Annotated in this window: 44 protein-coding genes (1 of these 44 running past the window's edge); 30 read left to right on the top strand and 14 right to left on the bottom strand. The window is 33.6% G+C overall.

The genetic code is table 11. The features are described from left to right. The 15 genes from AAEO59_RS08720 to AAEO59_RS08650 all read left to right on the top strand — a co-directional run. Positions 1 to 1,322: the 3' portion of an MFS transporter gene (locus AAEO59_RS08720; RefSeq protein ID WP_341700352.1), read on the top strand. It extends 148 nt beyond the left edge of the window; the window shows 1,322 of its 1,470 coding nt (coding positions 149-1,470); its start codon lies off the left edge, out of view; its stop codon occupies positions 1,320 to 1,322. Between the two features lie 137 nt (positions 1,323 to 1,459). After that, entirely contained in the window at positions 1,460 to 2,644 is a 1,185-nt protein-coding gene (locus tag AAEO59_RS08715) for a hypothetical protein (protein WP_341700351.1), read from the top strand. 421 nt (positions 2,645 to 3,065) lie between these two features. Then, positions 3,066 to 3,683 (top strand): GNAT family N-acetyltransferase, encoded by a 618-nt coding sequence (locus AAEO59_RS08710; protein WP_341700350.1) that lies wholly within the window; start codon positions 3,066 to 3,068, stop codon positions 3,681 to 3,683. 87 nt (positions 3,684 to 3,770) lie between these two features. Continuing rightward, positions 3,771 to 4,964 carry an argininosuccinate synthase gene (locus AAEO59_RS08705; protein ID WP_341700349.1) on the top strand — a complete coding sequence of 398 codons (1,194 nt, stop codon included), beginning with the start codon at positions 3,771 to 3,773 and terminating at the stop codon, positions 4,962 to 4,964. 119 nt (positions 4,965 to 5,083) lie between these two features. Continuing rightward, a complete protein-coding gene (gene argC, locus AAEO59_RS08700; RefSeq protein WP_341700348.1) occupies positions 5,084 to 6,061 on the top strand; it encodes an N-acetyl-gamma-glutamyl-phosphate reductase in 978 nt (325 codons plus the stop codon). A gap of 91 nt (positions 6,062 to 6,152) precedes the next feature. Continuing rightward, on the top strand, positions 6,153 to 7,289 hold the full coding sequence (locus AAEO59_RS08695) for an aspartate aminotransferase family protein (RefSeq protein WP_341700347.1): 1,137 nt from the start codon (positions 6,153 to 6,155) through the stop codon (positions 7,287 to 7,289). A gap of 137 nt (positions 7,290 to 7,426) precedes the next feature. Further along, entirely contained in the window at positions 7,427 to 8,623 is a 1,197-nt protein-coding gene (locus AAEO59_RS08690) for a glutamate-5-semialdehyde dehydrogenase (RefSeq protein WP_341700346.1), read from the top strand. A gap of 157 nt (positions 8,624 to 8,780) precedes the next feature. Then, on the top strand, positions 8,781 to 9,542 hold the full coding sequence (proB, locus tag AAEO59_RS08685) for a glutamate 5-kinase (RefSeq protein WP_341700345.1): 762 nt from the start codon (positions 8,781 to 8,783) through the stop codon (positions 9,540 to 9,542). Between the two features lie 119 nt (positions 9,543 to 9,661). Continuing rightward, positions 9,662 to 10,615 (top strand): N-acetylornithine carbamoyltransferase, encoded by a 954-nt coding sequence (locus AAEO59_RS08680; protein ID WP_341700344.1) that lies wholly within the window; start codon positions 9,662 to 9,664, stop codon positions 10,613 to 10,615. Next, positions 10,602 to 11,390 carry an acetylglutamate kinase gene (gene argB / locus AAEO59_RS08675; protein WP_341700343.1) on the top strand — a complete coding sequence of 263 codons (789 nt, stop codon included), beginning with the start codon at positions 10,602 to 10,604 and terminating at the stop codon, positions 11,388 to 11,390. The genes AAEO59_RS08680 and argB overlap by 14 nt, the downstream gene beginning before the upstream one ends. Then, on the top strand, positions 11,387 to 12,457 hold the full coding sequence (locus AAEO59_RS08670) for a M20 family metallo-hydrolase (protein WP_341700342.1): 1,071 nt from the start codon (positions 11,387 to 11,389) through the stop codon (positions 12,455 to 12,457). Before argB ends, AAEO59_RS08670 begins: the two co-directional genes overlap by 4 nt. A 59-nt stretch (positions 12,458 to 12,516) precedes the next feature. Then, positions 12,517 to 13,203, top strand: coding sequence for a tetratricopeptide repeat protein (locus tag AAEO59_RS08665; RefSeq protein ID WP_341700341.1), 687 nt, complete (start codon positions 12,517 to 12,519; stop codon positions 13,201 to 13,203). Between the two features lie 97 nt (positions 13,204 to 13,300). After that, a complete protein-coding gene (argH, locus tag AAEO59_RS08660) occupies positions 13,301 to 14,581 on the top strand; it encodes an argininosuccinate lyase (RefSeq protein WP_341700340.1) in 1,281 nt (426 codons plus the stop codon). Between the two features lie 121 nt (positions 14,582 to 14,702). Next, a complete protein-coding gene (locus tag AAEO59_RS08655; protein ID WP_341700339.1) occupies positions 14,703 to 15,686 on the top strand; it encodes a DUF2157 domain-containing protein in 984 nt (327 codons plus the stop codon). Then, positions 15,686 to 16,849: a hypothetical protein gene (locus tag AAEO59_RS08650; RefSeq protein ID WP_341700338.1), complete on the top strand. Its 1,164-nt coding sequence runs from the start codon at positions 15,686 to 15,688 to the stop codon at positions 16,847 to 16,849. The genes AAEO59_RS08655 and AAEO59_RS08650 overlap by 1 nt, the downstream gene beginning before the upstream one ends. 321 nt (positions 16,850 to 17,170) lie before the next feature. On the opposite strand, the gene ytxJ is transcribed toward AAEO59_RS08650, so the two are convergent. Beyond that, a complete protein-coding gene (gene ytxJ, locus AAEO59_RS08645; RefSeq protein ID WP_341700337.1) occupies positions 17,171 to 17,560 on the bottom strand; it encodes a bacillithiol system redox-active protein YtxJ in 390 nt (129 codons plus the stop codon). A gap of 151 nt (positions 17,561 to 17,711) precedes the next feature. On the opposite strand from ytxJ, the gene clpB reads away from it, so the two are divergent. From clpB to AAEO59_RS08600, 9 genes are all read left to right on the top strand, one after another. Then, on the top strand, positions 17,712 to 20,318 hold the full coding sequence (clpB, locus tag AAEO59_RS08640; RefSeq protein WP_341700336.1) for an ATP-dependent chaperone ClpB: 2,607 nt from the start codon (positions 17,712 to 17,714) through the stop codon (positions 20,316 to 20,318). A gap of 406 nt (positions 20,319 to 20,724) precedes the next feature. Further along, entirely contained in the window at positions 20,725 to 21,435 is a 711-nt protein-coding gene (locus tag AAEO59_RS08635) for a porin family protein (RefSeq protein WP_341700335.1), read from the top strand. A gap of 24 nt (positions 21,436 to 21,459) precedes the next feature. Next, positions 21,460 to 21,885, top strand: coding sequence for a VOC family protein (locus AAEO59_RS08630; protein WP_341700334.1), 426 nt, complete (start codon positions 21,460 to 21,462; stop codon positions 21,883 to 21,885). A 97-nt stretch (positions 21,886 to 21,982) separates the two neighbouring features. Continuing rightward, positions 21,983 to 22,741 carry a GDSL-type esterase/lipase family protein gene (locus AAEO59_RS08625; protein ID WP_341700333.1) on the top strand — a complete coding sequence of 253 codons (759 nt, stop codon included), beginning with the start codon at positions 21,983 to 21,985 and terminating at the stop codon, positions 22,739 to 22,741. A 45-nt stretch (positions 22,742 to 22,786) separates the two neighbouring features. Beyond that, positions 22,787 to 23,140 (top strand): bleomycin resistance protein, encoded by a 354-nt coding sequence (locus AAEO59_RS08620; protein ID WP_341700332.1) that lies wholly within the window; start codon positions 22,787 to 22,789, stop codon positions 23,138 to 23,140. Between the two features lie 107 nt (positions 23,141 to 23,247). After that, the gene (locus AAEO59_RS08615) at positions 23,248 to 23,847 is read left to right on the top strand and encodes a nitroreductase family protein (RefSeq protein WP_341700331.1); all 600 of its coding nucleotides are present in this window, start codon (positions 23,248 to 23,250) and stop codon (positions 23,845 to 23,847) included. A 71-nt stretch (positions 23,848 to 23,918) separates the two neighbouring features. Then, the gene (locus AAEO59_RS08610; RefSeq protein ID WP_341700330.1) at positions 23,919 to 24,800 is read left to right on the top strand and encodes a pirin family protein; all 882 of its coding nucleotides are present in this window, start codon (positions 23,919 to 23,921) and stop codon (positions 24,798 to 24,800) included. A gap of 137 nt (positions 24,801 to 24,937) precedes the next feature. After that, a complete protein-coding gene (locus AAEO59_RS08605) occupies positions 24,938 to 25,804 on the top strand; it encodes a DUF808 domain-containing protein (protein ID WP_341700329.1) in 867 nt (288 codons plus the stop codon). 107 nt (positions 25,805 to 25,911) lie between these two features. Then, positions 25,912 to 26,184 (top strand): DUF4242 domain-containing protein, encoded by a 273-nt coding sequence (locus tag AAEO59_RS08600; protein ID WP_341700328.1) that lies wholly within the window; start codon positions 25,912 to 25,914, stop codon positions 26,182 to 26,184. Between the two features lie 42 nt (positions 26,185 to 26,226). On the opposite strand, the gene AAEO59_RS08595 is transcribed toward AAEO59_RS08600, so the two are convergent. Both AAEO59_RS08595 and AAEO59_RS08590 read right to left on the bottom strand, forming a co-directional pair. Further along, positions 26,227 to 27,228, bottom strand: a complete 1,002-nt coding sequence (locus tag AAEO59_RS08595) for a PorP/SprF family type IX secretion system membrane protein (RefSeq protein ID WP_341700327.1) — start codon at positions 27,226 to 27,228, stop codon at positions 26,227 to 26,229. A gap of 16 nt (positions 27,229 to 27,244) precedes the next feature. Continuing rightward, positions 27,245 to 31,480 carry a PKD domain-containing protein gene (locus AAEO59_RS08590; protein WP_341700326.1) on the bottom strand — a complete coding sequence of 1,412 codons (4,236 nt, stop codon included), beginning with the start codon at positions 31,478 to 31,480 and terminating at the stop codon, positions 27,245 to 27,247. Between the two features lie 274 nt (positions 31,481 to 31,754). Between AAEO59_RS08590 and AAEO59_RS08585 the strand changes: the two genes are divergently transcribed. Further along, the gene (locus AAEO59_RS08585) at positions 31,755 to 32,642 is read left to right on the top strand and encodes a carbon-nitrogen hydrolase (protein ID WP_341700325.1); all 888 of its coding nucleotides are present in this window, start codon (positions 31,755 to 31,757) and stop codon (positions 32,640 to 32,642) included. Positions 32,643 to 32,863: 221 nt separating this feature from the next. Here the strand turns inward: AAEO59_RS08585 and AAEO59_RS08580 are convergent, their stop codons facing one another. Beyond that, complete coding sequence (locus AAEO59_RS08580; RefSeq protein ID WP_341700324.1) at positions 32,864 to 34,381, bottom strand: choice-of-anchor I family protein; 1,518 nt, start codon at positions 34,379 to 34,381, stop codon at positions 32,864 to 32,866. Between the two features lie 203 nt (positions 34,382 to 34,584). Further along, positions 34,585 to 35,397 (bottom strand): hypothetical protein, encoded by an 813-nt coding sequence (locus tag AAEO59_RS08575; RefSeq protein ID WP_341700323.1) that lies wholly within the window; start codon positions 35,395 to 35,397, stop codon positions 34,585 to 34,587. A 325-nt stretch (positions 35,398 to 35,722) separates the two neighbouring features. Here AAEO59_RS08575 and AAEO59_RS08570 point away from each other — a divergent pair, with 325 nt between their 5' ends. Then, on the top strand, positions 35,723 to 36,763 hold the full coding sequence (locus AAEO59_RS08570; RefSeq protein ID WP_341700322.1) for an agmatine deiminase family protein: 1,041 nt from the start codon (positions 35,723 to 35,725) through the stop codon (positions 36,761 to 36,763). Positions 36,764 to 37,171: 408 nt separating this feature from the next. Here AAEO59_RS08570 and AAEO59_RS08565 read toward each other — a convergent pair whose 3' ends face one another. Both AAEO59_RS08565 and AAEO59_RS08560 read right to left on the bottom strand, forming a co-directional pair. Beyond that, positions 37,172 to 37,882 carry a DUF3307 domain-containing protein gene (locus tag AAEO59_RS08565; protein ID WP_341700321.1) on the bottom strand — a complete coding sequence of 237 codons (711 nt, stop codon included), beginning with the start codon at positions 37,880 to 37,882 and terminating at the stop codon, positions 37,172 to 37,174. After that, entirely contained in the window at positions 37,879 to 38,481 is a 603-nt protein-coding gene (locus tag AAEO59_RS08560; protein ID WP_341700320.1) for a transcriptional regulator, read from the bottom strand. The genes AAEO59_RS08565 and AAEO59_RS08560 overlap by 4 nt, the downstream gene beginning before the upstream one ends. Positions 38,482 to 38,737: 256 nt before the next feature. On the opposite strand from AAEO59_RS08560, the gene recG reads away from it, so the two are divergent. Next, entirely contained in the window at positions 38,738 to 40,849 is a 2,112-nt protein-coding gene (gene recG, locus AAEO59_RS08555) for an ATP-dependent DNA helicase RecG (protein WP_341700319.1), read from the top strand. Between the two features lie 72 nt (positions 40,850 to 40,921). On the opposite strand, the gene AAEO59_RS08550 is transcribed toward recG, so the two are convergent. Then, entirely contained in the window at positions 40,922 to 43,273 is a 2,352-nt protein-coding gene (locus tag AAEO59_RS08550; protein ID WP_341700318.1) for a glycoside hydrolase family 31 protein, read from the bottom strand. Between the two features lie 95 nt (positions 43,274 to 43,368). Beyond that, positions 43,369 to 45,930 (bottom strand): ligand-binding sensor domain-containing protein, encoded by a 2,562-nt coding sequence (locus AAEO59_RS08545; protein ID WP_341700317.1) that lies wholly within the window; start codon positions 45,928 to 45,930, stop codon positions 43,369 to 43,371. Positions 45,931 to 46,148: 218 nt separating this feature from the next. Between AAEO59_RS08545 and AAEO59_RS08540 the strand changes: the two genes are divergently transcribed. From AAEO59_RS08540 to pheT, 3 genes are all read left to right on the top strand, one after another. Continuing rightward, complete coding sequence (locus tag AAEO59_RS08540) at positions 46,149 to 47,009, top strand: bestrophin family protein (RefSeq protein ID WP_341700316.1); 861 nt, start codon at positions 46,149 to 46,151, stop codon at positions 47,007 to 47,009. A 56-nt stretch (positions 47,010 to 47,065) separates the two neighbouring features. Beyond that, positions 47,066 to 48,001, top strand: coding sequence for a DUF2971 domain-containing protein (locus AAEO59_RS08535; protein ID WP_341700315.1), 936 nt, complete (start codon positions 47,066 to 47,068; stop codon positions 47,999 to 48,001). A gap of 356 nt (positions 48,002 to 48,357) precedes the next feature. After that, positions 48,358 to 50,778, top strand: a complete 2,421-nt coding sequence (gene pheT, locus AAEO59_RS08530; protein WP_341700314.1) for a phenylalanine--tRNA ligase subunit beta — start codon at positions 48,358 to 48,360, stop codon at positions 50,776 to 50,778. A gap of 91 nt (positions 50,779 to 50,869) precedes the next feature. On the opposite strand, the gene AAEO59_RS08525 is transcribed toward pheT, so the two are convergent. The 5 genes from AAEO59_RS08525 to AAEO59_RS08505 form a co-directional block, all read right to left on the bottom strand. Continuing rightward, positions 50,870 to 51,424, bottom strand: coding sequence for a fasciclin domain-containing protein (locus tag AAEO59_RS08525; protein ID WP_341700313.1), 555 nt, complete (start codon positions 51,422 to 51,424; stop codon positions 50,870 to 50,872). A 187-nt stretch (positions 51,425 to 51,611) separates the two neighbouring features. Next, a complete protein-coding gene (locus tag AAEO59_RS08520; protein WP_341700312.1) occupies positions 51,612 to 52,064 on the bottom strand; it encodes a DUF5362 family protein in 453 nt (150 codons plus the stop codon). A gap of 117 nt (positions 52,065 to 52,181) precedes the next feature. Next, positions 52,182 to 54,239 carry an OmpA family protein gene (locus tag AAEO59_RS08515; RefSeq protein ID WP_341700311.1) on the bottom strand — a complete coding sequence of 686 codons (2,058 nt, stop codon included), beginning with the start codon at positions 54,237 to 54,239 and terminating at the stop codon, positions 52,182 to 52,184. A gap of 10 nt (positions 54,240 to 54,249) precedes the next feature. Beyond that, positions 54,250 to 55,185 carry a PorP/SprF family type IX secretion system membrane protein gene (locus AAEO59_RS08510; protein ID WP_341700310.1) on the bottom strand — a complete coding sequence of 312 codons (936 nt, stop codon included), beginning with the start codon at positions 55,183 to 55,185 and terminating at the stop codon, positions 54,250 to 54,252. A gap of 30 nt (positions 55,186 to 55,215) precedes the next feature. Next, complete coding sequence (locus tag AAEO59_RS08505) at positions 55,216 to 57,372, bottom strand: gliding motility-associated C-terminal domain-containing protein (protein ID WP_341700309.1); 2,157 nt, start codon at positions 57,370 to 57,372, stop codon at positions 55,216 to 55,218. Between the last annotated feature and the right edge of the window lie 299 nt (positions 57,373 to 57,671).

Genomic DNA, 57,671 nt, shown 5'->3' with positions numbered 1-57,671 from the left:
TAGTTGCCTGGGCATTTTATGCCGCTTATTTTGTAGGTTCGATTATCTTCTTTTTAATCTCATTAAAATCAGATGTTTTACAAAAGTTTGGCTACAAGAAAACACTAGCAGCTGGTTTGACACTTTCTGCAATTGGCTCGTTTTTATTTGTTCCAGCTGCTACAATGGAAAGTTTTTCGTTCTTTTTAACATCTTTATTTACAGTAGGTTTAGGCTTTTCAATTCAACAAATTGTTGCTAATCCACTGGCTATTAAAATGGGAAGTCCGGCAACTGGTGCGCATCGTTTAACATTAGCCGGAGGAGTTAATTCTTTTGGAACAACAATTGGCGCCATCTTATTAGGAATTGCGTTATTTGGAATGGGTGATAACCAAAAAACAGCTCTTTCATTAGAAGACATCAAACTTCCGTTTATTATTTTAGGTTGTGCTTTCATTCTAGTGGCACTTTTTATGCTTTTCTCAAAAATTGAAGATCCGGTAAAAGAAGAAGAAGCCAAAATTGAACACGGTCATAAAAATTTCAGCATTTTGGATTATCCGCAATTGTATTTAGGAATGTTGGCTATTTTTATCTACGTAGGAACCGAAGTAACTATCATCAGTAATTTGCCTGCTTTATTAAAAACGCCCGAATTCGGAAGTATTTTAGAAGAAGCCATTCCTCCTTTTATTGCCTTGTATTGGGGAAGTTTGATGATTGGGCGCTGGAACGGTGGTGTGAATGTTTTTGATACTTCAAAAACGACCAATTTAATCCTGAAATTCGTTGTTCCTGCTGTTGCGTTTGGGGTAATCATCTTCACGAATATTTTTGCGGAACACAATGTATCTGATTTCTATATTTACCCAATTTGGATTTTAATTTTTGTTTTTGTCAGCTTTCTGGGAGGTAAAAATGCTGGCAAAACTCTGATGCTTTTTGGTGTTTCCGGATTTATAATGATGCTGTTAGGACTTTTCTATCCTGATAAGGAAATCGCTAAATTTTTCTTTATCTCAGGAGGATTGTTCTTATCTATCATGTGGCCATCCATCTTTGATTTAGCCATTGCTGGTTTAGGTAAAAACACCGGAAAAGCTTCTTCTTTCCTCATCATGATGATTTTGGGTGGTGGTGTAATTCCGTTAATTCAAGGCCGAATTTGCGATTTTGACATCAGTAGTCCCGAAGGAATCATGGGAATCTCTTGGACACATTTCTCTTATATTATTCCGCTCTTAGGATTTGCTTACTTAGGTTTTTACGGCTTTTATTGCCCTCAAATTCTAAAGAAACAAGGCATTTCCCATGTGGAATCTGAAGGAGGATCACACTAATAATCACTAACACTTTCTAACTAAGCAGTCAAAAATCAATTTGGCTGCTTTGTTTTTTTATATGGACTTCACTTTAATAGCAATGCGCTAAGCTGATTTCATTTTAAAAAAATATATTTGTCTAAAATTTTTAGACAATGAAAAAACAACTACTCTTAATTTCTTTACTTTTATTATTCCTAGCATCTTGTGGCGTTAAACAAACCCGCAACTTACTTACTTCAGGAAATTATGATGAAGCCATTGATAATGCTATCAACAATTTACGTTCAAATAAAGATAAAAAAGGCAATCAGGATTATGTTTATTTACTGGAAGAAGCCTTTTTTAAAGCTAAAGAAAGAGATTTAAAAAGTTTGAATTTATTAGAACAGGACAAAAACCCTGCGAATCTGGAAAAAATATACAACACTTATATACAACTTGATAACCGTCAGGAAAAAATCAAACCATTACTTCCTTTACAACTTATAAATGAAGCTAAAAACGCCAAATTTCCATTCGACAATTACAACAAACAAATTGTTGACAGTAAAATTGCCTTATCCAAATATCTATATGCAAATAGCTTGTCTTTATTGAAATCCACCAATAAAATGGATATTAGAAAAGCATATGATGATTTGGAATATTTAAACCAAATCAACCCAAATTACCAAAACACTTTACAATTACAGGAAGAAGCTTTAAATAAAGGAAGATATTATGTAAATGTAGTTTTACGTAATCAAACTAACATGGTCATTCCTGTGCCTTTGCAAAATGATTTATTGGATTTTAACACCTTAGGATTGAATGATAAATGGACTGTATATCATAGTAGCATTCAAAAAGGAATCAAATATGACTTCCAATTAATCATGAATTTCAGAGAGATTAATATTAGTCCTGAGCAAATAAAAGAAAAAGAATTTATTAAGGAAAAACAAATCAAAGACGGTCAAAAAATCCTTTTAGACAAAGACGGTAAAGTTGTGAAAGATGAGAAAGGAAATATTGTTAAGGTTGATAACTTAAAAACGGTCACCATTCGCATTAACGAATTCAACCAATACAAAGGCTGTCAGCTAACTGCCAATGTTGATTATATAGATTTTAAAAACAAACAATTATTACAATCATTTCCTCTTGTAGCTGAATCTGTTTTCACTAACGGATATGCCACTTACAAAGGCGATAAACGTGCGACTGATGAATCTTATTATTCTTATTTTGACAGAAGATTGATTCCTTTTCCTAGCAACGAACAAATGATTTACAACACCGGAGAAGATTTAAAATCCAAATTAAAAGGAATCATTAGCAAAAACAGATTTAAATAACAATCTGTATTACAGCTATTTAAACTCAAAAATAGTTATCTGTAAAGAAATGTTAAAATAAACGATAAATCAATGTTAGGTTTAAAAAATATGTGTATTTTTGCACCAATGAATTATAAAAGTGCACATATTACCTTTTTGTCACGGTTAAACGAAACTATTACTTCGCCCGAAGTACGGATACTTGCTTAGTATCCAAGTGTTTTTCGTTTAATTATTCATTATTTATCATTACCTAAATTGAAATTACAGCCGTTATCCATTGGAATAACTTATCAAAAAAGCAAAAAATTAGCGTTTTTATATTACTACATTTTTTCATGTTGGTATTATTATGTTAATTTTGCAGTCAATTTCAAAAAAGGTTCAGTATTGAATTATAATTATTTTACATTTTTTAACTCAAAATTCATCTCTTGAAATGAATATATCTATTGTTATAGCTCAGGAAGAACATTTTAAGTATGCACAAATTATTTGTGATACTATAGAAACGTCTGCCCTATTGAGAGGAACCGGAATAGCAAAAAGAACTCCTGAGTATGTCCAAAAGAAAATGGCTAACAGAGATGCCGTTATCGCTTTGGATAAAAAAGGTGAATTTGCTGGTTTCTGCTATATCGAAAGTTGGCAACATGGAAAATTTGTTGCACATTCCGGATTAATTGTACATCCTGATTTTAGAAATTTAGGTTTGGCCAAAAAAATCAAAAGCTTTGTATTTGATTATTCTTTAAAAAAATACCCAGGAGCAAAAGTTTTTGGTATTACTACAGGATTAGCTGTAATGAAAATCAATTCAGAGTTAGGATATAAACCAGTACCTTTTTCTGAGTTAACGAACGATCCTACTTTTTGGTCCGGATGTAAAACCTGTACTAATTTTGAAATTTTAAAAAGCAAAGATTATAAAATGTGTCTTTGCACCGGAATGCTATATGATCCTGCCGAAAAGCCTAAGGATCCGCCTAAGCACCCCTTCAATGTTAGGATTTGGAACCGATTAAAAAAAATCAAACAAGCATTGTTTTTAGAATAAAGTAAAAGAATCAAAATAAATTAAATATAATCAGGCTAAATACGGAACTTATCAAGCAGAATCGTAACAGCCAATAGATCAAAGAAAATGAAAAAAGTTGTATTAGCTTATAGTGGAGGTTTAGATACCTCATATTGCCTTAAATATTTAAAAAATGAACAAGGATATGAAGTTCACACCGTATTAATTAATACAGGAGGTTTTGATGATGCCGAATTAGATGCAATTGAAAAAAGAGCCTACGAACTGGGAAGCGCTAAACACGCTAACCTTACCATTTTAGACAAATATTATGATAAAGCTATCAAATATTTGATTTATGGAAATGTATTAAAAAACAATACTTACCCACTATCTGTTAGTGCTGAGCGTGTTTTTCAGGCTATCGAAGCAATTAAATATGCTAAATCTGTTGGTGCAACTGCTATAGCGCACGGAAGTACAGGTGCAGGAAATGACCAAATTCGTTTTGATTTAATTTTCCAAACCATCGCTCCTGAAATCGAAATCATCACTCCTATCCGTGACTTGAAATTATCAAGACAGGAAGAAGTGGATTACCTAATCAAAAACGGTGTTCACTATTCTTGGGAAAAAGCACAATATTCTATCAACAAAGGACTTTGGGGAACTTCTGTAGGAGGAAAAGAAACTTTGACTTCTAAAGATCCACTACCAAGCGAAGCTTACCCTTCTCAATTACAAAAACAAGGTGAAGAAAAAGTTACTTTGGAATTCAAAAAAGGAGAATTGGTAGCTATCAACGGAGTTGCTGATAAGCCTTCAAACAATATTGTAGCTTTAGAAAAACTGGCTAGTGCTTATGCAATTGGCAGAGACATTCACGTAGGTGATACGATTATCGGAATCAAAGGAAGAGTTGGTTTTGAAGCTGCTGCTCCGTTAATCATCATCAAAGCGCACCATTTATTAGAGAAACACACTCTAGGAAAATGGCAACAATACTGGAAAGAACAATTAGGAAACTGGTACGGAATGTTATTCCACGAAGGTCAGTTCTTAGATCCTGTTATGCGTAACATCGAAACATTCTTAGAAGATACTCAAAAAACAGTAAACGGGAAAGTATTTGTTTCATTGAAACCATACCACTTCTCATTAGACGGTATCGAATCTGAAAATGACTTGATGAACACTGGTTTTGGTCAATATGGAGAAATGAACAATGCATGGACATCTGAAGATGCTAAAGGATTCATCAAAATTTTAGGAAATGCTCAAAACATTTTCTCTTCAGTAAATAAAGAGACTTACGAGTAATTTTTAAATAAAAAAATTGCCACAGATTAAAAAGATTAAAAGGATTTAATCTGTGGTAATCATTTTAATCTGTGGCTATAAATTAAAAGCCAAAATAAAATGTTTTAAAACAAACGATTATGATTACTATTGGAATAATTGGAGGTTCAGGATATACAGCAGGAGAATTAATTAGAATCCTGATGTTTCACCCTAATGCCAAATTAGATTTTGTTTACAGTACAACTAATGCCGGAAAACCGCTTTCGACAGCGCACCACGATTTATTGGGTGATATCGAAATGAATTTTACCGATACCGTAAATCCTAATGTGGATGTACTTTTCTTGTGTTTAGGACACGGAAAATCAATTTCGTTTTTAGAAAACAACAAATTTTCTGATACAACGAAAATTATCGACTTAGGAAATGATTTCCGTTTGACAAAAGATAAAAATTTCGACGGAAAATCATTTGTTTACGGCTTGCCTGAACTAAACAAAACCGATATTAAATCAGCAAATTATATTGCTAATCCGGGTTGTTTTGCAACAGCTATTCAATTGGCTTTACTGCCATTGGCCGCTGATGGTAAATTGACTGAAGATGTTCATATTAATGCTACCACAGGAAGTACTGGTGCCGGAGTTGGTCTGGCGGCTACTTCGCATTTCAGTTGGAGAAATAATAATTTCTCTCACTACAAAGCATTTGAACACCAACATTTAGGCGAAATCAACCAAAGTTTGAAACAGTTGCAAGTTTCTTTCAGTGACGAATTGATTTTTATTCCAAACAGAGGCGATTTTCCAAGAGGAATTTTTGCAACTTTATATACAAGATCGGAAGAGAGTTTAGAGGATTTGGTTGCCAAATACGACGCTTTTTATGCCGATCAGCCATTTGTAACCGTTACAACTACCAACATCAATATGAAACAGGTAGTACAAACCAACAAATGTATTATTAGTTTAATGAAAAAAGGAAACCGGGTTTTGATAACTTCCATTATTGATAATTTATTAAAAGGAGCCTCCGGACAAGCCGTTCAAAACATGAATTTAATGTTTGGATTGGAAGAAACTACCGGATTACACCTAAAACCTTGTGGATTTTAAAAAACAATTAAAAGATTGAAGGATTTAATAATTAAAAAATTATAAGAATCTTTAAATCCTTCAATTTTTAAATCTTTAAATTAATTAAAAAATGAACTTATTTGACGTTTACCCATTATATCCTATTACGCCTGTAAAAGCTGTAGACTGTACTATTTACGACGAAAAAGGAACAGAATATTTAGATTTATACTCTGGTCACGGAGTAATTTCAATTGGTCACACCCAACCGGATTATGTTGCGAAAGTGAAAGAACAATTGGATAATTTGAGTTTTTACTCGAATGCTATCCAAAATCCGTTACAAGTAGAATTAGCTAAAAAATTAGGAAAAGCTTCAGGTTTGACTGATTTTAGCTTGTTTTTATGCAGTTCAGGTGCTGAAGCCAACGAAAACGCATTAAAATTAGCTTCTTTCCATACGAATAAATCAAGAGTAATTGCTTTTGACAATTCGTTTCACGGAAGAACTTCTGCGGCAGTTGCAGTGACTGATAACAAAAAAATTGTTGCGCCATTGAATGCACAACAAGAGGTTACTTTTTTACCGTTAAACCAAATCGAACTGGTTGAAGCAGAATTACAAAAAGGAGATATTTGTGGGGTTATCATCGAACCTATTCAGGGAGTTGGTGGTTTAGATCAGGGAACAACGGAGTTTTTTCAGGCTTTGGAAAAAGCTTGTAAAGCTAACGATGTGATTTTGATTTTAGACGAAGTACAATCAGGTTACGGAAGAAGCGGGAAATTCTTTGCTTTTCAACACCACGGAATCAATCCGGATATTGTAACTACTGCTAAAGGAATGGGGAACGGTTTCCCTATTGGAGGTGTTTTGATTTCTCCTAAATTCCAAGCTAGTTATGGTTTATTAGGAACTACTTTTGGCGGAAGTCATTTGGCTTGTGCTGCCGGAATTGCGGTTTTAGACGTGATGGCTGACAAAAAATTAATCGAAAACACCAACAAAGTATCTGAATATTTCTTTGAAGCGATTAAAGTTATTCCTGAAATCAAAAAGGTAAAAGGAAGAGGACTGATGTTAGGAGTTGAATTTGACTTTGACGTGAGTGCTTTAAGAAAGAAAATGATTATCGAAAAATATATTTTCACAGGTGGAGCCAACAATAAAAACTTATTGAGAATCCTTCCTCCGCTTACGATTACTACTGATGCGATTGACACATTTATCAAAGCATTACAGGAATCATTAGCTGAATTGAAATAATTTCTGAAAATATTTTTTCACCATATAAGACATAGAAGTACAAATAAGTTCTTGTTATCATTACCCTTAAATGAACTTAAATGACTTATATGGTTGATTTTTAAATTTATATTTTCTGTTTTTAACAAAATAAAACAATGAACACAATACTTCCAATCGAAAAAAGAAATGCTGTTTTAACCACAATGGCGGCTTTGTTAGAACAAGAAAGAGACGCTTTAAAAGCCATCAATCAGCAGGATTTAGCCAATTATAATGGTGAAGATTTAGCTATGGAAAAACGCTTACTCGTTGACGATGCTAAAGTTGACGGCATGATTCTTTCTGTACAACAATTAGCCAGTCAAGAAGATCCTGTGGGACAAGTTCGTTATGAATTCACCCATGACAACGGCATGAAAATCAGCAATAAAACAGCTGCTTTTGGAACTATTTTAATCATATACGAATCCCGTCCGGACGTAACTGTTGAAGCGGGAGGAATCGCTTTTAAATCGGGAAATAAAATCCTTTTGAAAGGCGGAAAAGAATCGTTACTTTCTAATCAAAAGATTGTAAGCCTTTGGCATCAGGCTTTAGAAAGCAATGGAGTTTCAACTGACTGGGTAGAATATTTGAATTATGACCGAGTTCAAACTCAGGCTTTCTTAGAAAAACCAACACAAAGAGTCGATCTAATCGTACCTCGTGGTGGTGAAAAACTGATTGAATTTACTAAAAAACACGCTAGTTGCCCAGTGATTGTAAGTGGTCGTGGAAATAATTTTGTATATGTCAATGCCGATGCCGATTTAGAAAAAGCGACAAACATTATTATTAATGGAAAAACCTCAAACATATCGGTTTGCAACGCTTTAGATAAAGTTTTAATTGATACGAATTTGCCAAATTGGGAAGCTTTTGCAAAACAATTAGTAAGCGAATTAGAGAAATTTAAAGTTACCGTTTTGGGTGATGATTCAGTTGCAAAAGCAACCGGAATACAAGCGATTGAAAACGATTTGATTTGGTACGAAGAATTTTTGGATTATAAAATCGTTATTGGAACAGTAAACTCTAATCAGGAAGCAATTGCTAAAATCAACAAATATTGTGGCGGACATTCGGCTTCCATTATAACTGAAGATAAAACAATTGCTCAGGATTTTATGGAAAGTATTGATGCTTCATCTGTTTACCATAATGCCTCTACCCGATTTACTGACGGTGGTCAGTTTGGTTTAGGTGGTGAATTAGCCATCAGTACTGATAAATTACACCAACGCGGACCAATTGGTTTACAGCACTTGGTAACTAATAAATGGTATATTTACGGCGAAGGACAGATTAGATAGCAGTGGTCAGTAATCAGTCGTCAGTCGTCAGTTGTCAGTTCGAGCGCAGTCGAGAACTAAATTTGATACAAAACATAAAAGAACATATAAACTTAGTGCACTTTGCGAAAACTTTGTGGGCTTTGTAGTTGAAAAAATAAAACTTTGCATTTAAAAAATGGCAAAAAAAAGAATTTTATTAAAATTAGGAAGCAACACCTTAACCAAAGAAACCAATCATATTTCGAGAGGAAAGATTGAGGATATTGGTATGCAAATAGCGGCTTTGAAAGATGAATACGAATTTATAATTGTAAGTTCGGGAGCTATTGCAGCTGCTAAACAATTTGTAAAATTAGATAACAACGATAAAGATGTCTTTGTCAAACAGGCTTTGGCATCCATTGGTCAGCCACATTTGATGCGTATTTACAATGAAAACTTTAAGGATTTAGGTTTAAATACTTCACAATGTTTACTTTCTTATTCTGATTTCGAAAAAGAACAAACAAAGAAGAACATCGTAAACACCATCAATGTATTGGTCAAAAATAATTACATCCCAATCATCAATGAAAACGATACAGTTGCTACGGATGAAATTAAATTTGGTGACAACGATAAATTAGCCGCTTTGACAGCTGTTTTATTAAAAGCCGATATATTTATCATAGGAACTAACACCAATGGTATTTACACCAAAGCATCGATTCATAATGAATATCCTGAAACAATTGAATTAGTTACTGATTTGAGTGTATTACAAAAAGAAATTGGGGATTCTAAATCATCTCATGGAACAGGTGGAATGCAGTCTAAAATTGATTCTGCTGCCATTGCCAAAGAAGCAAAAATCGAAACCTGGGTGGTAAATGGCTTAGAAGATAATTTTATATTAAAAGCTTTAAAAAACGAAATTGCATTTACAAAGATTGTATAGATAGGAACACAGATAACACTAATTCACATTAGCGAATCCGTTTAATCAGCGTACAAATAATAATAACGAAATATAAATCCGCTATTATCCTTTTAACAGCGTAAAAATTATTTAGAATTATGAACTTTTTATCCATACAAGACATAGACTCACTCGACAAATGGGTGAAGCAAGCGCTAAAAATCAAAAAAAATCCGCTTAAAAAGAAGAAATTAGGAAAGAACAAAACCTTAGGGATGTTGTTTTTTAATTCCAGTTTAAGAACCCGTTTGAGTACGCAAAAAGCAGCTATGAATTTGGGTATGGACGTAATTGTAATGAATTTTAACAGCGAAGGCTGGACACTGGAATTTCAGGACGGAGCCGTGATGAATCAGGGATCTTCAGAGCATATTAAAGAAGCCGCAGCCGTTGTTTCTCAATATTGCGACATTATCGCTATCAGAGCTTTTGCCGGATTAGTAGACAAAGAAAAAGACAATGCCGAAACGGTAATTTCCGGTTTCATGAAATACGCTTCTGTGCCGGTTGTGAACATGGAAAGTGCTACGGGACATCCGATGCAATCTCTTGCTGATGCGATTACAATGGCGGAACACAAAACCAAACACAGGGCCAAAGTAGTTTTAACCTGGGCTCCTCATCCAAGAGCTTTACCTCAGGCAGTTCCTAATTCTTTTGTAGAAATGATGCAAAAGCAAAAAGATATGGATTTTGTAATCACACATCCGGAAGGTTACGAATTGAATCCTGAAATCACTAAAGATTCAGTAATTGAATACGATCAAAATAAGGCTTTTGAAAATGCTGATTTTATCTATGCCAAAAACTGGAGTAATTACAAAGAATACGGAAAAATAACGAATTCAGATCCAAACTGGACCGTAACTGCTGAGAAAATGGCTTTGACTAATAATGCTAAATTCATGCACTGTTTGCCTGTTAGAAGAAATGTAATTGTTACTGATGAAGTAATTGACAGCGAGAATTCAGTTGTTATCGAACAAGCTAACAATAGAACCTATTCAGCTCAATTAGTTCTACAAAAAATATTAGAAAATGGAAAAAAATAAGCAACCATTATCTATCATAAAAATTGGTGGAAACATCATTGATAATCCTGCCGAATTAACTAATTTCTTAGCTGATTTTTCTAAGATTGAAGGTAATAAAATTCTGGTTCACGGTGGCGGAAAATCGGCTACCAAAATGGCTCAAAGTATTGGTTTAGTCCCTCAAATGATTGAAGGGCGACGCATTACCGATAAACCCATGTTGGATGTCGTAGTAATGATTTATGCCGGAGAAATCAACAAAAATATTGTTGCTCAATTACAGGCAAATAACACCAATGCAATGGGATTTTCGGGTGCTGATGGGAATTTAATCCAGTCAATTAAAAGAAATCACCCAACCATTGATTATGGTTTTGTAGGCGATGTGCAAAAAGTGAATACGCCATTATTGGAAACCTTAATCAACAGTGGAATTGTTCCTGTTTTTTGTGCCATTACGCACGATAAAAACGGACAATTATTAAACACCAATGCAGATACAATCGCCAGCGAATTGGCCATTGCAGCCTCAGAAGTTTTTGAAGTTACTCTGAACTATTGCTTCGAAAAAGCCGGTGTTTTAACAGATGTTGAGGATGAGGATTCTGTAATCCAACAAATCAATTCCGAGCTTTATTCGCAATTAAAAGAAGAAGGTGCCATTCATTCCGGAATGATTCCAAAATTAGACAACTGTTTCAACAGCCTGTCTAAAGGAGTGCAAAAAATAAAAATTGGTCATCACAGAATGTTACAAAATAAAGCGGCATTGCATACTACAATAACTTTATGAAAAACATAGCAACTCTTACACAAGAAGCCATTGCGTTATTAAAATCGCTAATTGAAACCCCTTCCTTTTCGAGTGAAGAAGATCAAACAGCACTTTTAATCGAAAATTGGTTTACTCAAAATAACATTCCTTTCGAGAGAGAAAACAACAATATTTGGGCTTTCAATAAAAATTTCGACAAAAACAAACCAACAATACTTTTAAACTCTCATCACGACACTGTAAGACCGAATAAATCGTACACTAAAGATCCATTTAAAGCCATCGTTGAAGACGGGAAATTATTTGGTTTAGGAAGTAATGATGCCGGAGGTTGTCTGGTTTCTTTAATTGCTACTTTTACACATTTTTATGCCAGCGAAAATTTACCCTACAATATCGTAGTGGTAGCTTCGGCCGAAGAAGAAAGTAGCGGTAGAAATGGATTGAACAGTGTTTTAAAACATTTACCGGAATTAGAATGCGCAATTGTAGGTGAGCCAACATTGATGCAATTAGCCGTAGCCGAAAAAGGTTTATTAGTTTTGGATGTTAAAGTAAACGGAACAGCCAGTCACGCCGCACACAACAACCCGGACAATCCTATTTATAATACATTGCCGGTAATTGAATGGTTTAAAAATTACCAATTCGAAAAAATATCTGAGGTTTTAGGTCCTGTAAAAATGACCGTAACCCAAATTAATGCCGGAAAACAACACAATGTCGTTCCATCAGAATGTGAATTAGTTGTAGATATCCGCGTAAACGACTGCTACAATAATACCGAAATTTTAGCGACTGTAAGAGAGAATGTGAACGCCGAAGTCAATCCGCGTTCGATGCACTTAAATGCATCATCTATCCCGGTATCTCACGGATTAGTTCAGGCAGGTATTGCATTAGGAAGAACTACTTACGGCTCTCCTACCCTTTCAGATCAGTCCGTTTTATACTGTAAATCATTAAAATTAGGACCTGGTGACAGTTTACGTTCACACTCGGCGGATGAATTTATTTATTTAAACGAAATCGAAGAAGGAATCGAATTGTACATTAGAATATTGACTGATTTTTTAAGAAGCTAATCTCTAATTTTAGAATCTTTTATTTTTATTCAAAATTTATCATTTTAGACTAAATATTTATGAAATCCTTATTATCTATACTAGTATTATTAATTTCTTATTTAGGATTTGGTCAACAAATAAAATATGATGAATGGAAATCAGAAGCAAAAAATAATATTCGACTTTTACCTAAATATGGTAATGTAAAAAAAACTGAGGCTCAAATAGTCGCTGATAATAAACTTATTGCAGATTATGTAGCACAAACAGGAACACGCCATAAAGGTTCTGAATTATTAATCAAACTTGGTTTCGATTATTTGTACAAAGGAGATATAAAAACTGCAATGTATAGATTTAATCAAGCTTGGCTTCTTGACCCAAAAAACGAAAATGTCTTTTGGGGATTTGGAGCTGTATATTTTACCTTCAAAGATTTTAAAAATGCATTAACTCAGTATGAAGAAGGACTAGTTTTAAACTCTCACAGTTCAAATCTAATTACTGACAAAGCATCTGTTTACATGAGTAAATATCAAATAACAAATACTTTAAATGATTTAAATACAGCAATAGATTTATTTAAAAAGTCATTAATTATAGATTCTAAAAATCAAAATACTTTATTTAAACTTTCTGCTAGTTATTATTTAAAAAAAGATTGTGGAAATGCATTAAAATATTATAATCAATGCTTAAAACTTGGAGGAAAACCGATAACAACAGAATATACAAATGCATTAAATCAATTATGCAAAAAATAATTTTGAAATCTTAAAATAATTTCTGAATTTCTCTGTAAAAAAACATAGTAAGAACAACTTTATAGTAGCTTCTACAATCCAAAACAAAAATACAATTATGAAACTTTGGGAAAAAGGAATACCAACTGATAAACAAATCGATTTATTCACCGTAGGAAACGATCGTGAATTAGATTTGATTTTAGCCAAACATGATGTAACTGGAAACATCGCTCAGGCAAAAATGCTTGCTAAAATTGGCTTGATCACCAATGAAGAATGCGAAGATTTATTAGGTGCATTAGCAGAAATTCAGGAAGATATCAAAGCCGGAAATTTTACAATCGAAGATTCATTTGAAGACGTCCATTCAAAAGTCGAATATTTATTGACCCAAAAAGTAGGTGATGCCGGAAAAAAAATCCACACAGCCCGTTCCCGTAACGATCAGGTTTTAGTGGATATGAATTTGTATCTAAAAGAAGAAGTGCTGCAATTAAAACAACAAGTTAAATCACTTTTTGATTTGTTAATGGCTTCTGCTGAAAAACACCAAAACGTCTTATTGCCGGGCTATACCCATTTGCAAATTGCTATGCCAAGTTCATTCGGAATGTGGTTTTCCGCTTATGCTGAAAGTTTAATAGACGATATGAGTATGTTGAATGCTGCTTTAAAAGTAGTAGATCAAAACCCTTTAGGTTCTGCTGCAGGATACGGTAGCTCCTTCCCTATTGACCGAACGTTTACCACCAAGGAAATGGGTTTCAGTACGCTAAAGTACAATTCAGTAGCAGCACAAATGAGTCGTGGAAAATCAGAGAAAACAGTTTCTTTTGCAATGGCTAGTGTTGCAGGAACACTTGCTAAATTTGCCTATGACGTATGTTTGTATATGAGCCAAAATTTTGATTTCATTGGTTTACCGGCTAATCTGACTACAGGTTCAAGCATTATGCCTCATAAAAAGAATCCGGATGTATTTGAACTTATCCGTGGAAAATGCAACAAGATTCAGGCATTACCTTATGAGTTAACTTTAATCACCAACAACTTACCAAGCGGTTATCACAGAGATTTACAACTTTTAAAAGAAGGTGTTTTCCCTGCGATCCAAAACTTAAAAGCTTGTTTGGATATTGCTATTTTCTCTATTCCGGATATCAAGGTAAAAGAAAATATTTTAGAAGATAAAAAATACGATTATCTATTTACTGTAGATACTTTGAACGAAATGGTAACCGCCGGAATTCCATTTAGAGATGCTTACAAAGAAGTAGCTTTGCAAATTGAAGCCGGAAATTATCAATCACCCAAAGCAACCAAACATACACACGAAGGAAGTATCAATAACCTTTGTTTGAATGAGATAAAAGAAAAAATGAATGCTTCATTCTAAATAAAAAAGGTGCTTTATGAGCACCTTTTTTATAACCAACCATTTTACTTGTAAATAAAAACCTATTTATAAGAAAGTTTTAAATATAAAATGTAAATTTGATTTTATTCATTTATGTTTTATGACCAATTTTCATCAAAAGGCAACTCAAACTCTCGCTGATCAGCAATTTATATCTCCGGAGCAGGCAACTGAAATAAACAACTACCGAAATAGGGATTTTTTTTCACTTCATAACGAATTGAAAATCCTTTTGTATCTCTCCGTTATTATGTTCACTACTGGAATGGGTATTTTAATTTATCAAAATATTGATACCATTGGGCATACCGTCATTTTATGTTTGTTGTTAGTTGTTATTGCTGTTAGTTTTTATTTTTGTTTCAAAAATTTTGAGGGTTTTAAAAAAACAGAAACTACCTTTTCCAATCCTGTCTTTGATTATTTGGTTTTAGCTGCCAATTTATTGAGTTGTATTTTTATTGGCTATCTACAATTACAGTACAATACTTTTGGAACGCATTTCGGATTGGCAACCTTAGTTCCTACGCTGGTCAGTTTTTTTTGCGCCTATTATTTTGACAATAAAAGTTCGCTTTCTATTGCTATTTCTGGATTAACAGCGTACATAGGTTTAAGTATTAATCCAACTGCTATATTAAACAATAAATTTTATGACAATCCAGATTTGAGTTATTCAGCTATTGGATTAGGAATTCTATTGATTCTTTGGACCGTCTATAGTGAAAAATCAAAACTCAAAGAACACTTTGCTTTCATCTTTCTCACATTTGCCTTACATCTGATTTCGATAGCTAGTATTGCTAATTTATTCGAAAATTATTGGTTTGTTTTTGAACTAATTCTAGGTTTAAGTACCATTTATTTCTATTTCAAAAGTATAGATTACAAAGCCTTATCTCTCTATTTTTTCACACATATTTACGCCTATATTGGATTAAATGTAGTACTTTTTAAAATAATAGACTTTCTCTCTTCTAAAATAATCCTGGAATTTTATCTTATGTTAGCACCTATATACTTTGTTGGTTCTATCTTATTATTTACTAAACAGATTAAAAATTTTAATAAAAAGAATAACTAATGATCGCCTACGATAAAAATTTGCTGGACAACTCCATTTTACTTGATGAAGCAAAGGATTTAAAAAACGCCGGCTTCATTTCTAAGGAACAATTTGAAAATATTCATAGCCAACTTAATCATTTAAAAACCAATAAAAACCTCTTAGTTAGATTAGGATTTTTTCTTTTAGGCTGCTTAATGTATTCCTCCATTTGTGGAACTTTATCTTTAACTCTATTTCAATTATTTCAAAATCACTTATCGATAATAGTATTAATAATTGCCCTTGTAGGTATTATTGGATTAGAATACTTTAGTCGAGAAAATTATTTTGGCCACGGATTAGACGATGCCTATCTTTTAGGATTCTTATTAGCTTTAGGTGTTTTTACAGGCAGCACTTTTGACGGTAGCGAATTACTTATTACTTGTGTAATTTCTATAGCAGCTATCCTAACATACCTACGCTATTTACATCTCTCATCAGCCTTAATTGCTTGTCTCGCAGCTACAGCCACAATTGCTTATACTACCTTTGAATTGGGTGTAATTGCAAAATCATTACTTCCTTTCATCATGATGCTATTTGCAGTAGTTGGTTATTGGCTAAGCAAAAAAAGTTTAGAAAAAGTCACAAATAGTTATTACTACAACGGAATTTTGCTTACCAATAACTACGCCTTGATTTTGTTTTATTTAGCGGGTAATTACCTCGTGGTAAGAGAATTATCAATTCTATTATTAGGAACAGAAATACCTAAAGGCCAAGACATTACTTTTGCTCCTTTCTTTTATCTTTTTACTTTTTTGGTACCACTGACTTATATTTTTAGAGCGTTAAAAGCAAGAAATCGATTCATGCTCTGGATTGGAGTACTTGCTTTGACATTTTCAATCTATACGATTCGTTATTATTATGCTTTGCTCCCAGTAGAAATAGCTTTGACAGCTGCTGGCATGATACTATTCTTCTTTAGCTTTTTTGTTATAAGAAGCATTAAAGAAAAGGAGTCCGGTATCACTTTTAAAATCGATCGTTTTCTAAATTCGAATGCACTTGCAAATGCCGAAATACTAATTACCGCTTCACAAATGGGTATGAAACCCACTACACTCGATGAGTCTAAAATAAAATTTGGCGGAGGTGGTTTTAGTGGTGGTGGCTCCAGCGGAAATTATTAAGATTTAATATCATTTGTGGTATAAAAATTTAACCGCAAAGGACACAAAAAAAATCTATCCTAATCTTTTAATCTGTGGCAAAAAAATTACCTCAAAAGTCACAAAGTTCACCCAAAGACAACATATAAAATTTGTGTAAATCTGTAATAATCCGTGCAATCTGTGGCAAAAAAATAACTACAGAAAACACAAAGAAAAATCCTTTTAATCTGTTTAACCAGCCTGTCAACAGACAGGTCCGTGGCTATTTTTTCTTCGCAAAGAAGGCAAAAACTTAGCGAAACTTGGAGAAAAAACTGCTATTACTTTGCGTAAAAAAAACTAAACCAACTCCTTCAAACTTTCCGCATCGATATCGGAATGCGACGCATCATAAATTGATTTTCCGTCTTTAATTACCAAAATTTGTGGTGATTGATGTTGCACCTGAAAACGATTGGCTATTTCATTCGAAATTTCGCGATAGCTAATTAAATCCAGAAAATAAGGCGTAACCTCTTCTTCTAAATTGAATTCGTTTTCAAATTGTTTTAGCGCCATTCTGCTGACACTACAACGCGTACTGTGTTTAAAAATCACTGCCGGTTTCTCATTCGAATTAAAAATAATTTCACCCAATTGATTTAAATCAGTTAGATTTTCCCAATTAATTTTGGATTCCTGTTGTTTTGGAGCTTCATCGCTCCCGAAGATATTTTTTAAAAAACTCATATTTTGACTTATTTTCTGACTTTTTGACATTAGAAACTGATAAAAATCAGCTTTTAAATGCCTTTTTGTCCTTAAATTTACTATGGAATATAATTTGTCCCAACTTCTGCAAAGTTAAGTAATATTAGTTTAAACCAAATCTATAAACGAAATGAACATCAATAAATTTACAATTAAATCTCAGGAAGCCATTCAGCTTTCGCAACAATTGGCACAACGTTATGGCCAACAACAAATAGAAAACGAACATATTTTCAAAGCTATTTTTGAAGTTGATGAAAATGTGGCTCCGTTTATTTTGAAAAAACTAAACGTTAATGTGCCGCTATTTTTACAGGTTTTAGACAGTACCATTCAAAGTTTTCCAAAAGTTTCCGGTGGCGATATCATGCTTTCCAGAGAAGCCAATAAAAGCTTAAACGAATCTGAAATTATTGCTCAAAGAATGAACGATGAATACGTTTCTATCGAACATTTGATTCTGGCTATTTTTGGATCCAAATCTAAGGTTTCTCAAATTTTAAAAGATCAGGGCGTAACCGAAAAAGGTCTAAAAGCTGCTATCGATGAATTGCGCAAAGGAGAAAGAGTAACTTCGGCTTCTGCTGAGGAAACTTACAATTCTTTGAATAAATACGCCAAAAACCTGAACGAACTGGCTCGTAGCGGAAAACTGGATCCTGTAATTGGTCGTGATGAAGAAATTCGTCGTGTGTTGCAAATCCTGACTCGTCGAACTAAAAACAACCCGATGCTTGTTGGTGAACCAGGTGTAGGTAAAACAGCCATTGCCGAAGGTTTAGCTCACCGAATTGTAGATGGTGATGTACCGGAAAACCTGAAAGAAAAAATCGTGTACTCGCTGGATATGGGAGCTTTGATTGCCGGTGCCAAATATAAAGGAGAATTTGAAGAACGTTTGAAATCGGTGGTAAAAGAAGTAACTTCTGCCGAAGGGGATATTGTTTTATTCATTGACGAAATTCATACTTTAGTGGGTGCCGGAGGTGGCGAAGGCGCTATGGATGCTGCGAATATTTTAAAACCGGCTTTGGCGCGTGGAGAACTAAGAGCTATCGGAGCTACGACTTTGGACGAATACCAAAAGTACTTTGAAAAAGACAAAGCCTTAGAAAGACGTTTCCAAAAAGTACTGATTGACGAACCCGATACCGAAAGTGCGATTTCAATCTTGCGTGGGATTAAAGAAAAATACGAAACACACCATCAGGTACAAATCAAAGATGAGGCTATCATCGCTGCAGTTGAATTATCACAACGCTACATTACCAATCGTTTTTTACCGGATAAAGCCATCGATTTAATGGACGAAGCGGCTTCCAAAATCCGTATGGAAATCAATTCAAAACCGGAAGAGCTGGATGTTTTGGATCGAAAAGTAATGCAGTTGGAAATCGAAATTGAAGCCATCAAACGTGAAAAAGACGAAGCCAAACTCAAAATTCTTGGTTTGGAATTGGCCAATCTGAAAGAAGAACGCAATAAGATTTTCGCCAAATGGAAATCAGAAAAAGATATCGTTGATAACATTCAGGCAGAAAAAGCCCAAATTGAAAACCTTAAATACGAAGCCGAACGTGCCGAGCGTGAAGGCGATTACGGAAAGGTAGCCGAAATCCGTTACGGACGCATCAAAGAAGCGCAGGAACAACTAGATGCTTTGCTTAAAGAATTACAGGAAAACCAACATGGTAATTCCTTGATTAAAGAAGAAGTAAATCGTGAAGATATTGCTGAAGTAGTGGCTAAATGGACCGGAATTCCGGTGGTAAAAATGTTGCAGGGTGAAAGAGAAAAACTCCTGCATCTGGAAGAAGAATTGCACCGCCGTGTGGTAGGTCAGGAAGAAGCTATCGAAGCCGTGAGTGATGCCGTTCGCCGTAGTCGTGCCGGATTACAGGATATGAAAAAACCGGTTGGTACCTTCTTATTCCTGGGTACAACTGGTGTGGGTAAAACTGAGTTGGCAAAAGCCTTGGCCGAATATTTATTCGACGACGAAAATGCCATGACCCGTATTGATATGAGTGAATATCAGGAACGTCATGCGGTAAGCCGTTTGGTAGGTGCGCCTCCGGGATATGTAGGATATGACGAAGGTGGACAATTGACCGAAGCGGTTCGTAGAAAACCGTATTCGGTAATTCTTTTGGACGAAATTGAAAAAGCGCATCCGGATACGTTTAATATACTGTTACAGGTTTTGGACGAAGGACGTTTGACTGACAACAAAGGAAGATTGGCCGATTTTAAAAACTCCATTATCATCATGACTTCTAATATGGGAAGCCAAATCATTCAGGAGAAATTTGAAAACCTGAAAGGAGGTATCGAAGCCGCTACTGAGGCTGCCAAAGTAGAAGTGCTAGGCTTGTTGAAACAAACCGTTCGTCCCGAATTCATTAACCGTATTGATGAAATTGTGATGTTTACGCCGTTGACCAATGCCAATATTGCGCAAATTGTAGGCTTACAATTGAAATCAGTGACTAAAATGCTGGCACAACAAGGTATTACTATGGACGCCACTCCGCAAGCCATCGAGTACCTTTCAGATAAAGGATTCGACCCGCAGTTTGGTGCCCGCCCGGTAAAACGTGTGATTCAAAGAGAAGTGTTGAACAAACTGTCTAAAGAAATCCTTGCCGGAAAAATCACTACCGACAGTATCATACTTTTAGACGCTTTTGACGGCCAATTGGTTTTCAGAAACCAAAGCGAAAAAGCGGAAGTTTGAACACATTTATTTGAACCATTAAGAAATTAAGGTTCATGAAGCACGATACTTATTTTGTCACATCGAGCGCAGTCGAGATGGCTTTATAAACATCAATGGATTGTCACATCGAGCGCAGTCGAGAGGCAAGCTTAACATAATATAAAAGTTCTCGACTGCGCTCGAACTGACATAAAATTTTCAATAATTACAACACCAGTCCTAACCGATTGGTGTTTTTTTTATTTAGGAGCAAAACGATGATTTTTCATAACAACTTCCCTCCTGTCCCGATAGCTATCGGGACGCTATACCTCTTGTATTCGCTATCGCTACCACAAGAGGATGCCGCTACCATCAGGGCTATTGAATACAATTAATTTGCAAAATAACTTTTGTAAGAATATTTTAATATATTTGAATCAAAATGAAATATTTTATACCTAAACAACCTATGAACAAAAATTACTTATTATTATTTATTATTATTTTACATTTCACAAATTATACAATTGCTCAAGAAAAAAATGCCCCAAAAATTTCAAAGTTTAGTATCGGAATTAATGCTGGACCAAATTATAACAGTTTGAGAGGAGATTCTTTTGCAGATAAATATAAATCTAATTTTAATTATTTTTTGGGGCTTTCATTACAATACAAAATTAACAAACACTTTTCTGTAGTAACTAATTTAAATTACGAACAAAGTCCTTTCAAATCAGAATATAGAAGTGGTCCTAAAAATTGGGCTGATACTTATATGATCAAAGATAAAACTACATTTACACATTTGAACATTCCTGTTCTCTTACAATATAATTTGGGCGTTTACAATGAATTTTTCATCAACGGTGGTATTTTTTATAATCCTATTATAAAGGTTTCCAATGAAATGATTAATACAGACACTGGTGATAACATTAGTGATTTAGATTTTAATGAATTATTTAAAAAGAAAAACTACGGCTTATCATTAGGCATAGGTATGAATTTTAAATTTGATAAACGTGATAATGTATCAGTAGAAATTAGAGATGATTTTGGGCTTAACGATATTGGAGCGACAAAACTTGGTAATATCTCAACTACCAAAACAAATTCGATAAAGTTAGTCTTTAACTGGAGTTTAAACCTTTAACATAAATTGATTTTTTAATAAACCATGGCACTTATCAATCCGCACATTAACTTCAACGGAAATGCCGAGGAAGCGTTTCTTTTTTACCAATCGGTATTTGGAGGAGAGTTTACAAATATTGTACGTTTCAAAGATTTGTCAAGTGACGCATTTCCAGTACCAGAACAGGAATTAAATAAGATTATGCACATTGCTTTACCCATTGGCACAAACACTTTGCTAGCTAATGACGTTCCAGAAAGTATGGGACGGGTAAACGAAAACGAGAACAGGTCTAAAATATCGATTAGTGCCGAAAGTCGTGAAGAAGCCGACCAATTATTCAACGCACTTTCAGCAGGCGGAACTATTGAATGTCCAATCGATAACAGTCCCTGGGGTTCTTATTTTGGAATGTTCAGAGATAAATTTGGCATTGAATGGATGATTGATTTTACTCCAAAAGTATAAGAGCCATTTCAATTACAAAAAATTAGAAATTAAAAAGATAATTTGTAGCTGAAAAAATATAGAAAATCACTTTATCTATTAAAACTAAATCAACCAAATGCTTCATAAAACATTTTTCCTTTTAGGTCTCATTATTTGCAGTCAGACAATTATAGGACAAACAAAACCGCTAACAGATAAACAAAAAAAGAAATTTTATCCGCAAAAGGACATTGTTTCTCAATATCATAATGACTGGACTCAAAAACATTACAAACAAAGAATGGCTACTTTTGAGAAAGAGCCTTTAGAAATGGGCGACATTGTTTTCATTGGAAATAGCATTACTGAAAAAATTAAAAATTGGGATGAAAAATTCAATAAACCACATCTTCGCAATCGCGGTATTGCCGGAGACCTCACGGATGGCGTGCTAAAACGCCTGAACGAAATTGTTTATTTCAAGCCAAAAGCTGTTTTTATTATGATTGGTATTAATGATTTATTTAATATTCATTATAAAGAAGATAATGGAAAATTAAAGTACTTTAAAATTATACCTTCCGTAACTTGTGTAGGACAAAATATTCTAAAAATTGCAAAACGAATTCACCGTCGATCTCCAGCGACCCAAATTTATGTTCGCACCGTCTTACCTAGCCGCAGAGACTTTTTGAAACAGGATATTAAAATCCTAAATGAAATTATTAAAAAAAACAAAAACAAAGGATTCTATAAAGTTTTAGATTTTTACAGCCAATTTGCAGACTCAAATGGAGATTTACCTAAAGAGTTTACCGTTGACGGAGTTCATTTAAGTGATAAAGGTTATGAAAAATGGATTAATTTTGAAAAACCTATTATCGACTCCTTATAATAGTTTCAGTTTTCAACAAAAGTTTCAATATAAAACTTAAAAACTATGCATACCTCCATCATTCCCAAATTACCGATGCGCGATAAAAATGCTACCAAAGCTTTTTATATGGCACAATTAGCTTTCACTGAAATTGGAGATTATGGGGATTATTTGTTGCTCAAAAAAGACAACATCGAAATTCATTTTTTTGAATTCAAAACCCTGAATCCCGAAGAAAATTACGGTCAGGTTTATATTCGTACCCAAGGCATTGATGACTTTTACCAATCTTTACTGGATAAAAAAGTCAGCATTCATCCTAATGCGCCTTTGCAAAACAAACCCTGGGGACAAAAAGAGTTTGCTCTAATCGATCCGGATAATAATTTATTGACTTTTGGCGAAAGCATAACTTAAAATTTTCATCTGCTATAATCTACTAAATCTGCGTGCAATAAAACCTTTTACCACAATACACATAAATACCTTAAATTTGCAGGAAGTCAATTTAGAAAAATAGAACAATGAACATTTTAGAATTAATTCAAAAAAGATATACTGCCAAACATTACCAATCAAACAAAGCGATTCCGCAGGATAAAATTGAAGAGTTGAAAGAAATTTTGCGTCTTACTCCTTCTTCCATCAACATTCAGCCATGGAAATTTACCTTTGTTCAAAATCCGGAAATGAAGTCTAAACTAGCCGCTGTTTCGATGCACAACACCGAAAAAATCAATCAGGCACATTTATTAGTAGTTTTTTCTGTGGCAGATGACTTAGATGCTTTTCAAAAAATAGTTGACGCCGAATTACCAGCAGCCCGAAGAGATTGGTACAATAAAATCAAAGCCAATACTCCGGAATCCGAATTAAAAACCTGGTTATCTAAACAAGTTTATATTGCACTAGGAGTTGGTTTAACCGCAAGTATTGCTTTAGGATTAGATTCGACTGCGATGGAAGGAATTGAAAGCGATAAATACAAGGACGTTTTAGGAATGAACGATTACAAACCTTTATTTGCTATGGCGGTGGGTTATGGTGCGGAAGATGATTTTAACCGTATCGAAGTGACTCCTAAATCAAGAAGAGCATTGGAAAGTGTTATTGATTCTATCTAAACTTTTGGTTTAAAAAAAGACCTCAACCAAGAGAATTCTAGTCCAAAAGTAATCCTCTAAATACAATCATTATGTCAAACGTCAACCTCATCATAGAAGAACGCGCTGCCGATATTGGAAATTTTCTGGTAGGCCGACTATTACCTTTTCGTCAAAAACGCATGGTGGGTCCATTCATCTATATAGATCACATGGGACCTGTAAAAATGAATGAACGTCAGAATTTTGATGTATTACCTCATCCACATATTGGACTTTCTACCCTTACCTTTTTATTTGAAGGAAGTATTATGCACCGCGATAGCCTGGGAAATGAAGTTGAAATAAAACCAGGTGAAGTGAACTGGATGACCGCCGGAAAAGGTATCGTACATTCTGAACGCACACCGGAATATTTACGTCATTCTGAAAAAAACATGCATGGTTTACAAATTTGGGTAGCGTTACCAAAGCATCTCGAAGAAATGAACCCTGAATTTTTTCACATTGACAGCAATGCTATTCCATCCTGGAAAGAAGATGATGTCGAATTTAAATTAGTTGCCGGAGAAGCTTTTGGACGAAAATCAAAAGTTCCAGTTTACAGTCCGATGTACATGCTGGAAATCAAATCCAGCGTAGAAAGGAAATTAAATATTGGCAAACATTTGTATGGTGAAGCAGGGCTTTATATTCTGGAAGGCGGAATTGAAAACGACGGAAATGAATATGGTCCTAAACAAATATTAGTAGCCAAAAATAGTAGCCTTTGCGAATTTACAATGCAACCCAATTCTACTATCTACATTTTTGGAGGCGAAGCTTATCCTGAAGAACGTTTTATCGACTGGAACTTTGTTTCGACAGATAAAGAATTAATTGAAAAAGCCAAGCAAAAATGGAGCGAACAAAAGTTTGATAAAATAAATGGCGAAACCGAATTTGTGCCGCTTCCTTCCTATCCTAAAAAATAAGTTTGACAAAGAAAATTGCAAAATTTTTTCATGTAATTTCGTATAAAAACAATAAAAAAAGTAGTAATTTCGGCGCATTACAAATAAAACTATCAACTTTAATTATTTAATTAAATAGTTTAAAAAAAACAATTATAATGGCATCAGGATTTTTTGCTTTATTAGATGATATTGCAGCTCTTATGGACGATGTAGCCGTAATGAGCAAGGTGGCAGCCAAAAAAACTGCCGGAATTTTAGGAGATGATTTGGCTGTAAATGCCGAAAAAGCCTCAGGATTTGCTTCCTCAAGAGAATTACCCGTTTTATGGGCAATTACCAAAGGTTCGCTACTTAACAAGATAATTATTCTTCCGATTGCTTTTGTTTTGAGTGCTTATTTTCCAATTGCTATAAAAATTATACTCGTTCTGGGCGGACTTTATCTCGCTTACGAAGGAGCTGAAAAAATTTATGAATACATTGTTCCGCATCCTCATGAAAAAATCAATATCGAATCGGAAGTACAATCTGAAGAAGAAATTTTAGTGATTGAAAAAGAAAAAGTAAAATCAGCCATTGTAACCGATTTTATTTTATCGGTTGAAATTGTCATTATTGCTTTAGGAACTGTTATTGGTCAGCCATTAATTTCCCAAATCATAAGCGTTTCTATCATTGCCTTATTAGCAACTGTAGGTGTTTATGGTATTGTAGCTTTGATTGTTCGCATGGACGAAACCGGTTTTAAATTGATTGCACTAAGCAAAAATGAAAAAAGTCCGGCAAAATTTATTGGAAATATATTAGTAGAAGCACTCCCAAAAGTCATTAAAGCTTTATCTATAATAGGTACGATTGCTTTACTTTTGGTTGCCGGAGGAATATTTGCCCATAACATTGATTTTTTACATCATTTTGCAGAAGCAATTCCTGCTTTCGTTAAAGAATTCATCATCGGACTGGTTTTCGGATTTGCTGTTTTGCTTATTATTTCACTTTTCAAAAAAGTACTAAAAAAATAATCACACAAACATTTTAATAAATTCAAAAACAACAGATTAGCTTTTATTTTTTGTAACTTAGTGGTACTCCAAACCAAAAAAGTTTATCAATTCTAAAATTAAAAGCAATGCCTAAGTATGTTATTGAAAGAGAAATTCCTGATGCAGGAAAGTTAACTACCGAGCAATTAAAAGCTATTTCGCAAGCCTCTTGTGGTGTATTGCTCAAAATGGGATCTGAAATTCAATGGGTTCACAGTTATGTGACGGATAACAAAATCTATTGTGTTTACAACGCGCCAAATGAGGAAATGATTATGGAACACGCTAAACAAGGCGGATTTCCAGCCAATTCAATCAGTAAAGTTTCAGTAGTCATTGACCCTGTTACCGCTGAATAACACCAATAAAAAAGGCTGTTTTTTCAACAGCCTTTTGTTTTTTTATCTTCCGGTATAATTAGGACAACCAAAACATTTTTTATCCAAATTAAACTGATAAGTTAATGACAATTCATACACTCCACCAGTTCTACCAATTTTAGTGGTATTCATATCATAAGACAAGCCCAAACGCAAGTGATCGTATTGCAGTCCTGTAAAAAGATTAACAGAAGTCAACAAATGACTATCAAGTCCGTTTTTAGCCGGATTAGTGACAGCAGTTGCTCCGAAAAACATTTTTTCAAACAAAATAGACGCTCCTAAATCCAAACGATTGTATCGACCTTGTTGCATATAATTAGCAGTAGCAAACATTTTTGTAGCATACGGGAAAAACTGTACATCAATATAATCAGCCAGCAGGAATTCATAACCTGTACTCAATGAGAAAAAGGTATTCAAAGGGACATTTCCATCTTTATTAAAAGCAATATTTGGCTTATTTAGATGTTTCATCGAAAGTCCAATCCATAAATCTTCGGTATTGAAAACCATTGCAGCTCCGATATCAAAAAATCCTACTTTATCGTTTTGCAATGCCGGATCAATCGAAGTTGCATTGTTCACTCCGGTTCGGATGTTAATTTGGTCTTCCAATAGTAAATTTCGAAAAGCAAAAGACTTAGACCCAAAACCTACTTCGATAGCTGGCCTGAAATCCCATTCGTCACTCACCCGCACCCGATAAGTATAACTGGCATTTAACTGCGAAAAATTATAATTGGTTACATTTTCTCTCTGATTTAAAAAACTAATACCTAATCCAGAATTCATTTCTTCACTCCAGGTATTTAAAAAAGCATAATCAGTAGCTATTTTCAAATTCAAATCCGGCCATTGTTCTCTGTGAATAATTCCGGTATATGTGGTTTCCATAAATCCCGTAAAACCTGGATTTAAGGTTTCGGGTACTAAAAAATATTGGGTAAAAATGGGATCTTGTGCTTGAACATTCGAATAAAAGAAACACGAAATCAGGATAATAATTAATTTAATTCTCATTAGTTATGTTCTTCTTTTATTTAATTAATGTTAAAGCACCTTCCAATACAACATCATGTTTATAAAAAGTCTTACCAATCATTTTGTAATAATAATTTCCATTTTCGGCATCTAAACCTTTCATTTTTCCATTCCAGCCTTTGATGTTTTCCCCCTTTTCAGTGTAGATTAAACTTCCCCATGTATCATAAACATATAAAGTTACTTCAATAAAACCTAGGAATATGGGAGCAAAACTATCATTGGTTCCATCATTATTAGGAGTAAAAGCCGTAGGCATTTCAACACTGTATCCTTTTTCAATTTTTATAGTTGTTGTATAAACATATTGACAACCAAAAGGATAAGTAACCGTTTGCTTGATAGTATAAGTCCCCACTCTAGTATAAATATGGGAAGGATTTTCTTCATCTGAAAAATTACCATCTCCAAAATCCCAAGCAATGTTAGTGAAATCGCCTGTTGCTAAATTGGTAAACAAAATAGGATCAAAAATCGAATATAAATTATAAACATCGTGACCATAAGAGTTGTACGAAAAATTTGCATTCCCTAAAACCGGCGTGTTCACATTAAATGGAAAATTAGCGTCACATCCAAAACTATCTACTACTTTAAAAATAACCATTCCATTGTTATTGGTATTCATGATTTGGTTGTTGCTTCCGCTCACTACTCCGTCAGACCAACTCAAGGTGTAAGGTGGCACTCCCCCTTTTACATGACCAACAAAAGTTTGTTTGACATATTTAGTTTCGCAATCAAAATCAGTTATTGTTTCAACCGTTGGAATTAATTGATTAAAACGAACTATTTCCTTCGTTAGAGTTTCATGACAACCGTTAACATCGGTTACTATAACCGTGTATTTATCAGGTGTTAAATTAGCCAAATCCTCTGTGGTAGCTCCATTTGACCACTTATACGTAAAAGGAGGTCTTCCTCCAGTTACTATTAAATCAATTACTCCGGTATTGGAATTACTACAATTTAAAGGATTCGAAAGTTCGGCATTTAATACAATCTTTGGTGGTTCAACTATTTCAAAAGATCTTTTTATATCACATGATTTACCGTCTGTTATTATTACCGAATATTCTCCCGGACCTAAGTTATTTCGATCTGCACCAGCTAAAGGATCATCTGACCACACTACTTTCACCGGTGCCTGACCACCTACAATATTTAGACGAATATAACCGTCATTGGCACCAAAACAGGAAATTTGTCTGGTATCCGGATTAATAGTAAATACTGGAGCATCAGCAATAATAATAGGAAACGGTTTAGGACAACCTAAGGCATCTTCAATAGTAACAGTATACGTTCCTGCTGATAAATCACTTATTTCTCTCCCTGAAGCAAAATTACTCCACTTGATAATATAAGGATCTCCAGTTGTAAAAGGCACTCCACCTGTTATACCGGTTATCTTTATTGAACCATCTGTTTTATTATAGCACGTAAGATCTGTTTTAGTATATACTATTTTAATTTCAGGGTTTTGTGTTAAAACAACATCTAATTCATCAGTACAACCTGAATTATCAGTCACTTTCAAATGATAGCTACCGGCATATAAATTTATCGGATTTTTAACTGTACTTCTATAATTATTGGGACCTGTCCACAAATATGTATAATTAGCACGACCTCCAGTTACATCTACATTAATTTCTCCAGTATTGTAACCATAACATAAGATATCTTTTTGACTTACTAATGTAACATCTAAAACGGGAGGATTGACTATTGTAAAATCATCTTGAAGGATATCACAATTATTCACTTCGGTAATGATAACATGATAAGTTCCAGCTGCCAGATTTCGTAGATTATTAGTCCCAGGAAATGCATTACCGTCTTTTGTCCAAACATAAGTATAAGGAGCTGTACCGCCACTTACATTTAAGGTTATTTGTCCGTCATTTTTATCATGACAACTAATATCTGTTTTATTACTCGAAAAACTGAATTTGTTAGGCTGACCTACCGTATAATTTGTGCTAAACGGACAGTTACCATTGTCGGTAATTGTTAAATAATATGTACCTGCTTTCAAATTAGAAATATCCTCATCTGTGCTTCTAAATCCGTCTGGCCCCGTCCATGCAAATTGATATGGGGCTCCGGTTGAAAAAGGAATTCCTCCTCTTGCTGTTATAGTAATACTTCCATCATCAGCACCAAAACAACTAGCATTTTTTATAACAGGATTGGCTGTAATCAAAGGATCAACAGTAACAGTTACCGTAAAATTAGGCCCCGGGCAACTTCCTGCTATTGGTGAAACAGTATAAGTAACTGTGGCTGGACTGGTGGTATTATTCGTTAAGAATTGACCAATACTAGATACCGAACTGGATTGTGCATTAGCTCCACTTACCGCACCAAAAGGAGAAACTACAGGAGTTGACCATGTATAAGTAGTTCCGGTAGGCACATTATCTCCACCTCCACTTCTTGGAGTAATCGAAAAAGAACTTCCGCTACAAATTTTTGCTGTTTTCGCAGCAATAATAGGAGAAAGAACGGTATTTACTGAAAAAGTTCTTGGTATTGAAACTGGTCCACAACTGGTAAAAACAGTAAAAGTAGCCGTATAATCTCCACTTGTTGAATAGTTAATTGATCCTGGATTTAAAGTATAAACTTCAGATGGAGTTCCTCCCGGGAAACTCCATTTATAGGAAAGATCAGAGCTTGGACCACAATATTCAATGACTTTACCCACCGGCCTGATCGTTGCCGAATTACAATAATCAGAAATAGGATCTAAGGAAATCGTTGGTGGTTTTTTAACCTGAATTGTTTTTAGTGTAGACCATGTATCTCCACAACTTGTTGATGCTTTTAATCGAAAAGTATAATTTCCAGTCACCCTAAAATTAATTACAGGATCTTTAGAATAAGCATAGGTACCAGCTGCATAAGACCAAGATGGATTTTCATTTTTACAATAGGGATCATTATAAGAGACGAAAATCCATTCATAACTCACATTACCGCAAGTAAGCGATTGCGTATTAGTGGTATTGGTGATTTGTGTATTAGAATTAATACAAGCATTCCCAAAAGTAAAATCAGGTTGTACGGTAGTTTCGATACAAATATCTCTACGATATTCCACCCCAACGCCACAAGGCGTTACAGCATTTAATCTAACAGTATAGGTCCCCGGTCTTGAATAAATATGACTAGGACTAACCTGGTTAGAAGTTGTTCCATCACCAAAATCCCAAGTATATACTCCTACCGTACTACAATTGTTTTTATATCCTGCTCTTGTAGTATTACTAAAAAAAACAGATGAATTTGCACAGGCAACACTTGGCGAACTAAAACTTATAGTTGGTTTATCCAAAATGATAATAGGACCTGCAGTTAAAGTGGTATTGTTGCAGGAATTTGAAATAAATAACACCACTGTACTTCCTCCTGGGCAATTAGATTGTGTAAACGTATGCGGAATAGGAAAATCCTGAGAAGCTGAAGGGTTAGCGGCATTATAATAAACCGAACGTTCTAATTGGGTTTGTGTATAGGTTGCCGTTGAACCATCTCCATAATTTACCGTATATTGGGTATCTGAAGGATTTAATGCCCAGGAACCAATGGCAAAATTCATAGGAGCAACCGGAATACAAAAGTTGGTCGTATTTCCCGGAGCAATCAAAGCTCCCACTGGATTATTTGAATTCTTTACAATATATTCTACAGTATTATTACAAGCTGCATTTCCTATGGCTGTTATGACCATTTTAAAAGAACCTAAACGCTGATAAGTATGTGTTTTAGGAAAACTAACGTTCGTTTCAGTACTTCCATCACCCCAATCAATATTGTACGAACTAATGCAGGAAGCAGAAGCAGAAGCATTACCTACTCTAATCGTATATGCTAAATTAGTATTATTATCACCACAACGTTCAAAAACCGAAGTGTTAGCCGCATCTGGATTGACAAACTTTAAATCTGGTTTTTGCTTTACAGTAACAATTTTAGAAGCAGAAGTTGTTGAAATACCGTTTCTGTCCTTTACCGTTAATTTAACCGTGAAAGTTTGAGAGCCACAGCCTAAGGCAGTAAAAGTATGGGTAGGATTACTATTCGTAGAAGTCGTTCCGTCCCCAAAATCCCATTCATAAGTAAAAGGGGCATCTCCGCTAACTTCAGGAACAAAAGTAATCGGTGTACCCGAACAACTGTTGTCATTGTTAAAAGTAAAATCAACAACTGGAGCAGCTAGCATTCTTTCATCCTCAAAAATTAAAGGTTTAGCAATGGCAAGATTAAAGTTCCAAAAAGTGAAAAATAAAAGAAAAAAACAAGAGTATAATAGGCGTAATGTTCTTATCATAAATTACGAAAATAATTTTCTGACAAAAGTAACTAATAAAATGATTTAAACAGTGTTTATGTAAGATAAATGTAGTATTTACAATTTTATTACTTACACTTTTCTAAATCCTAGTATTCCTTCACAATATAAAAATGTCTATTTTTGCAGTCTAAAATTTTTATCGATGCCAAATAAAAAATACAAAATAGCGGTACTTCAGTTAAACCTGAATGATGTTGCCGAAAACAATCTTAAAAAATGTATCAGTTGGGTAAGAGATGCGGCTGCTCAAGGCGCTGAAGTGATTTCGCTTCCTGAATTATATAGCAGTCATTATTTTTGTCAAAGTGAAGATGTTGATAATTTTGCTTTGGCAGAACCTTTGTATAGTACTTCTTTTATTGCTTTTAGCGAATTAGCTAAAGAATTAGGCGTGGTAATTATTGTGCCTTTCTTCGAAAAAAGAATGGCAGGTATTTACCATAACTCTGCTTACATTATTGATACTGATGGAACTGAAGCTGGTTTGTACCGCAAAATGCACATTCCGGACGATCCTGCATTCTACGAAAAATTCTATTTTACTCCTGGAGATCTTGGATTCAAAAACAATCCCACTAAGAAAGGAAATATCGGAACATTAATTTGTTGGGATCAATGGTATCCTGAAGGAGCTCGTATTACAGCTTTAAAAGGTGCTGAGGTTTTATTTTACCCAACAGCAATTGGATGGCATCCTGCTGAAAAAGAACAATACGGTGCCAACCAATACGGTGCCTGGATGAATGTTATGAAAGGACATGCCGTAGCTAATGGGGTTTATGTAGCAGCAGCTAACCGAATTGGTCTTGAAAAATATTTACCAGATACAGCCGGAATCGAATTCTGGGGAGCATCTTTTATTTGTGGACCACAAGGAGAAATTTTAGCACAGGCTTCTCACGATAAAGAAGAAATCTTAATTGCTGAGGTTGATTTAGACTTACAAGAAAATGTACGCCAAAACTGGCCATTCTTCAGAGACCGAAGAATTGATGCTTTTGGAGATATTACAAAAAGAGCGATTGATTAATCCTTTTCTTTTACAAATACAAAATGGACTAAAGCGTTTGCCTTAGTCCATTTTTTTTATTCTTATTTCAACCGCAAATTACTCTCTAATTAATACAAATTTATTTTTTTTATAACTTTGAGAGCTTAGCGAAAAACTTTGTGCCCTTTGTGGTTAAAATTTTGCAACAGATTATTTTGTGCTCTTTGCGAAATCTTTCAAAACTTTGCGGTTAAATAGTATTACAACAAATCAGGTTGGAAGAATTTCACTTTTCCATCTCCTTCGCTGCTTACCACTAACAAACTTCTATTGTTAGGACTTTTAGAAGCAGGGATAAACAATAAACCTTCAGGCGCATCACCCGTTTTAATACTTTGTAAATACTGAGGAACAGCCGGATTAGTGATATCATAAACAATAACAGTATCTGTTCTTTCTAAACCAACGAATAAAATTTGCTTTTTACCCATTTTAGCCACAACTACAGCTTCTGGTTCTGAACCTTTATCATCACTACGAGCATCATCATAAGTACCTAAATCATTAGAACGTTTGTCTAAATCATTTTTACTATCGTAAACTAAACTTCCAGTACTTCCATTCCAAATTGTGAATGAACGTGCACCAAAACTGATTAATTCATCTAAATCACCATCTGTATCCGTATCTCCTTCTGTCGAGATTAAATTCAAACGCCCCATAGAAGCATCAGCTTTCAAAGCCGAAGCATTTGGAAAAATTGTAGCATCTAGGTTTAAGTTTTTCAATCTTTCCACATCTTTATAACTGCCATATTCTCTGGCATCACCTTCATTGGCAGTAATAAAATAATCTGTTCCGTTTACTGAATAACTAGCAATCGCATCCGGCATATACATTCCTTTTACTTTCCATGGGTTAAAAGCAATAGCACCGTCTTTATCACTAATGTCAATCGCGTTTTCTGCCAAATTGAAATCTTTATATCCCAATCCGAAAAGAGAAGTGATTTTTTTGGACGCCAAATCAACCTTAGCCACTCCGTTATTTTCCTGTAAAGTAACCCAAGCCGTCTTAGAATCGGCAGAGATAGTAATGTATTCAGGTTCGATATCAGCAGCAAAACTAACTGCAGTTTTAGAAACTCTGAAACCTTTAGTTCTTAAAGTTGTTAACTGACTTTCAAATCCTGCAAAGTTCAAAGTTGTTACTGCATAATCTTTATTTACTTCGATAATTGAAACCGTACCTTCAGGATCAACTGTATAATCAGCATTCGGTTCACCTTCATTGGCACTCATTATATATTTTCCATCTGGAGAAAAAGTAACCATATCAGGCAAAGCACCTACGGTAATTTCTTTGATCAAACTCAAATCAGCGGTATTAAAAACCAATACTTTTCCATAGTTTTGTTTGCTAACAGTTGATTCAACTGCTACTGCCAATTTACCGCCATAAACTGAAACACTATTTGCAGCACCACTATAAGTAGTTAAACTGATGGCTCCAATTTTAACCGGACTCATTGGATTAGACAAATCAATAACATCAACTTGATTCGTTCCACTATTGTTAACCGTAAAAAGTCTTTTCGTAGTTTCATCGTAAGCACTAATTTCGGCAGCTGCTTCACCTCCAATTGTTATTGTACCAACTTCTTTAAAGCTAGATACATTTTCGCTTACTTCGTTTTCATTATTGTCATTTCCTTTGTCATTCTCACAGCTGCAAAAAATAAATAAGGCTGTTACTAATGCAATTCCAAAATTTTTCATGTTTTTCTTTTTGATAGTTTTGGCAAAAGTAACGGCCTGATGAAACTTTTAGATTAAGCCAGGATTATCAAATTTTTAATAAGACACACACAAATGTTAGGGAATAGTTTTGAAAAAACAATCAAGATTAAGCGTCCTGAAAATCCAGGCTTAAAAAAAGAGGATTTGGATTCCTCTTATATATTTTAAAAATTGTCACATAATCATTTCGCTTTATACAAAGTCATTTTTTTATTTTCAAGATTAATTTTCACATAACCACCTCTAATTGTAACAAATACATTTTTCCTATCAAGAACAACTACAGAAGTTGGATACAAACCGTCCCAAAATAAATTATCAAAAATAGTTGTTACTTTCCAATCTTTATCAATTGCATAAAACCCTTTATGACCAGCTATATATAAAACACCTTTATAAATATTCATTGCAGAAGGTAAATCTCCTAGTTTTATTCCTTTTGATATTGAAAATGAATTCTGAATACTTCTAAGTTTGAAGAGACTACCATAATTAGTTCCCATATGCGCAACTCCTCCCATAAAGCAAATAGAATCATTAAATTTAAAAACAAAACTGGTATTTCCACTTTGGATAAGCTTAGAATCTTTTAGCATTTTACTTAATGGATCTTTATCTAACATCATTAAACCTCCAAAAAATCGGGGACGAATTTCATTTATGTTTTTTCCATTAACAAAAAATTGTTGAGTAGAATCTTTAGGTTTAAAATACAGACCTCCTCCAAACTCACCTTTATTAATTCCTATCAATTTTCCAATAGGAATATCTAAAATCACATTAGGACTGTATTTGTATTTTTCTACTTTAATTTTTCCATTATTCAAAGTAAAAACAAACTCTTTATCTGATGCATGATTAAATTCATACCATTCTTTGCTATCCATTTTTGGTATTTCACAAGCAGTAAAATCTTTTAAAGAATAATTCTGCGCCAGAAAAGACAAAGGTAGATTCAATACAAGCAGAAAGAGAATTAAACGGAATGCTTTCATTTTGGAATAAAATTTTAGATTAAAACATTTTCAAATATAAATAAGTTTCTTTCACAAATAGTCTTATAAAAAATATTTTTCCTACAAATACAATTTCTTAGTCTTAGTTTTCCAGAAACTTTAGATACTTAAAACAACTAAGCCTCATCTCAAACTTTCTCCAAAAGCCGAGATAAATATCAAACCAAATAATACTATTTCTTAATTTTCCTTAACACCTTAATGGCGAAAACAAAAGAACACAATGTTATTCTTTTCACAGCTCCATTTTTAAAATCCTTACGAATGCTTATATTTGCGGTCTTAAAATAATAAGCCTTTTTTTATGACAACTACTACAAGACGTTTTCCTGCTGAATGGGAAAAACAAGAGGGAATTTTACTTTGTTTTCCGCATAACGGAAATGATTGGCCGGGAAAATACGAAGCCATTCAATGGGCTTTTGTGGAGTTCATTAAAAAAGTGGCTACTTACGAAAAAGTATTTCTAGTTGTAATTGACGAAAAATTGCAAGCCAAAGTAACGGATATGCTGGATCGTGCCAGAGTTGATTTAGATAAGATTACTTTTATCCAACAAAAAACAAACCGTAGCTGGATGCGTGATTCAGGCCCTATTGTTGTTTATAAAGATGGTAAAAGAGAAGCCTTGAATTTCAATTTTAACGGCTGGGCAAAATATAAAAACTATCAGTTAGACAAGCATGTTCCTAAAACAGTTGCTGATGCTTTACAAATGCCTTTAACTCAGGTAACCTACAAAGGAAAGCCTGTCATTGTTGAAGGTGGTGCTATCGATGTAAATGGTCGTGGTACGCTTTTAACTTCCGAAGAATGCCTGATGCACCCAAGTATTCAGGTCCGTAACACCGGATTTACTAAAGAAGATTACGAAGCTGTTTTTAAAGAATATTTAGGTGTAACCAATGTGATTTGGTTAGGAGACGGAATTCAGGGTGACGATACTCATGGTCATATTGATGATTTGGCCCGTTTTATCAACGAAGACACCATTGTTACCATTGTAGAAACAGATAAAACAGATGCCAATTACGAGCCTTTGCAAGACAATTTGAAACGTTTGCAAAATGCAAAATTAGAAAACGGAAAATCGCCTGTAATCGTTACTTTACCAATGCCAAAACGTTTGGATTTTGAAGATTTACGTTTACCTGCAAGTTATGCAAACTTCCTGATTTTAAACAACTGTGTTTTAGTACCTACATTCAACGATGTAAATGACCGCAAAGCTTTAAATATCTTAGCAGAGTGTTTCCCTGACAGAGAAATCATTGGCATTAGTGCGATTGATTTGATTTGGGGATTCGGAACATTACACTGTTTGAGTCAGCAAATTCCAGAATAAGATTAAATTTTTCTTACAGCAAAGAGAAAAAGTATAAGCAACGCTTCGCAAAGTATTTTTTAAAGATTATGCGAAGCTTTACTATTTTTAATCTGCTAAAATCTGCTGAATCTGGGTGCTATAATTTTACAAGCAAATTCAATACATTACTTTTCTTTGTAAACTTTGCTAAGAACTTTCAAAACTTTGCGGTTATTTTTTTCACCACAGATTAACACAGATTTTATAAATATTTTCATTTATAAAAATAACTTATCTGAGCTTCTTATCTTTTCAGAAAGTATAAAATTTATATGACTTATATGGTGAAAAACATTTAGCCATTGATTAACACATATTATAAAAAAATTTTGCGAATCTTTGTGTTTACTCAGAGAACCTTCGCGGAAAAACTTAAAAACTTTGCGGTTAAATAAAGCATCGATACAGCATCGCACATAAAATACCGAATCCAAAACTCAACAAAGTTCCTATCAGGATATATTCGGTAAGTCGAACATCTTTGGATTCTTTTAAATCTCCGAATCTAAAAATGGATTTAGCTGCCAGCAAAAATCCTATTCCTTCCCAAAAATTGATTACAACAAAAAAGAAGATAAACAATCGCTCCAAAATCCCGATGTATTTCCCGGCATTATTTGTTTTTCCGGCATCACTTTTCGCAATTTGGGCACTCCATTTCGACAATACTACTTTCAACACAATCGCACTTACATAAGTCACCAAAACTAATGAAGTAAGCAAAGCCAGACTTTGTTGAGCATACAATTTCTCTACGGGAATTTCGTATGGAAAATAACAATATACCACTATTGCAATCATCAATAAATGCAGTACTTGATCTACAAAAAACCATAATTTTTCCGTTTTCTTTTTCTCAAAATACAATTTAGCAACGTCAATTATCAAATGACTCCAAGCCAAAAAAAGCACGCCTAACAAATATTCTTTATTGAATTGGGTAGCAATTAAAAGCAAACCCAGATGCACTCCAATATGGTAATACAAATATTTTGATTTACCTTTTTTTCGTTGTTTATCCCTAACCCAACTGGAAGGCTGCAACAAAAAATCGCCAACAAAATGTGCCAAAATCAAACTTAAAAATAATACTGTCATTGTTTTTGAATTTGTTGCTTATAAAATGAAATCATGTTTTTCAGCTCTTCATAAGCCGCTCTTTTTAGTGACGAACTAATAGAACTTTGACTTTTTCTGTTCAGGGATTCCGCTAATTGACTTTGGTTAAACGCAGGATTTTCAAGTGCTTTTTTCAAAATTTCCGCTGAAGTACTGGTCCAGTTATCGGCAATTATCAACATAAACGGAAAGACAACCGCAAAAGTTGCGTTCATTGGTTCCCAAGGCGTTTTAAGCCCTAAGGTTTGTTTTTTTAAATCTTCAAAACATTCACCCGAATTGATGAATGCCTCGCCATTGGATTCCGTTATTTTCTCCGCCTGATAATCTACTACCCCCACTCCTATTGCCATTCGAACATCTATTTCTTTAAATTGCTTAATCGTCGCTTTTATACACAAAGCAATTTCGAGTGCCTCTTCGGCAGGAACAAGCAACTGAAAACTATCTCCCCGATAAATTTCCCAATCTTTAGGTTCGCTTCCATAATGACTTAAGACGACTTTTAGTTCCGGTAACCAAATTGTCGATGCTAGTTTCCTGGACCCCATAACGTCTCCTGTAATAACTGCTTTCATTTTTTATGATTTTAATGCAAGATACAAAAAATATCGCTGAATAAATCGATAATTTAAATTATCGGCAAAAACAACGATATTTCAAATTATCGCTTTTATAAACGATACTAAAAACTCCTCAATCCTTTCTAAAAATCCCATTTTCAAAATTCCCAATTATAAACTATCTTCGTTTTTTGAAATTTAAAGATTAATCCTTTTGTCATTTTTTCATTGTCACCCTGAGCTTGTCGAAGGGTAAAATCTAAAATTCTAAATGTCTTCAAATAATCTCCTACTCACTCCTATCGAATATTTAAAAGGTGTTGGTCCCAGCAGGGGCGAATTACTTCGTAAGGAATTAGGGATTCACAAATATGCAGACTTACTGAATTTATACCCAAATCGCTACATTGACCGCACCCGATATTATAAAATTAACCAATTACAAAATAACATTGCGGAGGTTCAAATTATCGGGAAAATCATCAATATCAAAACCGTTGAATTTGCCAAAGGTAGAAAACGCTTAGTAGCTACTTTTGTAGACGATACAGGTCAGATGGAATTGGTTTGGTTTCAGGGACACAAATGGATTCGCGAATCGCTGAAGATTAATGAAATGCTGGTGATTTTTGGCAAATGCAATTCTTTTAACGGCGTCTATAACATGGCACATCCAGAAATTGAATTGTGGAGCGAACACGAAAAAAGTTTGCGCTCGGCGATGCAGGCAGTATATCCTTCAACTGAAACTTTGACTAACAGAGGGATTTCCAACAGGGTTGTTAATAAAATGATGGAACAGTTATTTATTGAAACACAAGCCTTGTTTTCAGAAACTTTACCTGATTATCTAATTCAAAACTTAAAGTTAATTCCAAAAAATGCTGCACTGTTCAACATCCATTTTCCAAAAAGTTCGGAGGCCTTAGCAAAAGCGCAATTCCGATTAAAATTTGAAGAATTATTTTTCATTCAGCTGCAACTGATTATGAAAAATTTGATTCAGAAGCATAAAATCCAAGGGCATCCATTTACAAAAGTGGGATGCTATTTTAATGATTTCTACCAAAATCACCTGCCATTTGACTTGACCAATGCTCAAAAAAGAGTAATCAAAGAAATCCGAACCGATATGGGCAGTAACGCTCAAATGAATCGTTTGTTGCAGGGAGATGTGGGTTCCGGGAAAACCATAGTGGCTTTTATGAGCATGTTACTAGCTATTGACAATGGTTTCCAAGCTTGCTTGATGGCACCTACAGAAATTTTAGCTAACCAACATTTTATTGGTCTTTCAGAATTAGCTAACAAGCTGAATATAAAAATAAAGATACTAACAGGTTCAACTAAAACTTCAGAAAGAAAAATCATCCACGAAGAACTCGAAAATGGTTCGTTACAAATTCTAATTGGCACACATGCCTTATTGGAAGACAAGGTGAAATTCGAAAATATCGGTTTAGCTATCATTGACGAGCAGCATCGTTTTGGCGTAGAACAACGTTCTAAATTGTGGAAAAAAAACCATATTCCGCCACATATTCTGGTGATGACTGCCACTCCTATTCCACGTACGCTGGCAATGAGTTTGTACGGCGATTTGGATATTTCTGTCATTGATGAATTACCGCCCGGAAGAAAACCTATCCAAACCGTACATCGATATGATAGTAATCGTTTGAAAATTTGGAAATTCATTCGGGACGAAATTGCCTTAGGTCGCCAAATCTACATTGTTTATCCTTTGATTCAGGAATCGGAAAAAATGGATTACAAGGATTTGATGGATGGTTACGAAAGCATTTCACGTGATTTTCCGTTGCCCCAATATGCTATCTCTATCGTTCATGGCAAAATGAAACCTGCCGATAAAGATGCCGAAATGAAACGCTTTGCCGAAGGAAAAACGAACATAATGGTGGCTACCACTGTTATCGAAGTTGGTGTAAACGTAACTAATGCATCTGTAATGATTATCGAAAGTGCGGAGCGATTTGGTCTTTCCCAATTACATCAATTAAGAGGACGTGTAGGACGTGGTGCCGAACAAAGTTATTGTATCCTAATTACAGATCACAAATTGAGTTCTGACAGTAAAACCCGAATGGAAACAATGGTTCGTACCAATGACGGATTTGAAATTGCCGAAGTGGATCTAAAACTCCGAGGCCCAGGAAACCTCATGGGAACTCAACAAAGCGGTGTACTTAACCTTCAAATTGCTGATATCGTCAAAGACCGTGAAATATTATCGCTTGCCAGAGCCCATGCTATGCAAATTGTAAATTCGGATATGGGATTACAAAAACCCGAACATGCAGTATTAAGAGCAGTCTATATGGAATTGACGAAGAAGAAAAATATTTGGAATTACATAAGTTAGAAACCTATAATTATAAAAAAACCTCTGTTTAAAATCTAAAACAGAGGTTGTCACTAAAAACCATATTGAGACCTATAATTTTACATGTGTTTGCTTTCCATTATAAAAAACACTCTTAGTTATTTCAGTTGAATTATCTGCGATGGTTTGATTTGGTTTAACCAAAATAATTCTAAACTTACGTGATTTGATCATTCCTGAGAAATTACCTTTTCTATCCTCAATAGTAAGTGTTTTTTCTAAATCATTCCACTTGAATTTGATGGTTGAATACACTCCTTTTTCATAATTGTAGTTATCATTTTCATCTTCGTATAATAAAAATTCACCATTTGCACCCGGATAAACACGAATTTCCAGATTATCCCATTTCTTTTCGGTTGCGTATTGCACTTTTGGTCCAAAAGGAACAATAGAACCCGATTTCACATAAAGCGGAAGAATATCTACCGGTGTATCGGTTGTGACAGTTTGCCCTCCTTTGTAATATTCATTTGTCCAGAAATTATACCAGTCACTTCCTTGTGGCAAATAAACTGGCCAGATTTTCGCTTTATATTTGGTTACTGGTGCTACAAGAAAAGAACGACCAAATAGATACTCATTACCTATTTCATGTGTTTTTGTATCGGCTGCAAAATCCATAACTAACGGACGCATGAATGTTCCGTTATAGTTACTTACTTCCCAAGACGTACTGTAGATATAAGGTAATAATTTATAACGTAAATTGATTATTTTTTCCTGGGCATCAAAACACCAGGTACCGCGATCACCAAAATTCCATATTTCACGAGGAAGATCGGTTCCATGGGAACGCATCATAGGTGTGAATGCACCAAATTGCATCCAACGAACATATAGTTCCTGAAATTCCGGACTCATATTCCCTCCATCCTTCTTCCAGCGTCCTGCAAAAAAACCTCCAATATCACTATTCCAATTAGGTATTCCCATCAAGGTATAATTCAATGCAGCTGGAATTTGTTTTTCCAGCATTTCCCAAGTAGACTGCACATCCCCACTCCAAGTATTGGAACCATATAATTGTTGTCCTAAAAATCCGGAGCGGGTAAGTATCACTACACGTTTATCAGTACTAGTTAAACGCTGGTTTGTTGCAATTCCTTTGTTGTGCATTAAACTAAATCCATTTTTAACGCTTCGATACGTACCTAAATGTGTTGGAAGTAAAAAATCAGATTCTTTTACATTGATATGATCCGGTTCTGTAGAATCCAGCCACCAGCCGTCATTCCCAATATAACTGAATATTCCTTTGTTTAGATAACGCCAGTAAATATTCAACGCTTCCGGATTAAAGACATCATAAGGTCTTGCTCCGCTTTTTGGTGGCCAGCTATCAAAATTGATAATCATGTTTTTACTGTCAAATTCTTTACGCTGATCTGTTTTTGGACCAAATCCAGGCCAGGTAACGATTAACAATTTTGCATTCAATTTATGGATTTCATTCACCCATTTTTTAGGATCCGGAAAACGTTCTTTGTCAAAACTTTGCGAATTCCATAAGCTATCACTCTTTTGATATTCCGGCCAATAGCGCCAATCCTGAATAATTACGTCAATAGGTACTTGTAACTTTCGATACTTTTTTAAAACATCTAAGCTCTCGTCTTGAGTATGATAACGCTCTTTACTTTGAAAAAAACCATAAGCCCACAACGGAAGCATTGGTGCTTTACCCGTTAAATCACGAACTTGAGCAATAACACCATCGGCATTTTTACCGTACATAAAGTAATAATCGGCACAATGACCTATGCCGCTAAAAGAAAGTTCCTGCGGATTATCATTATAATCAGAAATCGAATTGTTATCCCAAAAAACACCATATCCTTTTACCGACATAAAATAAGGTGAGTAAGTAGACATATTTTCGTTTTGCATATGATGGGACGAATTTCGGCGATTGAATTTATTATCCATAATTTGCCCAACACCGTAAACCGCTTCATTTTTATCCAATAAAAATCCTTCTCTTACTTTAAAAGACGGCGTTCCTCCATCATCAATAGCCGAAAATTGTGTACCGTAATCTTTGTCTTTAAGCAACAATTTTCCCGATGCATCATAAAACGAAATTCCACCGGTTACAGGATTAACTTCAACTTGTATCGAACTACTTTTTAACAGCTTATTATTCCCTTTTTGCTCAAAATTTACCACCGTTTTTTCCGGTGACTTTACAACAGATAAGCTTTTTTTATCATATGAAACACCTTTTGGAGTTTTGTATACTCTTACAATATTATTCGAATAGAACTCGATTTTAATGTCTAAGTCTTGAGCCGAAAATTGTAATCCTTGTTTTGTTGGCTCAAAACTTTGAGCACTCATTTTTGTAGCTACCAAAGTACTTACTAAGGCAACCAGCAAATAGATTTGTTTTAAAAATTTCATGGTTACTAATTAAATTTATAATTTCTTTTTAGGTAGTAACAAAAGTATTTTTAAGAAATAAAAACCGATAACAATCAGGTTGAAATAAATAACAATCAGGTTGATTTCTTAGTCTTTTCGGCATATTCCGAAGGACGACAACCATACATTTCCTGAAAGCATTTACTAAAATAACTGGAACTATTAAAACCTACTTTCTCTGTAATTTCAGTAATACTCAATTCTCCTTCAAGAAGCAAAGCAGCGGCTTTTTGCAAACGAATATTACGAATAAACAACGAAGGCGATTTATCTAATAAAGCAATTAATTTTCGATACAAACCTGTTCGGTCCATACAAAGGTCACGACTCAATTGCTCCACAGAATAGTCTGAAACATCCAGATTTTTTTCTACCATTTCTAAAGCTTTTGTCAAAAATGCATTATCAGCATGGTTTTCATTAATTGTATTTACAGACGATGTTTGATGAATACTATTTTGAGTCAAATAACTCTCTTTTTCTGATTGAAGAAAGTCGCGTTGTTCAATTAGATTTTTAATCCGAATTAGCAAAATTTCTTCTCTATGATTGCGTTCCAGTTTTTTTCGGCTATAAAAAGTATAAGTATAAATTGCTGAGCCAACTAAAACTATAAAAAGTATAAAAAATGCAATGTAAGCAATAGGAGTTTTCCACCAAGGTGCATGGATCGTAATCTGTAATTCGGATATTGAACCGTTCCATTTCTGATTATCATTCGAAGTCATAACCTTAAGTTTGTATTTTCCATGCGGAAGATTGGTGTAGGAAATCTTCAAAATAGTATTCGAATTTTCATTTTGTCCCACAGTAGTTTCTCGCCAATCATTATCAATACCTTCCAGTTGATATCGAAAATACGTTTGGGATGGATTTTTATAATTGATTGCCGAAAATTCAAAAGTTAAAAAGTTCTGATCATAAGAAAATTCGATATTCTTAGTATACGCAGCTGATTGCGGCATGATAAGACGATCGTCATACTTTTTTCCTGATTCTACCTTTACTCCACGTAGAAACAAATTCGTAAAAACAGCTTTAAAAGGTAATTTTTCTGAAATCATATTATTGGATTTCAAAATACTAAAGCCATTAATACCCCCAAAATAAAGCGTTCCATCAGCAGCTTCAAATGCTGCTCCATCTGAATATTCTCCTTCTAATGTTCCTTCGTCTGAAGTAAAATTGGTAAAGTGAATTTTTTCGGTCACAGCATCTACCTGCAGTTTCGTAATTCCGTAACTGCTGGTGATCCAGATATTTTTGTTTCGATCTTCTAATATGGCATGAACAAAATTATTAGACAAACCATCCTGAGTATAAAAAATACGTTTTTTTCGTTTTTTAGGTTCAAAAAGCTTTAATCCGTCTTGTGTTCCTGTCCATATCCAGCCTCGAATATCTGTAATCGAGATGGTCTTATTATTCGTTTTATTTAGTTTTCCCATTACTTCCCTTGGTACTGACTTAGAAGGTATAACAGTCAGTTTATCACTTTTCAAAGCATCTGAATAAAGATATATTGCCGATTGGGATTTTACATAAATATTTCCGTTTTTATCTTCTGCAAATGCCTGAACAATTACATCTTTTATATGTGGTTCAGAAAAATAAGACCGACCTATGTATGTAAATTTATATCGGGAAGGATGATTATACAATAATCCCTGATTTAGAGTTCCCAGCCATAAACCGCCTTGTTTATCATAAAAAAGAGTACTTATTTCGGTATTTAAAATACTTCCACCTACTTTTTTTAATGTGGGTAAATAGCGTTTTTCACCATTTTTACAATTGATTATCCAAAAACCCTTGGTACAACTTATGTATGCTTTATCATCAGAATTTACAAATAAAGTATTCAATGAATAATTGGTTTCCAGTATTTTTTTCCAGCTTTTTTTGTGTACATCAAAAAAGAAAAAACCGCCTTTACTCCCATTACGCAATTGATAAAAACCGTTATTTCCTTTCACTACGAGTGAGGTATTTCTATAAATCTCTTGTTCTTTTGCTTGATAGGCAGCAATACTGTAAAGTCTATTTTTTGTTTTCAAATCATAACAAATTACTTCACCTGTATTATAGAAAAGGTATAACTTGTTATTGCAACTTGATACATCCTGTAAACTTCCGTGATTATTCGATAGGTCGATTATTGTAGAATAATCTTCTCTGTATAGTTTTCCTTCTGTAAAAAACCATAAATTCAGACTGGAATCCATAAAAAGATCTTCAATAGCGTTTTTAAATCCTCTTTTCTTAAAATAAGTATTTAAGTTGGATACATATTTTTCGGTTCGAAGATCCACACACATTAATTTATGATGGTCTTTTATCCAAAGTAAATCTTCTTTGCCTTGATAAATTCGATAAAAACCATCGTAAACATTTAATGAGTAAATATCCTGAGAGGTTTGATGGATATACTTAAAACGTGCTCCATCATAAATATTAATATTTCCACTTGTCTTAAAAACCATTCTTCCATCTGGAAGCTGAAGAATATAACGCACCTGATTATCGCTCAATCCTTGTAAAACATTAATTGACGAAAAAACAAAATTATCAGACTGAGCATAAACACTAGACAAGCAAAAAATAAAAAGTATAAATATTCTGGTTATCTGATTCATTTTGTAGTTTAAGGATATAATATTTTTATTTAAAACAATAAATTATCGATTACGAAATAAAGCTAATACAACTTAAAACACAAATTCTCTAAACAGAAAATATACATCAAAAATTGAAAGTATATTTAAAGCAAAAAAGTATGATTTTGAGGTTTCTTTTTTAAAAGAGTTAATAAAGATTTCAAATTAAAAATTAAATTTACTTCAAATTTTGATTCATGATTTCATACGACCCAAAAGACTGGATTACATTTATTTTTCGCTTTCACAAAGCCGATACTTTTAGAAAATTATTTCCATTAATTGTACTCATCGGGATTTATTCGGCTGCAGTAGCCTATCTCGAACTCGAATATTGGGACTTACCCGATGACAGCCATGTAAAAAACATTTCGATGATGCATGGAATGCTGGGATTTGTGATTTCGTTATTATTAGTTTTCAGAACCAATACCGCTTACGATCGCTGGTGGGAAGGCCGTAAAATGTGGGGGGCTTTGGTAAACAATAGCCGCAATTTGGCTTTAAAATTAAATGCCATTATTGAAGACGAAAAAGACAGAGCTTTTTTTCGAAAAATCATCCCTGTTTATGCTTCTATTTTAAACAAACACCTTAAAGATGAAGAAACAAGTAAACAACTCGCCGAAGATATCGTTCTTCATGAAACACATACACACCGTCCTAATCAGGTCGCAAAGTTGCTTTTTATAAAAATCAACGAACTTTATAAACAAAACAAAATCACCGGAGATCAATTGATAATTTTGAATAGTGAAATCCAGTCTTTAACCGATATTTGTGGAGCTTGTGAACGTATTAAAAACACACCAATCCCTTATTCTTACAGTGTTTTTCTAAAGAAATTCATATTTTTTTACGTGATGACACTTCCTTTTGGCTATGTGTTCAATTTAGGCTATTTTGTAATTCCTGTAGTGGTTTTCATCTTTTATGTTTTGGCCAGTTTAGAATTAATTGCCGAAGAAATCGAAGAACCTTTTGGACATGACGACAATGATTTACCAACTACTAAAATTGCCGAAAACATTAAGAAACATGTAGAGGAGTTGATGTAGTTTTTTTAAAAACAGTAATTAAAACATATAATCATAGCATTTTATATAGAGTGAATATGAAAATTTTTAAATATTTATCGCCTGATAGAATTGATGTACTTGAAAATAAAAGCATTAGATTTACTCAAGCTCGATATTTAAACGATCCTTTTGAATCCTTACCATTTATTTCAAAACTAATGAATGAGATAGAATCATCTATTTTATATCAAGAATCTATTTTTCCAATCATAGATGAAATTGGAGATCAAAAACTCTCAATTAATGATATACCTAAAGAATATATAGATCAAATTCCAAAAGAAGTAATTGATTTAATTTCGACAATAACAATAAAAGACGGATTAGAATTAATTCCTGAAATTCATCCAGAAAATCTGGCTAAAAAACTGTTTTCGTCAAATACTGAACAGATAAAAATTAATTACTCTGAAAAATTAAAAGAGTGTTGGAATAAATATTTTGGGATTCTCAGTTTAACACAAACAAATGACAATATCACAATGTGGTCTCATTATGCTCAAAATCACGAAGGATTTGTAATTGAATTTGACTCTGAGAATGAATTCTTCAATAAAAAAAGAAATAAAAATGATTCTTTGGGATATCTAAGAGAAGTAAAATATACAGTTGAGAGACCCAACATGGAACTAATAAGCTTCCAAGGGTCAGAAAATGAATTTATTGAACATATAATCAGTAATATTTTATATAATAAAAGTCAAAAATGGTCAAGTGAACAAGAACTAAGATTGATTTATAATCTCAAAAATTCAAACAAGAAACTCATAGTGAATGAACAAGAAATTTTCTTATTTAATTTCCCTACATCTGCAATTAAAAATATTTTCATCGGAGTTAATGCAACAAATATTCTAAAAAATAAACTTGAGAATATAATAAAGTTAAAAGATTATTCACATGTTAAAATAAAATATGGAGAACTTGATTTAAAAGATTATAAATTACAATTTAAGAATTCTCGTTTATAATTTATTAAGATTTAATGAGCCTAACAAGTCAACTTTAATCTATGAAAAACATCTTGTGAATCGATATCAAAAACAAACAAAACTCCCCTTCTAGTCCTGACAGCAGTGGAAAGCCTTTAGGGGAAGAAAGCTGCTTTTTTCCCGGGGATGCAGAGCGACTAACGGAAGCTCCTGCAGCACATTGGAAAAAGAGCTTGAAACCCTGAAGCTTGTAACGAATGGCAGGTGAATACTTTCCTGAAAAAGCCAATTGCTTTACTCCTAAAAATCATCACGAATAATCCGAAAAAGTGACTTTAATAACTTTGAAGCTCGGTTGACAATGTTTATATTTGCAACCTTATTAAAATTTACAAATGAAAATATCATACAACTGGTTAAAACAATTCATTAAAACCGACTGGAATTCAGAACAAACATCTGCCTTACTGACTGATTTAGGTCTTGAAGTAGAAGTAGTTGAAAAATATCAATCTGTAAAAGGAGGATTAGAAGGTATTGTAGTTGGCCATGTACTTACATGCGAAAAACATCCTGATGCCGACAAATTAAAAGTAACTACTGTTGATTTAGGAAATGGTACCCCAATACAAGTTGTTTGTGGTGCCAGCAATGTCGCAGCAGGACAAAAAGTGCCTGTAGCAACTATTGGAACTGTTTTATATGATAAAGAAGGCAATTCATTTACTATTAAAAAAGGAAAAATCCGAGGACAAGAAAGCCACGGAATGATTTGTGCCGAAGACGAATTAGGTCTTGGTGAAAGTCATGACGGAATTATGGTTTTAGATAATGATTTAGCTCCGGGAACTCCTGCTGCTAAAGTTTTCAAAATTGAAAATGACGAAGTTTTCGAAATAGGCTTAACGCCAAACCGTGCCGATGCAATGAGTCATTTAGGTACAGCACGTGATTTGAGAGCCGGATTACTTCAAAATGGTGTGAGTGTTGAATTAATTACGCCATCAGTAAGTAATTTTAGAGTGGACATGCGTACTTTAAAAATTGATGTAAACGTCGAAGCACCACTTTTAGCACCTCGCTACTGTGGAGTTACGATTTCGGGAGTTGCAGTTAAACCTTCTCCGGCATGGTTACAAGATCGCTTGAAGGCTATTGGAATTAATCCAAAAAACAATATTGTCGATGTTACCAATTATGTTTTACACGATTTAGGACAGCCCTTACACGCTTTTGATGCAGCAAAAATCAATGGTAAAATCCACGTAAAAACAGTTGAAGCAGGAACAAAATTCGTCACTTTGGACGAAGTTGAAAGAACCTTGCATGAAGAAGATTTGATGATTTGTGATGACAAAGGACCTTTATGTATTGCAGGTGTTTTAGGAGGACAAAACTCTGGAGTGAGCACCAACACTACTTCTATTTTCTTAGAAAGTGCTTATTTCAATCCGGTAAGTATCCGAAAAACAGCCAAAAGACACCAATTAAGCACAGATGCTTCCTTCAGATTTGAAAGAGGTATTGATCCTTCAATTACTGCTTATGCTTTAAAACGTGCGGCTTTATTAATCCAGGAAGTAGCCGGTGGACAAATCACTTCTGAGATTGTAGAAATTTATACTAAAAAAGTAGAAGACTTCTCGGTATTTGTAAACTTTGATAAGGTTACTAAAATCATTGGACAACAAATTCCAAAAGATACTATCAAGAAAATATTAGCTTCTTTAGATATTAAAATCAATAGCGTTTCTGATGCTGGTTTAGGATTAACCATTCCTGCTTACCGAGTAGATGTACAAAGAGAAATTGATGTTATTGAAGAAATTCTTAGAGTTTACGGTTACAATAAAATTGATTTTTCGAATAAATTAAACGCTACTGTTTTCAACGCTCCCAGAAACGAAGATTACAAAGTTCAAAATATTGTTGCTAATCAACTGAATTCACAAGGATTCCACGAAATGATGGCCAATTCATTAACTACGGCTTCTTATGTTCAGCTTTCAGAAATACTAAAAGAAGAACACAATGTAAGCATGTTAAATCCTTTAAGTAATGATTTGGCAACTATGCGTCAATCATTATTATTCTCAGGATTAGAAGCTATTGTTTACAACATCAACCGTAAAAATGCCGATTTAAGATTATTCGAATTCGGAAAATCATACCATAAATTTCTTTCCGGATACGAAGAACACAAACATCTTACGCTATTTTTAACAGGAAACAGAAATCAGGAAAACTGGACAAACCCTCAAAAACCTTCTGATTTCTTTTTATTTAAAGGTTATGTAGAAGGAATTTTTACCCGATTAGGAATTCAAAAAACACAAAACAACCCTGTAAAATCAGATGTTTTCTCTGAAGGAATTGCAATTGTTTCCGGACATAATGTTTTGGTTGAATTTGGTGTAGTAAAAAAATCTATTCTAAAACACTTCGGAATTAAACAAGAAGTTTTCTTTGCCGATTTTAATTGGGAAAATGTTTTAAAATCGATTCCAAATAAAATCAAATACAGCGAAATCACTAAATATCCAGAAGTTAGAAGAGATTTAGCACTATTGATCGATCAAAACGTAAACTACGACAGTATTTACGCTATTGCAAGACAAACAGAAAAGAGTTTACTAAAAAACATCAACCTTTTTGATGTATATGAAGGTAAAAACCTACCGGAAGGTAAAAAATCATATGCTTTAAGTTTTATCCTTCAGGATGATTCCAAAACACTTACAGATGCTCAAATTGATAAAATTATGAGCAAATTGCAAAAGAATTTTGAAACTGAACTTGGAGCTAGTTTGAGATAATTCTCAGCATTTCAAATAAGACAAAACCCATCTCGTTTTTTAAGACAAGATGGGTTTTCATTTTCAACCAATATATAATAACTACAAACAACTATGCTTTTGGCAATAAAACCGAATTGACTACATGGATCACACCATTAGACTGGTTTACATCAGCAATAGTAACTTCGGACATATTACCTTTTTCATCTGTAATATATAATTTACTTCCTTTCATCCAGGCTGTTAGTGTTCCTCCACTAACTGTTTTCAATGTGGCTTTTCCTTTTCCTGCTTTTATAGCTTTTGCAATATCTGCAGCGTTCATTTTTCCTGCAACCACATGGTAAGTCAAAATTGTTTGCAGTGTTTTTAAATTCTCTGGTTTCAACAAGGTTTCCACTGTCCCTTTCGGAAGCTTATCAAAGGCTGCATTGGTTGGGGCAAAAACGGTGAACGGTCCTTTTCCTTGTAATGTTTCTACTAATCCTGCTGCTTTTACTGCTGCTACTAATGTGGTGTGATCTTTAGAATTAACCGCATTTTCAATAATGTTTTTCGAAGGATACATGGGTGCTCCTCCCACCATTACTGTTTTTTGTGCAAATGAACTAAAACCAAAGGCCAGGGCAAAAAAGGCTACTGATAAAAATTTTCTAGTTTTCATAAATGTTTATTTTAGGTTATAATGACATTTACGAGAATAGATTTACTTTGGATTTAAAAAAAACAAAATAACACACAACAAAATCAATACTCACTGAAAAACAACACTTTAAATACAGCTTTTTTTACAAAAAAATCCCAATCCTTTTATAAGAATTGGGATTAAATAAATATGTAATTGCTATGTTTTAAAAACTTGAAAACAAAAATCCAATGATTGAGAATAAAAATATAACTCCATAAAAAGAGAATATAATTATAGCCATAATCCCCATAAATTTATAATGAGATTTTAAGTATTCTAAAGATTCTGTTAACTTCTCATTACTCATAATTGAAAAAGCTGCCTTTGCTTTTGATGCAAATTGGAATAAATAATAAACAGGAAAAAAATAAAGCACTGCCAACAACAAATAAATAACAGATATAAATCCGCCTTCCATCATTCCAAATCGTGCTCCAAAAACACCCAATTTTGAAAAAATAGTGCCCATAAATAGTGCCAAAATAACCATAAACCCTACTCCTACAAATCCTAGTATTGCTAAAAAATAAGCCCACTTGGCAATTTCTTTCAAATATGCTTTTGATTCATCTGTTAATTGTAAATTTGGTTTTTCTGATGTTGTAATTTCTTCCATAAAATTTTAGTTAATTAATTAGATTTTAAATATATAAAAAAATCATAAGATTTTACACAAAAAAAGGTTTTCAAAAAAAATTTTTGAAAACCTTTTTTTACAAGTTAATAAGTACTTTTATAAATTCTTAATCACAAACTCACTTCTACGATTTAATTCGTGTTGTTCTTCATTACAAGATTCACTAGGCTCACACTTAACTAACTGAACCGTTTCCCCGTAACCTTTAGCAAAAATTTGCTTCGCAGGAATTCCTTGGCTAATAAAATATTCTCTGGTAGAATTAGCTCTTTTAGCAGAAAGATCTAAATTATATTTGGCATTTCCACGATTATCAGTATGCGAACCGATTTCAACTACCATATCAGGATATTTTTTCATCAATTCAATCACACGATTCAATATTGGTTTTGACTCTTTACGAATATACCATAAATCGTAATCAAAATAAATTGGATCCGTTTTAATCAATAATCTATCGTTGTCTTTTACAATATCTTTTTCAACTTCAACAATAGTAGCAATTTTCTCTTTTTTCTTAATTTCAGCATCTGTAATTGCTTTTTTTACAGCTATTTCCGCTTCTTTTTTCTTTAGTTCAACAATTGCTAATTCTTCTTTTTTAATTACTTCTTTAGATTTAAGTGTCATTGAAGCATCATTGATTTTTTTTCTGTCTTTAAATAATTTCAGGAATTTTGAGGCATCAGTATATTCCTCTTTTGAAGCGTACACAGTATAGCTTTTTTCACAAGCAACAGAGAAAGAAAATTTCCCTTCAGCTGAAGTCAAAACACTTTCAATTTCTTTTGCTTTCGTATCTTTCAAAATCACTTTTGCATTTGCCAAAGGAAGTTTTGTATCAACATCAGTTACAACTCCTGAAATATACTGCATGCAGTCCTCAACTACTAAAGGTTGAATTTCATTGATTTCATAAATATCATCACCACCTTTTCCTCCTTTTCTGTTTGAAGCAAAATAACCATGTTGCTTATCTGAGTCGATTACAAATGAAAAATCATCGTATCCTGAATTGACTGGAAAGCCAATATTTACCGGCGTTGCAAATTCTTTATTTTTAATTTCAGAAACAAAAACATCCATCAAACCAAAACCTGCATGTCCGTTTGAAGAAAAATACAGTTTGTTATCTTTGGACACAAAAGGAAATTGTTCTTTTTTATCTGTATTAATTTTAGGTCCAAGATTTTTAGGAGTTCCATAATCGGCTCCTAAAATTGACACACTATAAATATCGAATGAACCTAATGAACCAGGCATATCTGAAGCAAAATACAAAGTCTTTTCATCTGGACTTAAAGCAGGATGTTCTACAGAATAATCATCACTATTAAAAGGTAAAGCTGTAATATTATGCCATTTTCCATTAATTAATTCTGCTTTAAAAATCTGAAGAACCGTAACTTTTTGTTGATTTCTGGTTCTTACACCGTCAACTGAATTGTTTCTTGTAAAATACACCGTTTTTCCATTTTTAGTAAAAACAGCATTGGCTTCATGTAAAGGAGTATTTAATTCAAATGAAAATTTCTTGATAGAATCAATATTTACACTTTTAACTGAAACCGACATTAAGTCTAAATAACTTTCATTATTCCATTTATAGACTTTATCAAATAGAAAAGGCTTTCTTGGAACTGCCGAAAAAACTAATTTATCCCCATACTGAAGGGCTCCAAATTCAGAATTAGGACTATTAATTGCCATATTTTTAATCTCAAATCGATTTCCAAGCGCCGAAATATTCTCTAAAACGACATTGTCTTTTTCGAGCTTTTCGATAGCGGATTGATTATTGGTCTTCAAAAAATAATCACGCATTACTTTAGTAGCTTCTTCATAACTACCAGACGCTTTCAAAGTTTGTGAATATTTAAAATAATAATCTCCATCTAAATTATCCGAAAATCGGGCAATCAACAAACGGTATTGTCTTTGTGCATTAGCATAATCATTAGTATAATAATAACAATCAGCTAAATTTTTCACTACTTCAAAAGAACGGTTCGTATTACTAATGGATTCGTAAACAGGAATAGCTTCACTGTAATATGTTCTATCAAATAAACGTTTAGCTCTTTGTAAATCCTGAGATTGTGCTTGAGAAAATTGTATACTAAATACAATTAATAATAAATATATTCTTTTCATTTTCATCATATTAAAAGAATCTTGGTGATTTATCAAACCCTTTACCTAATAAATCAATATTAAACAACATAAAAACTTCATGAGTTCCAGAATTGAACTGACCCAAATTAGACGTTGTGTAATCATATGCATAACCAATACTTATGCTAGGTGAAACTTTTATATTCATCAAAGCACTCACCGAATCATCAAAACGATAAGCTGCACCAAGCTCAAATTTTTCATTAAACAATACATTGGCAGTAAGGTCTAATGAAGCAGCTGAACCTGCAACAATCTTTGTCATAAAAGCAGGTTTCAACTTAAAGGAATCCGACAAATTAAAAACATAACCTCCTGTAAAAAACATATGTATTTTTTCGGATCCTAATGCATTTATCCCGGAACGTTCTTCGATATGTTTTGACGAAAGTAAATTAGGTGCTGATAATCCTAAATAATAATTATTGGTGAAAAAATAGGCTCCTACTCCAATATTAGGAAACATTTCATTTGAATTATTAGAAAAAGCCTCATCAGTAGAAGCGTCTCCGGTTTCCAATTGAAAACCACTAAAATTAGTTTTAAATGAACTAAAGCCGGCTTTCAATCCTAATGATAATTTAGCTGTTGAAGTCATGTTTAGAACATAAGCAAAATCGGCATAAAAATTATCTTCTTTCAAAGCTCCATTACCTATATCATCCGTAATTACAGAAAGGCCCATTTCTACTTTTTTATTTAAAGGCATGTGACCAAAAAAATTATATGTTTTTGGAGCACCTTCCATACCAGCCCATTGAGAGCGATATAAAACTCCTAAGTCTAACATAGCTTGAGTTCCTGTAGCATAAGCCGGATTGATTACATTCATATTGTACATATAATGCGTATACTCCGGATCTTGCTGCGCAGTGACATTTAGGATAAACAATAAAAAACTGATACTAAGTATTATTTTTTTCATTCGAAATTTAATTTTAAGTAATAAAAACAACTATCGGTTTAGGTACAAACTTCCTTGAATTGGTTTTTTATTCCCTTTATTAAAATTAAGGACATAAAAATAAACTCCGTTTGGCGCTATACCATCTATACCAATTTTGTAATCAGAATTGCTACCATCCCATTCTAACTTGTTTTTATCTCCATGAAAAAGAACATTTCCATATCGATTATAAATATCTAAGTTAAAATCCGGATAAATAAACTGAATATTAAGAATTCTAAATACATCATTCTTACCATCACCGTTTGGAGAAAAACCATCTGGTATAAAAAAGTTGCAATTATTAAGTGTAAAAGAAGCAACATTGTTATCTTCTACAACCTCAGTACATCCTCCTTGATTTACTTTTACTGAGTTAAGAGTGAAATTAGTCGTACCTGAACTCACTAATTGTGCTTCTGGTATTACAAAACTACCTTTTCCATTTTGAACTTTAACTATTGCCGTTTGATTCAAAGCTGAATTAGCTCCTGATAAAGAATAATCTAAAGTTACTTCGGTCAAGTTATCTAAACCTTCTATTTCCACTACAGTATCTCCTTCTAAACATTCATTGACAATACTTAATGAAATTCCTGAGGTATCCGGTGAAAGATTAATAGTGAATGCTTTAGATAAATTAGCCGTATTGGCACAAGAGGTAGCCAAATTAATGATATCCGTAATTTTAAATACCGTATTTGTACCAACATTAGAAATTAAATTGGCCGGAATAAAAAATTCAGAAACACCATTAGTTACAGTAATATCCATTATCTGATTACTGGCTACATTATCTCCTGATAAAGTATAGCCAATTCTATAATTTCCATTAGCCAAATTTGTTGCATTAGATAATTCTACTGCAGCATCAAATCCACTACAAACTGGATCAATTTTTAAAACAGCAGCATCCAGTCTTGGAAAAGGAGTAATTGTCAAAACATCAGTAATTGTCCCAATTACGTTGTTGCAAATTCCAGTTGAATTCCTAATAACAATATTGGTAACAGTAAAAATATAACTCCCTACAGCCGGTAAATTAGCTCGGTCAACAACAAAAGAAAAAGTACCATTAGTAAAGTTACCCGTAGCAGTCAGATTTTTTGTAGTCGTTCCGTTATCAATTGTATAATAAACATCGTAACTTCCATTTGGAACATTATTAGGCCCTTTAGTTATTGTTGCCGAATAATTGGCCGTTGCAATTTGGTTTTCGCAAATATCCGAATTCACCGTTAAGGTTGAGCCTGTAAAATCTATTGGATCTTCAATAATAATTTCAACTATTGATTGTGAACTTGTACAAATTGGATTTGGGGATGTAACCGTATAAACAAAATTATAAGTTCCGGCACCTAAAGTTTGATAGATGTGTTCTAAATCAATTATGTTATATGTTTGAGATAATTCATTTGTTCCTGAAGCTTCTGACCAAAAACCTCCGGCATCTTCTCCTACTAATCGATCATTTAGGTTAATACTTTTATATTGTGTTAAATCAACTGTACTACAAACCTGTATATCTAAGGGTGAACCTGAAGCTGGTTTTCTAAAAATTGAAACAATAATTGAAGCCGATTGTTCCGGGCAATTATCTAATGCTGGAATAGTATAGGTATATGAATAAGTACCTTCTCCTAAAACATAAGGTTTTATGGTGCTACCTGATAAGGAAGCTGAATTGGTGTTTGCTGTCCATTGTCCATTTAGTTGCGGTTGTAATTTTGTCCCGTCAAAAGCCTGAAATAAACTAAACGACTCTACATCATCACAGGTAGAAACATTTGGACTCGGAACACCTGAATATGGACCAATTTTTAAGGTAACAGTAGCGGTATTATTAGTACAACTTGAAGGATTTTGCACATAGGTATAAGTATAAACCCCACTATTTCGTAAAGTCTGAGCATTAACATAACCATCAAAACTATTATTACCAACTGGTTTTGAATTATCGATCCAAGCACCTCCTGTCGTAGGACTACCTCCCAAAAGACTAAAAAGATTGATATTTTGATTTGCCGGATCCTGAATATTACAAATCGTCAAACTGCCATTAGTTCCTGCACATTGCGAATAACTATTTGTAGAAAAAAAAATTAGAAAAAAGAACGATACTTTTACAAAATGATTTTTAACAAAAAAAAGTAGCTTTTCTACCATACGTATATTTTTAGATGATACTTAAGTAATTTAAAGCTAATGTAAGAAATAAAGCATCAAGAATTTCAAAAAATATCGATAAAAAACACATATTTACTGTTCTAATCAATAGAACAAAACATTATGAATGAAATTACATCTAATTTAATTCTCTTTAAAAAAATTCATAAACAAAATAGGCACATTCAGAAGTAATCTATCTTTTGAATAAAAATTAAAGAAAATGACCGATTTTAGATATCCATTATCGGTCATTTTTGCTTTTTGAGATTTTTCAAGATATAGTTTCGGCTAAAAAA

It is taken from the genome of Flavobacterium flavipallidum, from assembly GCF_038289905.1.
Classification (GTDB): domain Bacteria; phylum Bacteroidota; class Bacteroidia; order Flavobacteriales; family Flavobacteriaceae; genus Flavobacterium; species Flavobacterium flavipallidum.
This window is presented reverse-complemented; position numbering and strand designations above follow the sequence as displayed.

Excerpts from the sequence above, each read along its gene's own strand:
- AAEO59_RS08715 (WP_341700351.1), top strand. The coding sequence starts at position 1,460 with ATGAAAAAACAACTACTCTTAATTTCTTTACTTTTATTATTCCTAGCA.
- AAEO59_RS08710 (WP_341700350.1), top strand. The coding sequence starts at position 3,066 with ATGAATATATCTATTGTTATAGCTCAGGAAGAACATTTTAAGTATGCA.
- AAEO59_RS08705 (WP_341700349.1), top strand. The coding sequence starts at position 3,771 with ATGAAAAAAGTTGTATTAGCTTATAGTGGAGGTTTAGATACCTCATAT.
- argC (WP_341700348.1), top strand. The coding sequence starts at position 5,084 with ATGATTACTATTGGAATAATTGGAGGTTCAGGATATACAGCAGGAGAA.
- AAEO59_RS08695 (WP_341700347.1), top strand. The coding sequence starts at position 6,153 with ATGAACTTATTTGACGTTTACCCATTATATCCTATTACGCCTGTAAAA.
- AAEO59_RS08690 (WP_341700346.1), top strand. The coding sequence starts at position 7,427 with ATGAACACAATACTTCCAATCGAAAAAAGAAATGCTGTTTTAACCACA.
- proB (WP_341700345.1), top strand. The coding sequence starts at position 8,781 with ATGGCAAAAAAAAGAATTTTATTAAAATTAGGAAGCAACACCTTAACC.
- AAEO59_RS08680 (WP_341700344.1), top strand. The coding sequence starts at position 9,662 with ATGAACTTTTTATCCATACAAGACATAGACTCACTCGACAAATGGGTG.
- argB (WP_341700343.1), top strand. The coding sequence starts at position 10,602 with ATGGAAAAAAATAAGCAACCATTATCTATCATAAAAATTGGTGGAAAC.
- AAEO59_RS08670 (WP_341700342.1), top strand. The coding sequence starts at position 11,387 with ATGAAAAACATAGCAACTCTTACACAAGAAGCCATTGCGTTATTAAAA.
- AAEO59_RS08665 (WP_341700341.1), top strand. The coding sequence starts at position 12,517 with ATGAAATCCTTATTATCTATACTAGTATTATTAATTTCTTATTTAGGA.
- argH (WP_341700340.1), top strand. The coding sequence starts at position 13,301 with ATGAAACTTTGGGAAAAAGGAATACCAACTGATAAACAAATCGATTTA.
- AAEO59_RS08655 (WP_341700339.1), top strand. The coding sequence starts at position 14,703 with ATGACCAATTTTCATCAAAAGGCAACTCAAACTCTCGCTGATCAGCAA.
- AAEO59_RS08650 (WP_341700338.1), top strand. The coding sequence starts at position 15,686 with ATGATCGCCTACGATAAAAATTTGCTGGACAACTCCATTTTACTTGAT.
- ytxJ (WP_341700337.1), bottom strand. The coding sequence starts at position 17,560 with ATGAGTTTTTTAAAAAATATCTTCGGGAGCGATGAAGCTCCAAAACAA.
- clpB (WP_341700336.1), top strand. The coding sequence starts at position 17,712 with ATGAACATCAATAAATTTACAATTAAATCTCAGGAAGCCATTCAGCTT.
- AAEO59_RS08635 (WP_341700335.1), top strand. The coding sequence starts at position 20,725 with ATGAAATATTTTATACCTAAACAACCTATGAACAAAAATTACTTATTA.
- AAEO59_RS08630 (WP_341700334.1), top strand. The coding sequence starts at position 21,460 with ATGGCACTTATCAATCCGCACATTAACTTCAACGGAAATGCCGAGGAA.
- AAEO59_RS08625 (WP_341700333.1), top strand. The coding sequence starts at position 21,983 with ATGCTTCATAAAACATTTTTCCTTTTAGGTCTCATTATTTGCAGTCAG.
- AAEO59_RS08620 (WP_341700332.1), top strand. The coding sequence starts at position 22,787 with ATGCATACCTCCATCATTCCCAAATTACCGATGCGCGATAAAAATGCT.
- AAEO59_RS08615 (WP_341700331.1), top strand. The coding sequence starts at position 23,248 with ATGAACATTTTAGAATTAATTCAAAAAAGATATACTGCCAAACATTAC.
- AAEO59_RS08610 (WP_341700330.1), top strand. The coding sequence starts at position 23,919 with ATGTCAAACGTCAACCTCATCATAGAAGAACGCGCTGCCGATATTGGA.
- AAEO59_RS08605 (WP_341700329.1), top strand. The coding sequence starts at position 24,938 with ATGGCATCAGGATTTTTTGCTTTATTAGATGATATTGCAGCTCTTATG.
- AAEO59_RS08600 (WP_341700328.1), top strand. The coding sequence starts at position 25,912 with ATGCCTAAGTATGTTATTGAAAGAGAAATTCCTGATGCAGGAAAGTTA.
- AAEO59_RS08595 (WP_341700327.1), bottom strand. The coding sequence starts at position 27,228 with ATGAGAATTAAATTAATTATTATCCTGATTTCGTGTTTCTTTTATTCG.
- AAEO59_RS08590 (WP_341700326.1), bottom strand. The coding sequence starts at position 31,480 with ATGCTAGCTGCTCCAGTTGTTGATTTTACTTTTAACAATGACAACAGT.
- AAEO59_RS08585 (WP_341700325.1), top strand. The coding sequence starts at position 31,755 with ATGCCAAATAAAAAATACAAAATAGCGGTACTTCAGTTAAACCTGAAT.
- AAEO59_RS08580 (WP_341700324.1), bottom strand. The coding sequence starts at position 34,381 with ATGAAAAATTTTGGAATTGCATTAGTAACAGCCTTATTTATTTTTTGC.
- AAEO59_RS08575 (WP_341700323.1), bottom strand. The coding sequence starts at position 35,397 with ATGAAAGCATTCCGTTTAATTCTCTTTCTGCTTGTATTGAATCTACCT.
- AAEO59_RS08570 (WP_341700322.1), top strand. The coding sequence starts at position 35,723 with ATGACAACTACTACAAGACGTTTTCCTGCTGAATGGGAAAAACAAGAG.
- AAEO59_RS08565 (WP_341700321.1), bottom strand. The coding sequence starts at position 37,882 with ATGACAGTATTATTTTTAAGTTTGATTTTGGCACATTTTGTTGGCGAT.
- AAEO59_RS08560 (WP_341700320.1), bottom strand. The coding sequence starts at position 38,481 with ATGAAAGCAGTTATTACAGGAGACGTTATGGGGTCCAGGAAACTAGCA.
- recG (WP_341700319.1), top strand. The coding sequence starts at position 38,738 with ATGTCTTCAAATAATCTCCTACTCACTCCTATCGAATATTTAAAAGGT.
- AAEO59_RS08550 (WP_341700318.1), bottom strand. The coding sequence starts at position 43,273 with ATGAAATTTTTAAAACAAATCTATTTGCTGGTTGCCTTAGTAAGTACT.
- AAEO59_RS08545 (WP_341700317.1), bottom strand. The coding sequence starts at position 45,930 with ATGAATCAGATAACCAGAATATTTATACTTTTTATTTTTTGCTTGTCT.
- AAEO59_RS08540 (WP_341700316.1), top strand. The coding sequence starts at position 46,149 with ATGATTTCATACGACCCAAAAGACTGGATTACATTTATTTTTCGCTTT.
- AAEO59_RS08535 (WP_341700315.1), top strand. The coding sequence starts at position 47,066 with ATGAAAATTTTTAAATATTTATCGCCTGATAGAATTGATGTACTTGAA.
- pheT (WP_341700314.1), top strand. The coding sequence starts at position 48,358 with ATGAAAATATCATACAACTGGTTAAAACAATTCATTAAAACCGACTGG.
- AAEO59_RS08525 (WP_341700313.1), bottom strand. The coding sequence starts at position 51,424 with ATGAAAACTAGAAAATTTTTATCAGTAGCCTTTTTTGCCCTGGCCTTT.
- AAEO59_RS08520 (WP_341700312.1), bottom strand. The coding sequence starts at position 52,064 with ATGGAAGAAATTACAACATCAGAAAAACCAAATTTACAATTAACAGAT.
- AAEO59_RS08515 (WP_341700311.1), bottom strand. The coding sequence starts at position 54,239 with ATGAAAAGAATATATTTATTATTAATTGTATTTAGTATACAATTTTCT.
- AAEO59_RS08510 (WP_341700310.1), bottom strand. The coding sequence starts at position 55,185 with ATGAAAAAAATAATACTTAGTATCAGTTTTTTATTGTTTATCCTAAAT.
- AAEO59_RS08505 (WP_341700309.1), bottom strand. The coding sequence starts at position 57,372 with ATGGTAGAAAAGCTACTTTTTTTTGTTAAAAATCATTTTGTAAAAGTA.